The organism is Lentzea sp. NBRC 105346 (assembly GCF_030269605.1).
Taxonomy (GTDB): Bacteria; Actinomycetota; Actinomycetes; order Mycobacteriales; family Pseudonocardiaceae; genus Lentzea.
The window spans coordinates 170,624-228,173 of the sequence record NZ_BSTQ01000006.1 but is presented as its reverse complement, the minus strand read 5'-3'; the positions used below and the strand labels follow the sequence as shown (position 1 = coordinate 228,173).

Genomic DNA, 57,550 nt, shown 5'->3' with positions numbered 1-57,550 from the left:
TGAACACGTCAAAGGATTCGGGGTTGTGGCCGAACGTGAAGTCGGTCACCCACGGGACGTTCGCGGTCACGTGCTCGACCAGCTCGGCGCCGATCTTGACCGGCGCCAGGTAGTCGTAGGTCGAGGTGTTGTCCCACGGCCGCACCGGAACCATGCCGACCTCGTGCTTCGCATCGGCCGGGCCGGGCACGAACGTCGTCCGCATGGTCGCGAAGTCCTCGGGCTTCTTCGTACCCGTGAACCCGGTGGGCAGGCCGCCCTTCATCGTCCAGGCGGCCCGGTATACGTCGGTAGCACCGGCGAAGGTCGCGGTGATCATCGCGTCGAGACCCTTGGGCGACTTGCCGATGTGCCCGATGGAGACGTCCATCCCCTCGTCGAAGAACGCCATGTTCCAGCCGACGTGAACCGCGCTGAACTTCCTCTTGGCATCGGCGAACGGAACCCGCACGTCGACCGGCTTCGCGATCCGCGCGTCGAACGTGGCCACGCGTGCCCCGTTCACGTCGAAGTTCGGGTCCGAGATCACGGCGTACTTGGTGTGGTCGCCGTCCTTGGTCGCGATCACTGCGCTGGCTTCGTAGTGGCCGGCCGGGATCTGCTTGTGCACCTCGGCACCGCACTCGGGCAGGAAGAAGAACTGGTCCGTGAGATCGTTGATCACGGCCGTGTAGCACTCGGTCGGCGCCTGGCCGTTGGCGTCGAGGAACCGGAAGGTGACGTCGTCACCACCGGACATCCGGACACCCGGCGTCACGCGCTGGCGTGCCATCACCCCGCTGTTACCGAGGATCGGGACCAGGCGGTCCTTGGCCGTCGGCGCCCGATCCGGCACCCCCGGCGCGGCGTGTGCGACCGGGATCGCTCCGAGCGCAAGGCCGATTGATACTGCTATTGCGGCAGTCCGCATGGTTGAGACTCTCCATGAATATGGCGGCTGGTGGGGGCAGTGAGAACGGTAGGGAGTCGCGAGGATTGCTCGCGATCCCCGTTCGTTCCCGCTGCCCTCCCCCTGTCTCAACCCAACGGGCCCTTGACGAAGACAAGCGTTGTATCGAAAGACGCGTCCTGTTTGGACAAATTCATGAGTGGTTTTCATTGCCGGAACAATGAAAACCACTCACGACGGAGGTCAGTTGCTGTTGCCGGGCTTCCAGCCGAGGTAGTTGCGGAAGTAGCTGGTCGACGAGGCGTGCCCGATCCGGCCGTTGACCGACGTCGCCCAGAAACCACCGTGGCCGTCCGCGATGCCGACGTGCCCGTAGTTGCTGATGTTCCAGAACACGAACGCGCCCAACGGCGGCGTGCCGGTGCGGTGCTTCACGCCGTCCGACGAGTTCCAGTGCTCGATCGCCGAGGCGTGGTGCGTGCGGCGGTCCCACGCCAGGCGCACGGCCCGCTCGCAGTAGCCCTGGTATGCCGTGCTGCCGTTGCGGGAGCGGAACCACTGCACCGCGCCCGCCGCGGTCTGCTGGATGGAGACGTCGTCGGCAGCGCCGACCGACCCGTACTCGACGGTCGTCGCGTCGGTGGCCAGCTCGGGCTGGGCGATGTCCTCGGCGGTGATGCCGGCCGGAGCGCTCACCGGGTCCGCCGACGCGGGCATCGCGGTGCCCATCAGCGCCAGCCCCAGCAGACCGATGACCGCACCGCCGGTCAACTTGTTGATTCCCATCAAACTCCCCCTTCTCGAAAGGTGATCCGGACAGGGGGAACGATGGCCGGGCGGCTGCCCAGATCCCGCCCAGGCGGCGCCTGGAATTTGCCCAGATCTCGCCCACGCGGTGTAGCGGGTCGGGCACACTGCGAATCGTGGAATTCCGCATTCTGGGCCCGCTCGACGTCCGCGATGGCGGCGCGGTCGTCGCACTGGGCGGCTCCCGGCAGCGGGCGGTGCTCGCGGCGCTGCTCCTGCGTGCGAACGAGACGGCCAGCGTCAGCTATCTCACCGACGCCGTCTGGGACACCGCACCGGCCACACCCGCGTCCAACCTGCGCACCTACGTGGCCGGGCTGCGGCAGCGCCTCGGCGCTGAACGCCTGGTCACGCGGCCCGGCGGGTATGCGCTTTCCGTCGCGGACCACGAGTTCGACCTGCGCGAGTTCGAACGGCTCAGCGCCGAGGGTGATCAGGCGACGGACGACCTCGTCAAGGCCGAAGCCGCGTTCGGCGCGGCGCTGCGGCTGTGGCGTGGCAACGCCCTGGAGGACCACGCCGCCGGACCCGCGTTGCGGGCCGAGCTGGCCCGGCTCGAGGAGCAACGGCTGGCCGTGGTGGAGCGGCACATCCGGGTGCGGCTCGACCTGGGGCACAACGTCGTCGGGGAGCTGCGCAAGCTCGTCGCCGACCACCCGTTGCGCGAGGAGTTCTGGGGACAGCTCATGCTCGCCCTCCACCGGTCCGGGCGGCGTGCGGACGCGTTGCACGCCTACCAGCAGGTGTACCGGCTGCTCGACACCGAGCTCGGCATCTCGCCCGGCCGGGCCCTGCGGGAGCTGCACGGCAAGGTGCTCGCGGACACGCCCGCACCGCAACGCGCGCCGATCGAGCACCGGCCGCGCCAGCTGCCGCCGGAAGCCGATCACTACACCGGCCGGGAAAGCGCTTTCGGCGAACTGTCCGATCTGGTGGAACGGGAGTCGGGCGTGCTGCCGGTCGTGACGGTCACCGGCTACCCCGGTGTCGGCAAGACGGCGTTCGCGATCCGCGCCGGCCATCGGCTCGCCGCGTCGTTCCCGGACGGCCAGCTCTTCGTCGACCTGCGCGGAGCCGACCGGCGGCCGCGCTCGGCCGAGGAGGTGCTGTCGCGGTTCCTGCTGGACCTCGGCGTCTCCGGCGTCGACGTCCCGGGCCACGCCGAGGAGCGGTCGAGCATGTTCCGCGACCGGCTGGCCGGCCGGCGGGTGCTGATCATTCTGGACAACGCGGCGTCGGAGGAGCAGGTCCGGCCGCTGCTGCCCGGTCACCCCGGCTGTTGCGTGGTGATCACCAGCCGGAGCCGGCTGACCGGGCTCGACACGAGCAGGCGGATCCGGCTGCACGCGCTCGACCCGGCCGACTCGGCGCGGCTGCTCGCCAAGCTGGCCGGTGGCGAGTGCGCGGCGGCGGAGCGGATCACGGCGTTGTGCGGCGGCCTGCCGCTGGCCCTGCGCATCGTCGGCACCAAGCTGCGGTCGCTGCCCCACCTGACCGCGGACGCGCTGGCGTTGCGGCTGGAGAACGAGCAGCACCGGCTGGACGAGCTCGTCGGCGGTGACCGCGAGGTGCGCTCGAGCTTCGTGCTCAGCTACGCCGGGCTGCCCGAGGCCGAGCAACGGGCGTTCCGCCTGCTCGCGCTGCTGCCCGGCACGAGCTTCCCGGCGTGGGCCGCGGCGGCGGCGCTCGGGCTTGACGTGCGCACCGCCGAGCGGCTGCTGGAACGGCTGGTCGAGGCGAACCTGCTGGAGTGCGGAACCGGCGCCACCGGCCGGCTGCGCTACCACTTCCACGACCTGCTGCGCCTGTTCGCCGAGGAGAAGGCCGAGCAGGACAGCGAGGCGCCGGAGCGGCACCTCTCGGAGCGACGCGTGCTCGACGCGTACCTGCACGTCGCGCGGCACGCCGACCTGCGGCTCGAGTTCGGCGGCCTGCCGTCGTTCGAGGCGCCGCCACTGGACCTCGGGCGGCCCGGACTGGTCGACGATCTCGTGGCGAACGCGCCCGCGTGGTTCGACGAGGAACACGGCTGCCTGCTCGACGCGATCGAACGGTCCGTCTGCAACGGCACCGACGAGCTGACCTGCCGGCTCGGCGCGACGATCGGCGCCTACCTGGAGCTACGCGCGCAGTGGGCCGATCTGGTCCGCGTGCTGGAGTTCGGTCTGGCCGCCGCGCGCCGGTTGGACAGTGCCTACTGGACCGCGTACGCGTTGTTCGCCTGGGGGCTCGCGGCGCGGGAACAGCGCGATTTCGCGTTGTGCGACAAGCTTTTCCGCGAATGTTTCGCGATGGTGCCCGCCGCGGGCGACGTGCTGCTGGAGGTCGTGACCAAGCTGGCCGTCGGCGTCGGTTACCGGTTGCGCGGCGGGTTGTTCGAGGCGGCCGCGTGTTTCAACGAGTGCCTCAGCCTGCTGGCCACCATCGACCAGCCGCGGTGGCGCGCGTACACGCTGCGTGAGTTGGGAGTCCTGCACCGGTACCGGGAGCAGTGGGCGGACGCGGAACGCTGCCTGCGTGAGGCGACCGAGGAGTTCGACCGCCTGGGCGACCGGCGGTGGCGGGCCGCATCGATGCGGGAGCTCGGCATCGTGCGGCGCGAGCTCGGCGACGCGGGCGAGGCGCTGGAGCTGCTCACCACGTGCCAGCAGGTGTTCCACGAACTGGGCGACCGGCGCCGCGAGGCCGCCGCGTGGCGCAGCCTCGCGTACCTGCACCTCGGCCGGGGCGATCTGGACGGCGCCTACGCCTGCGCGGTGCGCAGCCGTGAGGTGTTCGCGCTCACGCTGGACGAGCACGGCGCCGCGTGCACCGAGGTCTGTCTCGGCGAGATCCACCTCGCGCTGGGTGAACAGGGTCAGGCGGCGGCGCTCGTCCGGCGCGGACTCGCGATGTTCGAGACGCTCGGCGACCCCCGCTGGCTCGACCGGGCCCGGCGCAGCCTCGACCGCGTGCGGCGTTCACGGCAGACCACGGATTCTTAACAAGAAACCCCTCGCACGGCCTGGTGGCTCGTATGGTGAGGACCGTGCATCCGAACCAGGTCGGCGCAGGGCAAGGGAATCCGGCAGATCCCGGAGACCGCGGGTACCGGCCGCGGTGAGTGATCCACAAAGGACATGCCAAGGGCGCCGGCTCCGCCTCGGCGCCCTCAACATGTCGCTGGCCGGATTGTTTGAGGACGAATGGCTCGGCATGGCCGACGCCGCCCGCAAGCAGGACGCCGACCTCGTCACCTTCATCGGCCGTGAGCTGAGCGACCCGTTCGACTTCGGCGCGTCCGCCAACGCGGTCTACGAACTCGCCCGCAGCGCGCGGCTGGACGGCCTGGTCGTGTGGACGACGGCACTCAGCTCGCACTCCGGCCCGGCCGCCGTGGCGGAACTGTGCGACCGCCTCGGGCCGTTGCCGCTCGTCAGCATCGAACATCCGCTGCCGGGGCACCTGAGCGTGTTGTTCGACGACGCCGGCGGGACGAAGGCCGCGGTCGAGCACCTCCTCGACGTGCACGGCCACAGGCGGATCGCGTTCGTGCGCGGTCCGGCCACCCATCCCGGCGCCGAGCTGCGCTACCGCGGCTACCTCGAGGCGCTGGCCGCGCGAGGGATCCCGTTCGACCCCGACCTCGTGCCCGCCGCACCCGGCTGGTGGGAACCGAGGGCGGCGGCCGCCATGGCCGCCGAGGTGCAGGCGCACGGCCCGGACGCGATCGTCGCCGCGAGCGACTTCTTCGCCCAGGCGGCGATCGCCGGACTGCGCCGGATGGGACGGCGGGTCCCGGACGACATCGCCGTGGTGGGCTTCGACGACCTGCCCAACAGCGCCCACTTCGCGCTGGGACTGGACAACACCGACCCGGCCGTCGCGGGCCGGGCGGTCGAACGGTCGGTGAACTTCGGCTCCGCCCCGCCGCCGCTGACGACCGTGCGCATGCCGTTCGCCGACCTCGGCACGACGGCGGTGGAGCTGCTGCTCGCGCGGTTGCGCGGCGAGGCCGTCCCGGAGACGGTCACGTTGCCGCCCGAGCTCGTCGTGCGCCGCTCGTGCGGCTGCCTCTCGGTTCCCGCAGACGACGACCCGCGCCCGGACGAGCGGCTGCTTCGCGCCGCACAGGAAGCACTCGAAACCGGGCGTGCGGAAGGGTTCCTGGCCGCGGTGGACACCCTCGCCCGGACCGGGGGCGTCGACTCCGCGGCCTCCGCGCTCGCGGAACTGCGGCAGTGGGCCCGCCGCGAGCGGCCGCTCGACCAGCTGCCACCGGCCGAGGACCTCTGGCTGCGGACGCAGCGGCTGCTGGCCGAGATCGTCGGCCAGCAGCGCGAGTTCGAGCACCTGATCGTGGAGAAGCGCGACGAGGTCGTCCGCACGCTCGGGCAACGGCTGGTGACCGCACGGGAGGTCGGCGACCTCGGCGATGTGCTCACGGCCGAGCTGCCACGCGTCGGGATCCCGAGCTGCGCGGTCGCCCTGTACGACCCGCCGACGACCGAGTCGCAGGTGCCGCCGGGCGCCGTGCTCGCGCTCGCGTGCGACCGCGGCCGGCGGTTCGACGCACAGACCCGCTTCCCGACGCTGGAGCTGGCGCCCGACGAGTTCCTCGTCCGCGACGAGCCGGTCAGCTTCGTCGCGTTGCCCTTGTACTTCAAGGAGGAACGGCTCGGCTTCGTGCTCTTCGAGGCGGGTGTCCGAATCGGCTGGATCTACGAGGCCCTGCAGGGCCAGATCGCGAGCGCGCTGGCGGGCGTCATCCTCGTCGAACGGGAGCGCCGCGCGTTGGCCGAGGTCGAGGAGGGCCGGCGCCGCCTGGAGGAACGCGTCGCGGAACGCACGGCCGAGCTCGCCCGCGTCAACGCGGACCTCCGCGAACAGATGGCCGTTCGCGAGCGCGCGGAACGGACGCAGGCGCAGCTGGAGGAACAGCTGCGCCACTCGCAGAAGATGGAGGCCGTGGGCAGGCTGGCGGGCGGTATCGCGCACGACTTCAACAACCTGCTCGTCGTAATCAACGGCTACAGCGAGCTGCTCAAGGGGTGGCTCGCGGACGACGAGGAACTGCGCGAGGCCGCCGAGGAGATCCAGAGCGCGGGCGCCAGGGCGGCGGCGCTGACGCGGCAGCTGCTGACGTTCAGCCGCCAGGAGGTCCTGCAGCCGGCGCTGGTCGACCTGAACGACGTCGTCACCGGCGTCGAAGCCATGCTGCGCAGGCTGATCGCCGAGGACGTCGACCTCGTGACGCGGCTCGCGCCCTCCCCCGGCCTGGTACTCGCCGACCGCGGCCAGCTCGAACAGATCGTGGTGAACCTCGCCGTCAACGCCCGCGACGCCATGCCGGGCGGTGGCCGCCTGACGATCGCCACGGCCGAGGTCGAGCTGGACGAGCAGACCGCGGGCGAACGGCTCGGCGTGGAACCGGGCGGCTACGTCGTCCTGTCGATCACCGACACCGGCGTCGGCATGGACGCCGAGACACAGCGGCGGATCTTCGAGCCGTTCTTCACGACGAAACCCTCCGGCCAGGGCACAGGTCTGGGTCTCGCAACGGTTTTCGGCATCGTCCAGCGCAGCGGCGGGCACGTCACCGTCACGAGCGCGCCGGGTGTGGGCACCAGCTTCGAGGTCCACCTGCCGCGCTCGCTCGCCGGAGCCCGAGCTCCGGAACCCGAGCAGCGCCCGCACGTCCCGCACGTCGCCTCACGGGAGACGGTCCTGCTCGTCGAGGACGAGGCGTCGGTCCGCACCGCGACCCGATTGTTCCTGGAGCACTACGGTTACCGCGTGATCGAGGCGGCCAACGGCGCGGAGGCGCTCGCGGTCGCCGAGGACGTCGACGCCGTTGTCACCGACGTCGTCATGCCCGAGATGGGCGGCCGCGAGCTCGCCGAACGCCTGCAGGAGCTGCGTCCCGGCATTCCCGTCCTGTACGTGTCCGGGTACACGAACAGCGCCGAGGTGCGCGAGCACCTGTCGAGCCCGAGCGTCGCACTGCTGCAGAAGCCGTTCACCGCGGCCGTGCTGGCGCGCAAGGTACGTGAACTCCTTGCAGCACAACAGGACTGAGGGGCACAACTCCCCGAAGGCACAGGACAGGGTGCTCCGCCCGCATGGCAGGCGGAACACCCTGCTGACCGGCCCTGCACCGGTCCTGTTGAAGGACAACCGACGCGCTGGAGATCATCGGCCACAAAGGACAGACGGCGCGGACGTGCGCCGGTAGAACGACCTGACGCTGGAGTGCAGCCGCTAGGCCCGTCCCGCCGAGTAGTTCCGGAACATGATGTAGGTGTCGAGGATGTCCGACGACGCGCTCTGCACGGACCGGTAGATGCCCCACTTGGGGCGCACGTAGTCGCCCTCGTCCGGGATCTTCACGCCCGTCCGGTTGCCCTGCGCGGCGATCGGCGCTCCCGACCCGGTCCCGTTGCGGATGACACATCCGGCGGCACCGCTGGGGCCGGGCGTGAACGTCCATTCGATGGTGATCCACTTGTTGCGCAGCGGTGCGAGGTCGGTGGCCGCGATGTTCGGCGACCCGGAGTTGGCGTACGCGCGCGCCGCGATCACTTCCTTGCCACCGCTGCGCATCAGGTCCAGCACCACCCACGGCCCGCCGTTGGTCTTGGGGGTCTTGGTCTGGAAGATGTGCGTGAACTTGCTGGTGCCGTGCAGCGAAGCGGGGATGTACATCTCGTAGGAGAGCGTCCACTTCTCGCCGTTGCGCATCTTGATCGCGGTGCCGTTCTGCACCATGCCCTTGGACTCGGTGCGCTGACGGTCGCCACCGCCGGTGGTGTCGCGGTCGTCCTTCCAGATGTTGAACCGGTAGTGGTCGCCGCCCTCGACGACGACGTACTTGCGCTCGGGGTGGTGGCCACCGCGGTCGGCCTCGATGCCCTCGAACGCCTTGAGCCCGTCGGTCGCGGGGTTGGGGTGCCACAGCGGCGCGGCGGCGTGTGCGGTGGGCGCGGCGAGGAACGTGGCGGGAGCGGCCAGGGCCAGCGAGTGGAGGACGGTCCTTCGGCTGAAGCGGATGGGGTCCGGCATCGCGGTGTGTGTCCTTCCTGGCGGCGGGAGTCGACAGGGAGTGCACATCGGGGCGACGGAGTCCAGGCCCAAAGAGCCAGAACCTCCGATGTAATTCGTAACGAAAGTAGAACTCCGGCTCGTTGGCTGTCAACTGAAACCGTTTGTTTCCTCGACATTCGCGTCGCTGCGGAATCTCGTACGCTGTCGGGGTGTCCGAAACGACGGTTGCCCAGGTGATGGCCGAACTGGCCGCGCTCGAGGATCCGAAGGCGCGCGCGGTGAACGAGAAGCACGGCGACGACCACGGCGTGAATCTCGGCAAACTGCGGGCGCTCGCCAAGCGGCTGAAGACCCAGCAGGAACTCTCGCGGGACCTGTGGAGGACCGGCGACACCGCGGCCCGGCTGCTGGCGCTGCTGATCTGCCGCCCCAAGGCGTTCGAGCGCGACGAGCTGGACGCGATGCTCCGTGAGGCGCGCAAGCCCAAGGTGCACGACTGGGTCGTGAACTACGTGGTGAAGAAGAGCCCGCACGCCGAGGAGCTGCGCCTGGCGTGGTTCGCCGATCCGGATCCGGTCGTCGCGAGCGCCGGCTGGGCGTTGACCACCGACCTCGTGGCCCGCAAGCCCGAGGACCTCGACCTCCCGGGACTGCTCGACATTATCGAGGCGCGGATGAAGGACGCCCCGGACCGCCTGCAGTGGGCGATGAACCACTGCCTGGCCCAGATCGGCATCGAGCACCCCGAGCACCGCGCCCGCGCGATCGCCATCGGCGAACGCCTGCAGGTGCTCAAGGACTATCCGACACCGCCGAACTGCACGTCGCCGTTCGCGCCGATCTGGATCGCCGAGATGGTGCGACGGCAGGAGGTTTCCGTTAACTGACAACATTTCCGCCCGGCGACGCCGGGCGGTTCAGTGGTTCGATGAGCCACAGGTATCGGCACCCTGTCCTGCTGATCACCGCGCTGTTCTTCCTCGCCGCGCTCGTCGCGGGCAACTCCAGCGCGGTCGCAGCTCCTCCTTCGAACCCCTGGCAGTACGACCACTGGCCGCAGCAGCAGCCGTGGCAGCAGACCCGTGACTCCCTGCGGGTCGCGGCGCAGGCCGGGTTCCCCGGCCCGATCGACCCGCAGAACTGGGTCAACCCCGACCACATGACGTGGGAGCGTGACTACCGGAAGATCCCTGGAACGAACTGGGCGGACCCCGCGGTCAAGGGTTCTGTGCGCAACTTCAAGGGCGCGCTGGTGCTGCTCGACTACCCGAACCAGCCGTTCGTGGTGACGCAGCCGAAGCAGTCGACGGTGTTCGGCAACCCCAGCGCCGAGGCCCACGACATCCCGCGCGCCCAGGTCGCGCAGTTCTACCAGGACTTCCTCAACAAGCCGAACGGCGTCAACCGCGGCCACACCGTGCACGAGTACTGGATGGAGACCTCCGGCGGACGCTACGGCGTCGACCTGAAGGCGTTCGGTCCGTACACCATGCCGGGCAAGGACCACGAGTACGCCATGGAGTTCCAGGGCGGCACCGGTTGCCCGGCGGGCGACACGTGCAACCGCAACATCCGCACCGACGGCCGCGCCGCGTGGGTCGCCGACGTCGGCTCGGAGGTGCCGGCCGGATTCGACTTCGTCTACTACCTGTCCGCGGGCCAGGACGAGTCCGGGACGTGGCAGGAGTTCGGGATGATGAAGTTCCGGACCAAGGAGGACGTGACCGACGCGTTCGGCCCGCCCGACCCCGCCCTGCCGAACTGGACGCGCACCCGTTACGTCGACTGGACGTCGTGGGCGGCGGGCTCCAGCATCTGGCCCAACGCGGGCGGCGGCTCGTCCACCCAGGCGGAGAGCTCGGGCCAGGGCGTGTACGCGCACGAGCTGAGCCACATCCTCGGCATCGGCGACAACTACAACAACCCGTACGGCAACCCGCCGCGCCGCGACTACTCCGGCCCGTGGGACATGCTGTCGCGCGGCGCGTTCAACGGCCCCGGCGGCCCGCACTCGCGGTGGGTCATCCCGGCGACCGGCGGCGCGTCGATGGGCGCGCAACACCTGCTGCGCAACAAGATGAAGCTCGGCATCATCGACGACCGCAACGTGCTGCGCCTGTCCCGCGACAACCTGGCCAACTCCGGCATGGTCATCGCCAAGATCACCGCTCGCGAGGTGCAGCCGGGCGCGACCGGGTTGTCGGGCATCAACGTCACGCTCGGCACCGACCTCTCGCCCTCCTGCAACGTCCAGACCGACCCGTTCTGCGACGGCGGCGGATACCAGAACTACACGCTCGAGGTCGTGGACCGGATGGGCTCGGACTCGTTCACGCCGGACGCGGGCGTGCTACTGGCCAAGACGAAGAACGCCGACCAGGCGCCGTTCGCGTGGGTGATCGACGCCAACCCGCAGGACATCGGCATGACCGACTACGTCCTGCCGGACGGCACCAAGGTCCCCATCACGGTCGGCGACTACCGGCAGCTGTCGGACGCCCTGTTCCACGCGGGCACCAACTCGGGCAGTGAGTACGAGTACGTCGACCGGGCCAACAAGCTGCACTTCTACGTGTTGGACGTCAAACGCTCTCCGCAGGGCGTGCTGTCCTACACCGTGGCCGTCCGTTCGCTGGCCGGCGCGGGCCCGCAGCAGCGCGGTGTGCGGGTCACGCCGACCTCCGCCCGCACCGGCTCGGACGGCGTGGCGACGTGCCGGTTCCCCTTGACCAACACCGGTCGTGGCACCGGGCAGTACGTCGACGGTGACGTGTACCGGGTGTCGGCGAAGGCGGAGAACGGCTGGTCCGTCTCCGTGCCCAACGCCCTCGCGACGGCTCAGTTCGGCGCCCGCGTGGACGTGCCCGTGCACGTGAAGCGGGACAGCGGACCGGCGGTCGCGAAGGTGACCCTCACGGCCACGTCGGAGAGCAACCCGGCGAAGACCGCCACTGCCACCTGCACCGTGACCGGGCGGTAGCCGCTCCCGGCATCGACGCCGGCGCGATCCTGGTGATCGCGCCGGCGGCCCAGGATGCAATCACCACAACGGCCCAACTTTTCGTCACGTAGTGAGACGCGCAATACCCTTCCGCTACGTTTTGTGGATTTTCGTTACGTTTAATTGTTAATCCACCCCGTCGCTCCCATCCTTGGGGCCGACGGGAGTGGTTACATGATTCACGAAACCGATCAGTCCCATATAGTCATCGGTGCCGGCTCCGCCGGTCTCGCCACAGCAGCATCACTGCAGGCAGCAGGCCTGCGCGTGGTCGTCGTCGAACAGGGATCCCACCCCGGCGAGCGCTGGCGAAACCGTCCTGAAAGCCTCCGCCTCAATACCGCGCGAGCTTTGTCCGGTCTTCCAGGGTTCCCGATTCCGAGAAGATCAGGGACTTGGCCCAGCGGCGTAGATTACGCAGAGTATCTGAGTTCGTATGCCGACCGTCATCAAATAAAGATACGGTTCGGCCACACAGTGGAACGGGTCGACCGCGCGGACCCGTGGTCGGTCGTGCTCACCGACGGGACCGTGCTGTCCGCCGAGGCCGTGGTGGTGGCCACCGGCTGGGCGGCCCGCCCGTACCTCCCGGCGTGGCCCGGTGGGTTCAGCGGCCGGCTGCTGCACGCGGCCGACTACCGGACGCCCGAGGAGTTCGCCGGAAAACACGTGCTCGTGGTGGGTTCCGGCAACTCCGGAGTCGAGACCGCGGTCGAACTGCTCGGCGTCGCGGCCGAGGTGCGGCTCGCGGTGCGCACCCCGCCGTTGATCATCCCCAGCGACCCGGTGCTGCAGTACTTCGGCGCGCTGTTCGGCTGGTTGTCCGACTCGGTGAAGGACAAGCTGAGCCTCTACACCCACCGCAAGTACTACGGCGATCTCGCCGAGCACGGCCTCGGCGTGCCGGTCGAGGGTGCCTGCACCCGGTTCAACCGCGACCGGCTCGCCCCCACCGCGGAACGCGGCCTCGCCGCCGCTGTCCGAAGTGGACGGTTGAAGATCACCGCTGCCGTGGAGGGCTTCGAGGGCGACACGGTCTGCCTCGCCAGCGGCGATCGGCTGCGGCCGGACGTCGTCATCGCGGCCACCGGATTCCGGCCCGCGTTCGCCGACCTCGTCGGGCACCTCGGCGTGCTCGACGACGAGGGCCTGCCGCCCGAGCCCGGCGCCGACGGCCTGTTCTTCGTCGGCGCGCCGTCGTTGCGCGGCGACCTGCGCATGCACGGCCACCAGGCGCGTCGGGTCGTCAGGGCAGTGAGGACCATGAAACGGAGCAGCCATGTCTGACCTGCGCGTCGTAGCGGAGAACCAGCAGACGAAGTGGAACTCGACGGAGGTCGACCTTTCGCTGGCACCGCTACCCGTGTTGCTGAGGCGGACGATCGCCGAGCATCCGGAGAAAGTCGCACTGCGGGACTCGACCGGCATGCTGACCTACGCCGAACTCGGCACCCGGATCGACAGCCTGGCCGCGCACCTGAGATCGCTCGGGCTCAGGCGCGTGGCGTGCGAACTGCCACGCGGCATGGACGCCGTGGTGACGCAGGCCGCGGTGTTCGCCGCGGGCGCGACCTACGTGCCCGGCAACGCCACCGACGTCGTCCCGGCGGACCTCGTGATCTCCGAACCCCCTGCGCCACCGGAGCTGGCGGGCCCGCTCGACGTAAAGCTCGACGACATCGCCTACGTGATCCGCACCTCGGGCACGTCGGGCCGGCCGAAGCCGGTCGCCGTGTCGCACCGCGCCATCGCGAACTCCACGCTCGCCCGGTTGCACCGTTATCCCACACCGGTCACCGCGTTCGCGCTGATCTCGCCGATGACGTTCGACTCGAGCCTCGCCGGGATCTGGTGGACCCTGCTCTGCGGCGGCGAACTGCGGTTGCTGTCTCCGGACACCTCCGAAGCGGTCACCGAGCTCGCCGAGGCGATGTCCGGCGGCGCCGTCAGCCACACGCTGCTGACCCCGTCACTACACCGCGCCGCGTTGTCCACTATGGACAAAGCAAAGCCGGGCCTGCGGCAGGTCATCGTGGCGGGTGAGCCCTGCCCGCGGGAACTGGTGTCCGAGCACTACCGGATGCTGCCGGACGTCGCGCTGGTCAACGAGTACGGCCCGACCGAGGCCGCCGTGTGGTGCACCGCGGCGACGTTGCTGCCGGGCGCGGACGTGGTCGTCGGCACGCCGATCGCGAACACCGAGGTCTGGGTGGTCGACGACACGGGCGGGCTCGCCCCGGTCGGCGAGCTCGGCGAGGTGTGCGTCGCCGGCGCCGGTCTCGCCGACGGCTACCTCGGTGACCCGGAGCTGACCCGCGCGAAGTTCGGGCCCCACCCGCTCGACCCGGACCGGCTCGCCTACCGCACCGGCGACCTCGGCCGCTGGCGTGCGGACGGACAGCTGGAGCTGCGCGGCCGGCTCGACAACCAGGTCAAGATCCGTGGCTATCGGGTCGAACCGGACGGGGTGGCCGCCGCGTTGCGCCGTCATGACGGGGTTCGGGACGCCGTGGTGGTGCATCGCGACGGGCTCGTCGCGTACGTGGTGCCCGAGTGGGACGAGGAGTCCGCCGCCGACGAGCTGCGGCAGGCGTGGACCGGCGTCGTCGACGACCTCGACCAGCACGACGAGCGCAGCGGCTGGACCAGCAGCGCCACCGGTGAACGACTGTCCGAAGAGGACATGACCGAGTGGGTGGCGGCGACGGTCGCGCTCGCGTCGGAAGGCGCACCGGAGTCGGTGCTGGAGCTGGGCTGCGGCACGGGCCAGCTGCTGACGCCGCTCGCGGCCGGACGGTCGCGAGTCGTCGGTGTGGACGTGTCGAAACCGGCGCTGGACGCGTTGGGCGAACGGCTGCGCGCGGCCGGGCTCGGCCACGTCGAGCTGCGCCACGGCGACGCGCGCACCACCGAGACCGGGTTCGACCTGGTGCTGTGCAACTCGGTCACCCAGTACTTCCCGAGCGAGGACTACCTGACCGAGGTCGTGACGGGTGCCGTCAACGCGGGCCGGCGGGTCGTCATCGGCGACGTGCTCGACCTGGGGCTGCGCGACGCGTTCCACGCCGCCGTCGTGCTCGCGTCGGCCGGGGACGACGAGCCGTCCGCCCGGCTGCGCGAACGCTGGCGGCGGCGCGTCGAGCGGGATCCGCAACTGCTCGTCGATCCGCGGTGGTTCCAGGGCAAGCAGTTCGAGGTCCGGCCGCGCCGGGGCCGCCGGCGCAACGAGATGAACGACTTCCGGTTCGACGTCGTCAGCTCGCCCGATACCGGCATCGAGGTCGCATGGCGCGACTGGTCCGGCGACATCGAGTTGGCCGGCGCGGAACCCATTGGTGTGCAACGGATCCCGAACGCGCGCTGCGCCGGTGCATGTGCGGTGCGGTCGGCGTTGCCGGACGACTCGCTGACCGCCGCGGACCTGCGCCGGATCGCGGCCGAGGCCGAGGCGTCCGCGGTGCACCCCGAAGATCTCGTGGCGAAGGCGCGGGAGGCGGGGTGGACCGTCCGGCTCTCCAGGGCGTCGGGCTGGCCGCAGGGTGAGCTGGACGCCGTGTTCTTCCCGCCGGGCAAGGAAAGCGCGGTGCGCTGGCCCGCGCCCCAGCCCGGCGGTGACCTCGTCAGCGCTCCGCTGCACAGGCACGTGATCGCCGGCGCCACCGAACGCCTGCTCCCGGAGTTGCGTGAGCACGCCGCCAAGGTGCTCGCCGACTACGAACGTCCGATCGCGTACGTCGCGCTCACCGGGCTGCCGCTGACCGCACACGGCAAGATCGACCTTGCGGCGTTGCCCGCGCCGTCCGCGGATCGGCCCGAGCTGAGCACGCCGTACGTCCCGCCGGTCGGTCCGGTCGAGTGCCGGGTCGCCGAGGTGCTGGCGTCGTTGCTCGGTGTCGACCGGGTCGGGCTGCACGACGACTTCGTCGAACTGGGTGGCGACTCGTTGCTGGCGATGCGCGCGGCCGTGCGGCTGGGCGACCACTTCGGTGTCCCGCTGCCGATCCGGACGGTGTTCGATCTGCCGACCGTGGCACAGCTCGCCGCGCGGCTGGCCGAGTCACCACGGGCCGCCCGGCCGGAGTCGCCCGACGCGCCCGAGGGGTTCGGCGAACGGCTGCCGCTGAGCCTGTCGCAGATGCTGATCTGGGGCATCGACGTTCAGCTCCAGACGGGCCTGCTGGCCGGTCCCGAGTGCAAGCTGGAGTTCCACTACCGCATCCACGGCCCGCTGGACACCGAGGTGCTGAGCGCTGCGGTCGACGAACTCGTCGCCCGGCACGAGTCGCTGCGGCTGACCGTGCACCTCGAGCCGGACATGATGAAGTGCTACCAGGTGGTCGACCCACCGGGCACCGGGCTGCTGGAGACCGTCGCGAGCGTCGGCGAACTGCGGCCGCTGTCGATCACCGACGGCCGGGTGTTCGCCGCCGGCCTGGTCCGGTACTCCGACGACGACCACGTGCTCGTGCTGCGCATGCACCACATCGTGGCCGACGCGTTCACCGTGGACATCGTCGAACAGGAGCTTTCCGCGCTGTACAACGGCAAATCCCTGCCCGAGCCGGTCAGCTACCGGGCAGTGCTCGCCCGGCCGCCGGCACCACCGGACGAGGCGGACATCTCGTACTGGGCGGCGAAGGTCGCCGGGTGTAGCCCGATCGAACTCATCCCACCGTCCAGTGTGGACTCGATGCTGCCGCACAGCACGGAGCTGCGGTCCATCCTGCTACCGGCCGGCGAGGCGCAGGCGTTCCTGAGGTTCGCCCGTGACCACAAGACCACGGCGTTCACCGCGCTCTACACGGTGTTCGCGGCCCTGGTCGCCGCCGACACCGGCGACACCGACGTGCGGATGCTGGCCGTCAACGGGGCCCGCAAGGACGCGGAGCTGCAACGCATGGCGGGCATCTGGGTCGACGGGACCCTGTTGCGGCACCGGCTGCGCACCGACCTGCCCGCCTCCGAGGTACTCGCCGCGGCCAACGCCGACGTGCACGGCGCGCTGCGGCACGACAGCGTCCCGCTGCTCGGGCTGGCACAGATCCTGCCGGACATGACGGCGATCTTCACGCAGTCGCAGGGCATCGTGTTCGAGCTGCTCGGGCCGTCGACCGGACTGGACCTGGCCGGGTGCCCGTCCGAGCGCACCGACCAGTTCATGGACGAGTTCCCCGGCAAGGTGTTCCAGCTCCCCACCAACCTGGCGGTCGTCGCCCGGCCCGTGGGCGACACACTGCGGCTCACCGGAATGTTCGACCCCACGTTCGCACCACAGTCCTATATGGATGGACTGTTGACGCGGATGCGGGAGCTGATGGCCGCGTTCGCCGAACAGGCCGACCGCCCGCTCGGCGAGCTGCTGTCCGCCGACGAGTGGCTGACCTCACTGTGGAAGGAGCACGAAGGTGGTGCGTAGCCATCCGATCTACGCCGCGCTGTACGACCGGCTCAACAACTACGCCGAGGTCGACTGGCTCGGCCGCGCACGGCAGTGGGTCGCCGACCGGTCGAAGGGCACGGTGCTGGAGATCGGCGCGGGCACGGGCATGAACATGGTGCGGTTCACCGACGTCGACGAGTACATCGCCTGCGAGCCGGACCCTGCGTACCGCAGGCGGCTGCTGCGCCGCGTGCCCGAGTCACGGGTGCCGGTGCGGGTCATCGACTGTCCCGCCGAACAGCTGTCGCTGCCGGACCACAGCGTCGACACCGTGATCAGCACGCTCACCCTCTGCTCGGTCGAAGACCCGGCGCGGGCGGTGTCCGAGATCGCTCGCGTGCTGCGGCCCGGCGGTGAGCTGCTGCTGTTCGAGCACATCCGCAACGGCCGGCTGCTGCAGCGGTTGTGCACGCCCGCGTTCCGGCTGTTCGTGGGTGGGTGCCGGATCACCCGGCCGACGCTGGACACCGTGCGCGCCAAGGGTTTCCAGGTCGAGGTGATCGACAGCCTCGAACTGTCCGGCGCCACCTCCGTCATGGCCCCGTTCGTCACTGCGGTCGCCCACCTGCCAGGAGACCCGGCATGACCCCACCCGTACTGCCCGGCCGGCTTCCGCTGGTGGGGCACGCGCTCACGCTGGTTCGCCGCCCGCTAGAGCTGATGAGCGGCGCCGACCCGGACGACGACATCGCCGTCCTCTACGGCGGGTGGCAGCCGTGGTACCTCGTCAGCAGCCCCGAGCTGGCACAGCAGATCTTCGTCGAGGACGCGAGGAAGTTCGACCGCGGCATGATCTTCGAAGCCGTCGCCCGCATCGTCGGCAAGACCTCGCTGACCGCCGACGGGGACCTGCACAGGCAACGCCGCCGCCTGGTGCAGCCGACCCTCGACCGGCGCCGCATTCCGGAGTACGCGCCCACGATGGCCTCCGCCGCGCACGACCTCGTGGCGTCGTGGCGGGACGGCGAACGGCTGCCGCTGGACGACCTGCTCAACGACTTCAGCTTCGAGGTCGTCACCAGAACTCTGGTGACGGCGGGCATCGACGAGGCACGGGTGGCGGATTTCAAGCGGTACCTGCCGCCGGCGCTCGCCGGCATCACGAAGTCGATGTACGACCCGACCGGCCTGATGCGCCACATCCCCACCCCGGACAACCGGCGCACCAACCACGCCATCAGGCAGGTGCGCGCGACGATCGCGGACGCCGTCGCGTACCTCCGGACGAGCGGCGAGGACCACGGCGACATGTTGTCCACTTTGGTCCGTGACGGGCATGGCCTTTCGGACCAGGAGATCTGCGACGAGGCGATGGCGTTGCTGGTCGCGGGCACCGAGACGATCACCTCCGCGCTCAGCTGGGCGATCCACCTCATGACCGAGAGTCCCGAAGTACAGCAACGGGTTCAGGTCGAGCTCGACGAGGTGCTGTCCGGCCGGCCGATCACCGTCGGGGACGTGCCGAAGCTCGACTACCTGCGGCGGATGTTCACCGAGATCCTGCGCCTGTACCCGCCTGGCTGGCTGGTGTCGCGCCGCACGCTGACCGAGGTGCGGCTCGGCGACGTGGTCGTGCCCGCCCGCAGGCCGGTGTTCGTGTGCCTCTACACGTTGCACCGCCGGAAGGAGAACTTCCCGGACCCGGACCGGTTCGACCCGGACCGCTGGCTGCCGGAGCGCGCGAAGTCGTTGCCGCGCGAGGCTTATCTGCCGTTCAGCACCGGGATGCACCGCTGCCCCGGCGACCACTTCGCGTGGACGATGGCGAGCGTCCTGCTCGCCGCGCTGTGCCAACGCTGGCACCTCACCGCGGCCGGAGACCCGATCACACCCACCGCCGCCCCCACCCTGCGCCCCTCCCACCTGGACGTGATCGTCACCTCCCGAGGAGCTGACCGTGATTGACTTCGTAGTGCCGTACCACCCTTCCCTGCGCTTCGACATGCCGATCCCCTACGGCGGCATGAACCGGCACATCTGGGCCGCCCACGACCGGATGTTCGACTGGCTCGCCGCGCACGGCATGCTGCCGTCCACCGGAAACCTCAGTGTTCTCAAGGGTTCCCGCTGCGACCTGCTGACGGGCGGCTTCTACCCCAACGCCGACATGCCGACGCTGGTCCTGCTCGACCAGTTCATGGGCTGGGGTTTCGTGCTCGATGACCAGATCGACGACGCCGACGTCGGCCTCGACCGCGACCGCACCGCCGCCGTGATAGCCGAGTTCGTCGACATCCTCAACGACACCCCACCGCCCCGGCTCACCCCGGCGGGCACCGCGCTGGCCGACTGGTGGGCCCGCCTGACGGCGGTCTCGACCGAGGAGAGCTGGCGCAGGCAGTTCGTGCACTCCACCGTGGCATGGCTGGAGACCATGCCGTTGGAGGCCAGGCACTGGGCGGACGGCTACGTCCCGGGGTTCGACGAGTACCTGGCCTACCGGCACCTGTCGATCGCCAGCTGGCCGTACAGCGACCTGTGCGAGATCGCCGACCACGCCGAACTGCCGGGTCCGGTGCGCGAGCTGCCCGCGTTCGCCGAGATGCGGCTCGCGATGGCACACCACGTGGGGCTGGCGAACGACGTCATCTCCTACGAGAAGCAACGGGACGTCGGACGCCAGCACGACGCGATCACCATCCTGTGCCACGAGACCGGCTGCACACCGGCCGAAGGACTGAGACGGGTGGTGGAGATCGTCAACGGCTACCTCGCGGACTTCGTCGACAGCCGGGACCGCTTCCTCGACCAGGTACGCGATGCGGGGTTCTCACCGGAGATCCAGCGCATCGCGCGCCTCACCGCCGAGTCACTCGGCACGCACCTGCGCGCCGCCGTGGAGTGGGAGATCCTTGCTGCCGAACGCTTCGGTGACGACTACTACTACAAGCGCGGCAACGACCCGAGCGTCGACGACGTCCTGGTCCACCCGCACGCGCTGAGGGTCTAGGCGTTCGCCAGCCGGAGCCGTTCGGCCGCCTGCGCACGGACCGCTTCACCACACACCGGGGAATCGCCGTGCAGCGCCTCCCAGCGGGCGTTGTGCACCACCGGCCACAGGCTTGCCGCCCACGCGATCTCTTGTTCCTCCGCGGTGAACCGCCGCCCGCGGAGGTCCTGATAGGCCGCCAGGAACGCGGCGGAGCTCTCGATCGGCGCCAGCGTCGGCGGCGACGCACTGGCGAACGCCCCGCACGCCGCACCCACCAGTGCCGCCTCCGGTTGCCACGCCAGGCTGTCCCAGTCGTGCACCGCCCACACTTCCGTTCCGTGCCAACGAAGGTTCTGCGCCTCGAAGTCGGCGTGGCCCAAGACGCACGGCAGCCCGGCCGCCAGCAACCGCTTGCGGGCCCGCTCCGCCGTGTCGACGACGTACGCGGGCACGACGCTCTGGTCCCGCTCGTCGAGGAAGCCGATCGCCGGCCACAGCCCGGAATCCGAGTGGTCCCACCGCGCCCAGCGCGGGTTCGGCAGCGGCGGCGGGACGGTCACGCCGGCCAGTTCCGCCATCAGCCGGGCGAACACCGCCGCGTAGCGCACCGCGATGTCCGGTGAGTCGCCGCGGAGCAGTTCACCGCCGGGCCGGGACTCCTCGGCGTGCACGGCCAGCGCACCGACGCCGACGACCGGCGTGATCGGCCGGGCGCACGGAAACCCGCGCTCCGCCAGCCGAGCCTGCGCCGCGACGCACGCCTCGGCCCGGCCGTCGTCCTCCCGTGCCTTCACCACGACGTCGCGCCCACCGGCCAGCCGCAGCCCGAACACCGCCGAGATCGACACCCGCTCGAACAGCACGCCGACCGGCTCCTCCCCCAGCTGGTCCACACACCAGTCCGGCAGCCAGTCGGGCAGATCGTCCAACCTCACGGTGACGACCCTGCCACAGGAACCCTGTGTCCCGAGCGTCTGCAAGGACCACTAACCCGTGATCAAACCGGTTTTCTACTACCAACTCGGCGAGCTTCCCGAGTCGGTAGTAGAAGACGGCGATTTGAGGGGCAGTTGGTGGTACTTGCAGACGCCACCAGAAACACTGGGTGGGCAGCGAAGCCCGGCTTCGCCGCCCACCCCGATCACGCCAGATCAGTCGCCGTAAGGGTTCTGCATCGAGACGTGAACGTGGTCGTAGTGCCCACCGGTCACACCGGACCCAGCGGTGTAGTTGCGCCAGCCCTCGGACGACCGGGCGACGCTCCAGATCTTGCCCTGCCAGATCACGTAGCGGACGTCGAGCTTGGCCGCGTACTTCTGCAGCCAGCGGGCCAGCTTCCAGCCCTGTTCCTTCTGCGCCGCGTTCGGGTAGGTCCCGATCCCGTTCGAGATCGTGCAGTCGAGCGCGTTGCCGGTGTTGTGGTTGCTCGTCGACGGCTCGTTGCTGCGGTAGTCGCCCACCCAGCAGTCCTTCTCACCGGTCAGCCGGGCGATCTGGTCGTCCACGAACTGGGTGCGAGCGGTGGCGTGCGGCGCACGCGCGGTCGCCGACGGGTTCGGGTTGTTCGGCGGCGCCGCGTAGGTACCGCCGCCACCACCGCCACCGCCGCCGTTGTCATTGAACTTGTGCGCGGCGTTCTCGTTCTTGAGGTCCGAGTTGAGGTTGGCCTTCACGCCGGACGCGATCGTCTGCTTCGGGCCGGAGTACCCGCTGTTGAAGTACACCGTGACCGGGCCGCCCGTGCGGTTCCACACGGCGGCGGCGTTGTTCTTCACGCACTTGCCCTGACCGTTGCCCGCGCTCTTGAACTCGTAGCAGCTCGGCTGGTCGTCGCCGTAGTCGGAAATCGACGTGTCGAAATCGGACAGCGAACCCTCCTGGTCGCTGTTGAAGTAAAGGCAGAACTCGCCTGCGTCACAAACCCCGTTGCGGTCCGCCGCGGCCGATGCCGGGGCGGTGGCGAAGAACACGCTCGCCACCGCACCCACCATCGCCAACAAAGTGAATCTCTTCAACGCCATAGCCCCTCATCGGCAGTGCGGGAACCCCCCACTTGTGCAGGGGAAGCTTCGTGGCAAAAGCATCGCCACTACCGCTGACACTTCGCTGACACCCGCGACTGCCGACTTGTCAGGACTCCGAGCTACTTCCGGTAGAAGTGCACGTCGCGCCACTGGTGCTCGGCACCCGCGGTCTGCAACGTGCCGTACACGCCGTACTTGAAGTAATGATCGCCCTTGGGCCCGTTGTTGGTGTGCACGAGCTTGCCGTTGATATAGATGGAGTAGCTGCCGCCGGTGGCGGTCGCATTGTGGGTGACGTTGATGTGCACCCATTTGCCGTAGATGCCGCTGATCAGGTCCTTGCCGCCACCGCGCAGGGTGCCGCCGTTCTTCGAATAGGACCTGATCATCAGGGTGGTGGCGCCGTCACCGTCGTTGCCGAAGATCTGCATGGCGCTCTCGTCGTTTGTGCCGGAGGTCACCTTGAGCTCGCCCTCGAACTGCCGCTGGCCGGTGCGGTAGTTGTCCTGAATGCGGGCCTCGACCCGGTTGGACCCGTTGTTGAACAACTTGAAGGTCTGCACTCCACCGGACCGCGAGTAGGAACCGCCGGGACCGGAAGCGCTGTTGGTGCTGCTCGGGTAGCTCGTGATTTTTCCGCTGCTCTGGATCTGCAGGTTCCACGAGGGGTGATGTTCGGTCCAGCCGCTGCCCACCGGACCGGCGAGCGCGGTCGACTGGGTGAAAACGACTGTCAGGGCAGCAGTGCAGGCGATTGCCGCGAAACGTCGCATGGTGCTCCTTGTGTGGCATTGCAGGGGATAACACACAGGCGGCAGCCATGGAGAGTGTGGCCTGAATCTCAGCGTCGCGCCAGCATTCCGGGGAATCGGGCGGTAACCAGGAGGCCTCCGGCGGGACGGGGTGTGAGGTCGAGGGTCCCGTCGTGGGCCCGGACGACGCTGTGCACGATGGCCAGCCCGAGGCCGACGCCGGCGTGCTCGTCGGTGCGCGTGCGCTCGGTTCCGCGCTGGAAGGGTTCGGTGAGCGTTGGCACCAGGTCCGGCGGGATCGGCGGGCCCGTGTTCTCGACCCGCAGCACGGTCGCACCCGACCGCTGTTCGGTGTGGACGGTCACTGTGCCGCCCTCCGGGAGGTTGTGGACGATGGCGTTCTGAACGAGGTTCGTCACCGTCCGCAGCAGGAGCTCCGCGGAACCGGAGGTAAGCGCTCTCTCGCCGGTGACGCCGAGCGTGATCCCGCGCTGTTCGGCGAGTGGCAGCAGCGTTTCGGTGGCTTCCTCGACGATCAACGAGAGGTCGACCGGCTCGCGGGTGAAGTTCCCGCCGCGGCTGAGCACCAGGAGAGCCTCGGTGAGGTCGATCGCCCGCCGGTTGGCGGTGTGCAGGCGTTCGATGATCTCGCGCTGGTCCTGCGCGGGGTCCTTGCGCGCGACGTCGAGCAGTGCCTGCGAGATCGCCAGCGGGGTGCGCAGTTCGTGCGAGGCGTTCGCCGCGAACCGCCGCTGCTCGGCGACATGGGACTCGAGCTGTTCGAGCATGGTGTCGAACGCGTCGGCGAGTTCGCGGAACTCGTCGGTGCGGCCTTCCATGCGGATCCGGTGGGACAACGAGCCCTCCGACGCCTTCCGGGCCGCGTCGGTGATCCGCGTGAGCGGCGAGAGCATCCGGCCGGAGAGGAACCATCCCGCGACGAGGCCGAACACGAGCAGCAACGCCAGTGCGATCGCCGCGGCCCGGCCGAAGATGCGCGAGAGCAGGTACCGGTTCGGGGAGATCCCGAGCAGACCCTGCTCGCTGTCGGGCACGTAGCGCAGCAGGTACAACCACACCAGGGCCAGCAGGACGGCACCGGTGACGAGGACGATTCCGGCGTAGCTGAGGGTGAGCTTCAGGCGGCTAGACATGAACATCGATCCGGTAGCCGACCCCCGGCACCGTGGCGATGAGCCATGGTTCGCCCAGCCGTTTGCGCAGCGCGGAGACGGTGATGCGCACGGCGTTGGTGAACGGGTCGGCGTTCTCGTCCCACGCCCGCTCCAGCAGCTCCTCCGCGCTGACGACACCACCTTCGGCCGCGACGAGGACTTCGAGCACCGCGAACTGCTTGCGGGTGAGCGCGACGTAACGTCCGTCGCGGAAGACCTCCCGGCGGAAGGGGTCCAGCCGCAGGCCCGCGACCTCGCGGACCGGTGGCCGGGAGATCGCTCTCCTCCGGTCGAGCGCGCGCAGCCGCAGCACGAGCTCCCGGAGCTCGAACGGCTTGGTGAGGTAGTCGTCGGCGCCGAGCTCGAACCCGGACGCCTTGTCGTCGATCCGGTCGGCGGCGGTGAGCATGAGGATCGGGATGCCGCTGCCGGAGGCGACGATCCGCCGGGCGACCTCGTCGCCGGACGGGCCGGGGATGTCGCGGTCGAGGACCGCGAGGTCGTAGGAGTTGACGCTGAGCAGTTCCAGGGCGGTGTCACCGTCACCGGCGATGTCGGCGGCGATCGCTTCCAGCCGGAGCCCGTCCCGGACGGCTTCGGCCAGGTGGAGTTCGTCCTCCACGATCAGCACGCGCATATCCGCAGCCTAGGCAGGCTCGCGTATCGCCGGCATATCCGAACCGGCCTTGGCACGCCACCAGGGGTACGACACGAGCGCGGCCAGGCCGGCGCCGGCGGCGTTGAGCAGCACGTCGTCCACAGAGGACACGCGATCGAGCTTCAGCACGTACTGCGCGATCTCCAGGAAGGCCGAGGCGCCCGCCGCAAGCGCCAGAATCCGCGGCACGGATGCCAGTGCCGCGAACCGCAGCGGGGCGAAGAACCCGAACGCCGCGAACACCAGCATGTTGCCGACGATCTGGCCGGTGTCCATCGAGAGCAGGTCGCGCAGCGGTACCAGGCTCAGCTCACCGCGAGCCTCGTCGCCCGGCAACATGATCATCCACACGCCTGGGACCGTCCCGTACACCATGGCGACGTCGGCCAGCGCCAGCCGCCACGGTCGCGCGATTCCCTTGGCGCGCCTACGGAATCCCATGATCACCACGACCAAGGCGGCCACCGGCAGTGCGACCACAGTGCTGGCCACCACTCCGGTGAACGTGCCGACCCAGTCCGTCCACCGATTCAACATGCCGAACTCCCCCTCCCGCTGGGTGATCTCCATGCAAAACGAAGGACGGTTGCCGTGGCGTATGCGATTTTCGATATGCCCGCGATACGCGGCCGATGTCCGAAGACTGCAAATCACGGCCGGACGCGACCGGTTCCTGCATCGCCGCCCCTTCTGCCGTACCCCCGACCACGGTGATAGCCCCCCGACAGCAGGAGGAACGCGATGAAGACCGACCTCGATGCGCCTCGCGCCGGCACGGGCACCTACCCCTGCCGTCGACAGCGGGTGCGCACGATCATCAGCACGGGCGCGGGCAACGCGCTCGAATGGTTCGACTGGAACATCTACGCGCTGTTCGCACCGTTGATCGCGACGCAGTTCTTCAACCCGCAGAACTCCTTCTCCGCGCTGCTCTCGACGCTCGCGGTGTTCGCGGTGGGGTTCGTGATGCGCCCGCTCGGTGGCTTCCTGTTCGGCTGGTTCGCCGACCGGCACGGACGCCGGGCATCGCTACTGCTGTCGATCATTCTCGGCTCCGCCGGCTCGCTGCTGATCGGCGTCGCACCTTCATATGCGACCGCGGGTGTGGCGGCATCGGTGGTGCTGCTGGTCGCCCGGCTGCTGCAGGGGCTGGCCTACGGCGGTGAGGCCAGCGCCTCGTACACGTACATCTCCGAGTCCGCGCCCTCGCACCGCCGGGGTCTGTGGTCGAGCACGATCTACGTCTCCGGCGTCGCGGCCATCCTCTTCGGCACGCTGCTCGGCGCCACGCTGACCTCCGCGCTCACCAGGCAGGACATGGCCGCCTGGGGCTGGCGGGTGCCGTTTCTCATCGGCGGAGTGCTCGGCATCATCACGCTCTTCCTGCGTCGCAAGCTGAGCGAGACACGGCAGTACGAGCAGGCTCAGGCGCAGGAACGAACCGTGTCGCTCGCCAGGGGCCTCTGGGAGAACCGTGGCGCGGCCCTCCGCGTGATCGGGCTCGTCGTCGGCGTCACCGCGTTCTTCTACCTATGGGTGGTCGCCGCCCCGGCGTATGCGATCAGCGTGCTGCACATGGACCCGTCGGCCGCACTGTGGTCCGGCGTCATCTCCTCGTCCGTCATGATCGCGGTGATCCCGCTCGCCGGAGCGCTGTCCGACCGCTTCGGGCGCCGCCCGAACTTCCTCATCTTCACGCTCGGCGCCGCGGCCCTGTCGTTCCCGTTGAACCGACTCATCCAGGGCGGGGAGATGTGGCAGCTCACGCTGGCCATGTCGATCGCGGGCGTACTGCTGGCGGTGGTCACGTCGATCCTGCCCGCGTACCTCGCGGAGCTCTTCCCCACGCACGTGCGCGCGTCGGGGATCGGCCTGCCCTACTCGATCGCGGTGGGGCTCTGCGGCGGCACCGCGCCGTACCTGCAGACCTGGCTGGCGGGCACCGGCAACGGCGACCTCTTCATCGGCTACACCGTCGTCCTGCTGCTGCTCGGGGCCGTGGTCGTCCTGGCGACGCCGGAGACCAAGGGCAGGCCGTTGAACTAGGCGAGCCCGGAGATCTCCTCCCACGGATCGATCGGGACCGCCTCGACCGCCCGGCCGGCCGTGTCCAGGATGCGTCCGTAGAGCTTTTCCTGACGCAGCACGACACTTCGGTCGAGGATCTTCGCGTACGGCACGGCGTGCAGGATCTGGACGATCTGCCGGTGCAGGTCGGACACCTGCCGCAGGCCGATGCTGAGCAGCAGGTTGCGCTCGTCGGCGATGGCGGCGCAGGTCCGGACCTCCGGTCGCCGGCCGAGCACCCGCCCGGCCTCGTCGAGCCGGTCCTCCGGCACGTGCAGCCAGATCACGGCGGCGCTGGGCCAGCCGACCGAGCTCCGGGCGACGTCGCAGCGGAACGCCACCTCGCGACGGGACATCAGCGCGGTCAGCCGCCGCTGCACGGTCCGGGCGGACATGCCCAGAACCTCGCCCAGCTCGGCGTGTGTGCGCCGCCCGTCGATGCTGAGCTCGCGGAACATCGCGCGGTCCGTGGGCCCGAACGGCCGGGCCCGTTCCGAGGACCGCTCCGGGTACGCCTCGCGCAGCCGATGCACCTGCTGGCGGCCGAGCACGTGCAGCCGCCAGCGCCCGGTCGCCTCGAACATCCGGGTCACGAAGTAGCTGCGGGTCCGGGCCACGCCGTCCAGCCGGGGCAACCCGACGAGCAGCAGCTGCGACATCGTCGCGAAGTCGGAGGTGACCAGCAGCGCCCAGAGGTCCTGGCGGCCCGCCGTGTACTGGACCGTGAGGACGCTGTTCCACCGGGCGATGGCCGCCGCGACTGCCGTGCTGGCGCCGCGCTCGCACTCGATCTCGACGACCACCACGCACAGCTGCCCGGCCTCGTGCGGTCCGAACGCGACGGACACCCAGGCGAGCCCGTTCTCCTGCAACCGGGCCCAGCGGCGGGCCGCGGTGACCGGGTCGATCTCCAGGACGCGGCCGATCAGGGTCCACGAGGCACGCGGGTTGACCTGGAGGGCGTCCAGCAGCTGGAGATCGGTTTCGCTGAGCATGGAAGTCGCTTTCCGGCGTCCAGGACACCCTCTGTGTCCGTTTGCTGCGAGTTCAGCGTGGTCATTATCCGTGCTGGCACGGTGCAGGGACAGCCCAGGCACGAGGAGAGTCAGCCGGTATGGATCACGTCCACGATCTCGCGTTGTGCGCGGGCCGGGTGATCGATCCGGAGACCGGCCTCGACGCCGTGCGGCACGTCGCCGTCGACGACGGACGCATCACGGCGGTCTCCGAACAACCGCTCCGGGCCCGTCGCGTCGTCGACGTCACCGGACAGGTGGTGGCGCCGGGGTTCATCGACCTGCACAGCCACGCGCTGACCCCGACATCGATGCGGCTGCAGGCGTTGGACGGCGTGACGACCGCGCTGGAGCTGGAGGCCGGCGCCCCCCGGCTGGAGGGGGCGTACCGGGACGCCGCGCTGGAGGGTCGTCCGATCAACTACGGGTACTCGGCCTCGTGGGCGGCGGCACGAATGTCCGTTATGGACGGTCTGGACCCGCACACCATGAGCACCCACCTGACCGCTCACATGAGCGGACCGCGTTGGGGCGTCGAAGGAACCCCGGACGACACGCGGCGGATCCTCGACATCCTGGAGTCCGAACTCGAGCTCGGCGCGCTCGGCATCGGTGTCCTCATCGGTTACGCCCCGCACGTCTCGCATCGCGAGTACCTCGAAGTGGCGCGGCTGGCGGCCCGATACGACGTGCCGACGTTCACCCACGCCAGGCACAAGAACGGCGCGGAGCCGGGTACGGCCCTGCAGGGCATCCAGGAGGTCGTGGCCGTCGGACTCGGCACCGGAGCGCACATGCATCTGTGCCACATCAACAGCACGTCGTTGCAACAGATCGACGTGGTGACCGAACTCGTCGGCAACGCCCGCGCCCATGGAGTCCGGGTGACCACCGAGGCGTATCCGTACGGCGCGTCGATGACAGCCATCGGGGCGGCCTTCCTGCACCCGGACAACCTGCCCCGGCTCGGCATCACCCCGTCCCACATCGTCTACACGCCGACGGGCGAACGACCGGCCAGCGCTCGCCGGCTGATGCAGCTGCGCACGCGGGACCCCGGCGGTCTGGCCGTGATCCGGTACCTGGACGAGTCACGCGCCGACGAGCAGGACCTGTTGCGCCGCGCCCTGCTGTTCAACGACACGATGATCGCCTCCGACGCGATGCCGCTCCAGGGCCGCGGCGGGACGCGGCTGAAGGGAACGGAATGGCCGCCGCCACCTGACGCGATCACGCACCCGCGCAGCACCGGCACGTTCGCCCGCACCCTGCGCACCCTTGTCCGGGAATCCGGCCTGCTGACCCTGCCCCAAGCGATCCGCCGCGCCACGCTGCTGCCCGCGCAGACATTGGAGCGCATGTGCCCCGACGCCGCCCGCAAGGGACGAGTGCAGCCCGGCGCCGACGCGGACCTGGTCGTGTTCGATCCGCTCACCGTTCGCGACCGGTCCACCTATGCGGACCCGACGCGCCCTTCCCGTGGGTTCTCACAGGTACTGGTGGGCGGCCAGTTCGTAGTGCGCGATGGTGAGATCGACGTCGGCGCGATGCCAGGCCGGGCGCTGCGCGGGAGGCGGCCATGACGCGTCGGGGACGCGCACTGAAAGTGGGAATTCTGGGCGGAATGGGCCCGGCGGCGACCGCCGATTTCTATACGAAGCTCGTCCGCTCGACCCCGGCCGTGACCGACCAGGACCACGTGCCCGTGGTCATCTGGGCCGATCCGACGATCCCGGACCGGACCGCCGCGCTGCTCGGTCAGGGGCCGGATCCCTCACCGTGGCTCGAACAGGGAGCACACGCCCTGGTGCTGGCGGGCGCGGAACTCCTGGCCATCCCGTGCAACACCGCCCATGCCTTCCTGGACACCGTGCGGTCGGCCGCCTCCCCAGTCCACGTGCTCGACATGGTGGCGGAGACCGCCGCGGAGGTGGCGCGCCTGCAACCCGGCGCAACGGTGGGCGTCCTCGCCACCACCGGCACCCTCAAGGCCGAGCTGTACCAGCACGCCCTGGCGGGCCGCGGCCTGACACCCCTGGTTCCCGACGACACGACCCAGCTGGGGGTCATGTCGGCCATCCGCCACGTCAAGGCGGGCGGTGACCTGGCCGAAGCCCGGCAACTGACAGCGCCGGCGTTGCAGTCGCTCTACCGTTCGGGCGCTACCGCCGTGGTGGCTGCGTGCACGGAGATTCCCCTGCTCCTGCAGTCCTCAGACGTCGTGGACGCCACCGCGGTCCTGGCCCGAGCGGTAGTCCGCCGCGCGCTGGCCGATGTCCGTGCGATCGAAGGAAACCCATGCCACTGACCGGCCGGCACGTCGCCGTCTTCGCCCTCGGCGGCACCATCGCCACCACCGTGGATCCGCTGACCAGCAAGCTGGCGCCCGCGTTGTCGGCAGAACAACTCCTGCAGGCCGTCCCCGGTCTGAACACCCTGGGAGTCCGGCTGCGCGTCCACGACTTCCGTCGCCTGCCCAGTGCCTCACTGTCCATAGCGGACATCGAGGAACTGCGCGCCGCGATCGTCGGCTCCGGCCCGGTGGACGGCGTGGTGGTCGTCCAGGGCACGGACACCATGGAGGAGACGTCGTTCTACCTCGACCTGCTGTACGAGGGCGAGGCACCGATCGTCTTCACCGGAGCCATGCGCAACGCGACCATGGCCGGCCCCGACGGCCCGGCCAACCTGCACGCCGCCGTCATCGCGGCGGCCGGCCCGTGGCTGCGGGGTGCCGGCTGTGTCGTCGTCGCGGGCGATGAGGTGCACGCCGCCCGCACCGTCCACAAGAGCCACACGACCAGGCCCGCGGCCTTCACCTCGCCGGGCTCCGGCCCGCTCGGGCTGATGGTCGAAGGACAGGTGAGGCTGCACCAGCAGTTGCCCCGCAGGACCGTCGGCCCCGCGGAGATCGGCACGGAGCCGGTGCGGGTGGCGCTGCACACCGTGTGCCTCGGGGATGACGGCACCCAACTGGACCTGCTCGAAGGCCGGTACGACGGACTGGTCGTCGCGGCCCTGGGCGCCGGGCACGTTCCCGAATGGCAGGTCCCCCGGCTCCGCCGGCTCGCTGCGCAGATCCCCGTCGTCCTGGCCTCGCGCATCGGCGATGGTCCCGTGCTCACCAACACCTACAGCTATCCCGGCTCCGAACGCGACCTGCTCGCCCACGGACTGATCGCGGGCGGCTCGCTGAGCCCGTACAAGGCCCGGCTGCTCCTCCACCGGCTCCTCGCCACCGGCTGCCGTGACCAAGCCCGCATCGCCGAAGCCTTCAGCGCCTATTAGGACCGCACCGCCCGGACAGGCCATTACGATGGCCGCATGGGGTCGATCAAGAAGTTCCAAGTCACCTTCGACTGCGCGGAACCCGAGCGTGTAGCCCGTTTCTGGTGCGAGGTGCTGGGGTACGTCGTTCCGCCGCCACCGGAGGGCTTCTCCACTTGGGACGACTACGACCGCTCGCTGCCGCCCGAGCGCCAGGGTGCGGCGGCCGTCGCCGTTGATCCCACCGGGGAGGGCCCGCGGCTGTACTTCCAGCGCGTTCCCGAGGGCAAGGTCGTCAAGAACCGGGTGCATCTCGACGTACGGGTCGGCACCGGTCTCGTGGGTGAGGAACGCCTGGCCGCACTTCAGGCCGAGCAGGCCCGGCTGACCGCGCTCGGCGCGACGACCGTGCAGGTACTGCTGGCCGATGAGTTCAACGAGTCGTGCATCTCGATGCAGGACATCGAGGGCAACGAGTTCTGCATCGACTGAACGCCAAATCCGGTGGCATCGCTGCGCGATGATGGTGTCGATGTCCATCCAACTGGCGTTCGGGATCACAGCCGGACCTGGGTTGCGCTGCTGGCTGCCCACGTCGGGTGATCGAGCCACGCCCAAATCCGCCACCGGCCGGGCCGGCGCGCATCCACCGGGTTCCCCGGTCGCCGTCGGCCCGGCCGATGCGGAACCAGAGGTGGTCCGGGAAGCGACCAGGCAGCTCGCCGTGCTGGTGCGAAGTGGACCGGAAGCGGCCGGGGCGGGCGTCGATCTCGGCGGTGGCTTCACCTCGGCACGATTGGCCGGCGCCCACGGTGACCGGCGCGACGCGGTGCTGGCCGCGCTGAAAGTCCTCGACGGCGCGCACCGGCTGGGCGACCGGACCGCCGTTCTCGTGGCGATGTTCGGGCCGTTGGCGACCAAGCGGGTCGGCGCGGCCGCACACACGGCGGTCGCCGAACAGCGCTGGGCGGCGCTGCGACTGGCCTCGGCGGCGTCGGACCTCCTCGGGCCGGAGCAGCTGGAGCGGGTACTCGAGCTGCGCGCCCCGGACGGGATCGACCCGTTCCCGCGCGGCGCGGCGTCCACTTTGGCCGGTCACCTGTCCCGTGTACTGGCGGGGTATCCACGGCCGCGGCGGCTGACACTGATCATCAGCCTGTGGGACCACGTGTGCGCGCTGCTGGTCGAGCGGCAGCGCCAGGACCGCCGAGCCAAGTCACAGACTCGGATCGACCGAATCGACAAGCTCCGCGAGCGCCACCGCGCCCACTTCGACGAGCCGATCATGCAGCAACTCTCCTGGGCAGTCGGTGACCGCCCGACGCTGGCGGCCGCGGCTCGCTGGCAGCCACCTCAGTGGTGGACCGCACGGGAGCTCGGCCGTCTGCTGCACGACGCCATCGCGGCGACCGCGCTGCTGCGCTTCGCCAGGACCATGTCCGACGAAGGCCTCGCGGTCGCCGCCGAGAAGCACCGCGCCGAGCTGGTCGCGGCCGACGCGTGTCTCACCGAGGACGAGCGGAACGCTGCCACTCGGCGCCCCGAGGGCGGCTACACGCACCCGGCGCGGCCAGGCTGCTATGTCCACCAGCTGGTTCAGGCACTGAGTCCGGATAGGACGATCAGCGCCAAGACCGAGGCGAAGGTGAGGACACGCGTCGCCATGGCTCGCAACTACGGCGTGGTCGTCCTCGACGCCGTGGCCGAGTTGCTCGCCGACCTCGGCGACCGCCCGCTGCACAACTGCTGGGACACCTGCCGGCCGTGGCATGTGTCGCAGTTGCACGGATGGCGCGCCGCGGCTGGGTTCTCGCGGTCACCGAGTAGCTGGGAGCAGCCGCCACTGACCGACGCGCACGCCGACGGCCCGGCGCAGACGCTGGCACAGCGGATCGCCGCCGCGAACCCGGCGGATCCGGCCGCGCTGGAAACACCGCACGACCTGCTCTGGTTCGCCGACCTCGCCGACGCACTGGCACCCTTCTACGGCAACGAGTCCGCCACCGTGCGGCACGGGCGGTCCGCGCCGGAGCTCGACTACGCCACGCAGGCGCCCGGCAGGCCACGAGCCGACGTGGCGCTCGCCGCCGCCGGGGTCGCGCAGCTGGTCATGTTCGGCGCGACCCCGCCGCCCCGCTGCGGCGGCTGGACGGAGCTGGCGGCCGGGGTCAGCGCGGCCGCGGTGGTCGCCGAGGCGAGCATCGGCGCTTTCCCGATCCCACCGGAAGTGTCTGCTATGGACAGACAGGTCCTCGCCGGCACCGAGCTGTCCGTGGAACTGGGCCGCGAGCCGAGGCAGCTGGCCGAGTGGTCCGGCTACATGGGCAACTGCATCGGTGAGTCGTGGTACGCCGACGAAGCGCGCAAGGGCCAGTGCGTGCTGATGGCGCTGCGCGACCCGGTCGGCGGCCGCATCGTCGCCAACCTCGACATCCGGCGGCACACCGGCGGTTGGCACATCCACGAGCTGCGCGCGCGGTTCAACGACGACGTCGCCCCAGCGCTGGAAAAGCACATCAAACGGTGGGTGGACACGATCCCGGCACCCGTGCCGTCCGCACCCGAGCCTCTGCTGCCCGTCCCGCCGGTGCGGGCGCGGGGCGGTTCGGCGCGCCGTTCGGCGGCGGGGCGCCTGCCCGCCCAGCTCACCGGCGCTTTGACCACCGCGATGGAGCGGGAACTGGCCTCGGCGCCGGTGACATCGGCGCGAAAGGCTTACGCCGCGCTCGCGCGTGAGCTCGGACGACCGGGTCAGCCTGCCGACTTCGAGCCGGAGGCGGCGGTGATCGCACTGAAACGCCTGGGGCCGGCCGAACTCGTCGACGTGCTTCGCGCGGCTCTCAACGCCGGGCTCGGCGCCGCGGTCCTGTGGCGGGCGACTCGCGTTCGACCGCTGGCCGCCGCGGTGGGCAGCCTCGATCCAGGACTGCGCGAGTACGACCGGCTCCAGACCCTCACCGACGGCTCACCGCTGCCGAGAACGCTGCGCGCGCTGGTGCGCCGCCCGGAGATCGCGCCGGCCCACGCGATGGACGTCGTGGCGCGGGCCGTCCGCGCGGCAATGGGCGGACTGACCGGCGATGACGCGCTGGCCAGATCGGTGGCACGCCGGCCGTCGGCCGAGCTGCTGTGCGCACTGGCCATCGCGACGACGTGCAACAGATCCACAATGGACGGAGCGGTCCAGGTGGTCGCGGCGAGAAAGACCACGGTTCCCGGCTTTCCCACCAGCGACCTGTCCGACGAGCACGGGCCGTGGCAAAACGCACTGCCCGCGGCGGCCGAACTCGGCGCGCCCGTGGAGCTGTTCTGGCAGCGCGTCGCCGAGCACGGCCTGCTCATCCCGGCGGCGCTGTTGCCAAAGGGCGGCTGGGCCACCCTTTGGCGCCGCGCACATCGCTAACCGCGGACTCGGGTATCCACGGCGATCCAGTTCGTTTCCCACGTCGTTCCGCCGTCGGCCGAGAACGCCTGCTCGAACCTGGCCGTGTCCGCACCCTGGCGGTGGATGAGGAAGCGCACCTTGATCGGACGGCCGCCGAGCTGGTCGTCGCCGAAGAACTCGCCCACGCCGTCGTGGAACCCGCCGTACACCGCCGGGGTGAGCAGACCGTCGCGGATGTTGACGAACGTCAGGCTCCACCGCTGCGCCTGCGGTTCGTACAGCCGCAGGCTGAGGCCTTCGATGCGTCCGTTCGTCCCCGAGACGGCGAGCTCCACGACGTTCGCCCGCCGGTCCAGGAGCGGACGGACAACGCTGGTACCCGTGAACTGAAGCCACTGGTCGGGCGACTCCGAGAGCGGCTCGGCGAGAACCCGCACCGAGGTGCACCAGGTGCCGATCTCCCAGTCGAAATCTCGTTGGCCATCAGTCGAGGCGTTGCCCGACGCCGTCATCGCGATCAGCATGAGGACCGAAAGGCCCGCGGCCAGGATTCGTTGGTATGGCAGGGTCATGGTCCAACTATCCGAGCGGAGCACGGCCATGGACAAGAAGGCACCTGCAGGTAACCCCTCGCGCCCCAACCCGTTGCCCGGCTGCCCGATGGCCGCGGCGTTCGCCGCGATCGGCGGCAAGTGGAAGCTGACCCTGCTGTACTGGCTCGCCCACGGCGAGTCCCATTTCGCCGGTCTCCGCCGCCGCGGTGCACCGATCACGCCCAAGGTGCTGGCCGAACAGTTGCGCGAGCTCGAGGCCGACGGACTCGTCGAACGCGTGGAGACCGGACCGGTGCCGGCGCCCGTCATCTACCGGCTCACCGATTACGGGACCACTGTCCTGCCCGTTGTCGAAGAGGTCCGGGTATGGGGTGAGGCCCACCTCCGGCGCACCCACGGCGAGGCCGCACCGGACCAGGCCATGAGCTGCGCCGACACGATCACCAGCGCGTCACCGGGAAGTCGAAGTAGGTATCCGGAAACGGCTCACCGTTGAGGGTGAAGTGCCACCATTCCTCGGGCAGGTTGCGGAATCCGTGCCGCACCATGGCCTGCTTGAGCAGCTGCCGGTTCTCGCGCGCCGCACCGGTGATCCGCGGGTCGTCGGTGTGCGACAACGTGTCGAAGCAGTCGTAGCCGGTCCCCATGTCGACCGTGTTGTCCGGGAACCGGTGCGCGCTGAAGCACGGCATCAGCGGTTCACCAGGGAAATATGGCCGCTGGTACCGCGCCGGCAGCTTCACGATCGTCAGGTCCACAGTGGAACCACGACTGTGACCGGACTTCTCCGCGATGTAGCCGTCCTCGAACAGCCGGGTCTTGTCCACCCGCGGGTAGAACTCGGCCTTCATCCGCTGGTCGTTCAGATCCTTGGCCCAGCGCACGAAGTGGTCGACGGCCCGCTGCGGCCGGTAGCAGTCGTAGACCTTCAACGTGTAGCCGCTCTTGCGCAGCTCGCGCTGGACCGCTTTCAACGCCTTGGCGGCGGGCCGCGTCACGATGCACGACGGCTGCTCGTAGCCATCGATGCGCTCGCCGACGAAGTTGTGTGCGGTGTAGTACCGCATGTCGTGCAGGATCGTCGGGTCGACGTCCCGCAGCGCCACGAACCCGCTCGGCATCGCCTGAGCGGTCCCGGCCGTCAGCACCAACGAGAGCAGCACACCGATCACCACGCGCACGGCGCCCATCCAAGCATCGGTGCCGTACCTGGAGAAGCGCCGAGTCCGATCAGCGGACCACAGCTGGAGTTCAGGGCTCGACCGGCACGCAACTGGTGCAGAACCAGCTTCGCTGGCTACCTGAAGGCCGGTCTTCCGGTGGCGGTTGGCCGCAGGCACGCACCCAGCGCCGGTGCCCCTTGTCGTCGACGCCCTTGACGGCCGGGCTGTCGGGACCGCTGGTGATCGGATGCGGGCCGCACATGCGCCAGTGCTGCTTCTCGGCCGGATTCGGCAGATAACTCCAGTCGAGCCAGAAGCGGTCCTTGGGGTTCGTCGACGTCGCCAGGTGGGCCCAGGCGATCCAGCCGTGATCAGAGCGCACCGCACGCACCTCCACCAGGCGGTTCGGCTCGGTTGAGTCGGCCGGGCCGCGTTCCTGGGCCAGCACCGTCACCGACGAAGCGGCCGGAAGGGATTCGGCGCACAGCGGACTCTCGCGTGCCGCGGCGATGGCTTCCGCCACGTCGAGCGTGTCGTCCCGACCTGCAGTCGCGCGCGGTGGGCAAGGGCACCCGAGTCAAGCGCGGCCAGGTGATCGGCAAGGTCGGCAAGACCGGTCCGACCGCCAACGGCCACCACGCGTCCGGCCGGTGTTCAACGGCGTCGAGTACGGCCGGCGCAACAACCAGACGAGCCGCAACGTGATCAGCAGGAACTGCTGAGATGACGGGCAAGGTGCCAGCAGAGCACGTACAACGCGAGCGCGATGCCGGCACCTTGCACGCCACCGATCAGCAACAGGCGCACCCAGTCGTAGGCGCTGACCCGGCTCACCGGGTCGGTCAGCGCGATACCGGCACCGGCGGCCATCGCGGCCGCAACCCCGCCCAGCACCCATGAACGGGATTTCCTTGACAAGGCCCGCCAATGCGCCCCGTGCTCGCGTGGAGCACGGCGATACCAGCGCAGCACGACGGCGCCGAGGAGCAACAGGCCGCCGAGCGAGGACACGTAACCGATCACGTTGTACAGGCGGTGCGGGCCGACGACGGACTCGCGCAGCAGCGGCCAACTCCGCACCGCGGCACCGTCGGTGTGGGTGACGGCATCCCAGACCAGGTGAGTCGCGGCACCCACGATCAACGCCACAATCGCCCGCCGGACAGGGAACCGGGCCACCGGATCCACCGGCGAGACGCGGGCACGCCATCCCTCCGATAACAGCGCCAGCAGCGGCGCGACGACCAGCTGTCCTATCACCAACAACACGATGCCGAGCAGCAGATCGATCCCGACCAGGCCGGCGACCGAATGGCCGGCGTCCGCACCACCGGGTACGGGCAGGTAGTAGGCGACGTCCGGGACCACCGAACCCACCACCAGTCCGGGCAACCAGAGATACCTCCGCAGCGGGAGCACGGCTGCCGGATGAGCGAAGGTGAACGGCACGCTGACAGCCCCCATTGTTCGACCGTCCCGGCTGGATCACCGGAACGGTCGGGACACTACGAGCTCACGGACCGAGCTACACCTGCAGGTCCGATTCGATGCGCTTGAGCTGATGCCGAGCCAGTGCGAGGTTCGCGACCTCTCTGTCCAGCACCAGGTACAGGAAAAGTGATTCCCTGGATTTGACACCGCTCATCAACCGGATCAGGTGGTACTGCCGGTGTAACGTGATCAGAATATCCTCGATGTTGTCGCCGAGCCCGAGCGTCGAGATCACCCGAAGCTTCGACCGGACGACTTCGGTGTTTCCGGCGGCCGCGACCTCCAGGTTCAGCCAGTCGCCTCCACCGCTGGTACCGAGCGACATTCCACTTTCATAGTCGACCAGTGCGACACCAATGGCACCGCCGATGGACATGGCCTCTTTCAACGCGACATCGATGTTCATCGAACTCCACTTCCCTGTGTCAACCGGTGATCGAGATGACTGACTGCGCCTCGATCGCATACGGACTCGTCTCCATACGGACTCGGTCATCGACGAGAGCAACGAACCAAGGGCGGACATGTGCTGCGGCTGTTTTTCGGAGTTATCAGTGCCCTCTTCCTCCATTCGGTCGATAGGGTGCTACGAGGCCAGAATCGAGCCGACCCGTTCGATCACGGGCCGCGACTCATAAAGAAGACGACCGAGGTTCAATCCCTTGTCCCCAAGCGTGACCATCAGTGACATCCTGCCGATGGCGTACACGGCCATATAGCCTCCACTTCCGAACACCACGGTCTGGCTGAGCGTGCCCAGACCGATCACCTCCGCCGCCTGACGCGCGATTCCAAGGTCGGCGGCGGCGAGCGCGGAGATGTGTGAAGGGTCGACGTTCTTCGCCACATCCGCGACGATGGGGATCCCGTCAGACGCGGCTATCACCGTGTCGGTCACTCCGTTGACGTTTTCTCGAAGCTTCTGCAGCTCGACAGCCAGGGCGTCGTAGTCCAACACACTTCCTTTCTGCTTCAAAAAGCCTGAAAAGCTCAGACAGGGCCCGTTTCCGCCCGCGAGCGCAATGCGGTCAGACCCCAGTGCTCGATACTGAACGACGCCGCAGGTGAAGCGATTTCCAACAGTCCTTCACCTAGCATTCGAGAAATCTCGACGGTGACCGAGTAGAGACTCCGGCCAACCACGAAGGCTATGTCGCGCGCATTACGTCTTCCGGTGGCCTGCGCGATGATCTCCCGCCATTCCGCGGCCACGGCGGCCGACTCCGCCCCACCGGTGGGCACCACACGGTCGCGGTAAGGCGACACGGGGAACGGGAGCGAGGCGACCGCATCCAGCCGGCGAGCGGTTTCCGACAGCAGCAGCTCCGGGGTGACACCGCCGGACGCGGGCAGCAGCGGCACATCGGCGGATTCACCGACGACGTATCGTTCGACGTCACCGGCGGCAGCGGCGAACGCCCCGTCCTGGATGGCGGCCATGGCTACGAGCTGGACTTCGGCGGACCCCACGGTCCCGCGAGCAACCAGCGCCGACTGAAGGCATCGCGTCTCGACGCTCTCCACCAGCGCCGCGGTCCAGTCCTCCGCGCTGACCCTGCCCGAGCTGAGCAGCAGCGTCTCCACTCCAGGTGAGCCGGAACTCTCCACGGCGATCACCACACCATCGCGCAAATGAAACAGTCCGCCCGCATTACCAACAATGCGCAATGTCCCGGTGACTCGATCCTCGTAGCACCGCGTCAAGGCGTACGCGAGTACATCGAACGCAGCCCGCTGATCATCCAATCGTGCACCCTCTCCCACCGAAAGAGTGGCCACCATAGTTACTTCTTACCTCTCGGTACCGCACACCCAGGCCAGACCACACGATCGAGTGAACGCCCCCTGCTCGTGTAACAGAACAAGTCGACCGGTCGGCTTGTGTCGCATTTCGTCGGTCGCGCAACATGAATCTCTTTTGGTTCTCCGCGAACACGGCCGCGATCCGCCATTCGCCCCGCCTACCATCGTCCAAATGCCGGAACGTTGACGGTTGTCGTAACGATCCGTCACGAGTTTCGTAAGCAATGATCGGAGCTGCACAAACCAATCTTGGGAATTCCCTAAGTTCGGGAGCAAAAATTAGAGTGTGAACGGTCAATTCGTAGCGCTGCGCAATTGCTTGCTAGGCTTCCGACCAGCGCCGCGGGATAAACGGGAGAGAACTCGTATGCGCGTGTTGTTCGTTTCTGCTCTGGGCACCGGTCACGTGCTACCCGCTATTCCGCTCGCCTGGGCGCTGCGCGCCGCCGGCCACGACGTGCTGTTGGCCGCCGCCGGCGACGCGCTGGTCGCGGAGCGGGCCGGCATCGCGGTCGAGGACGTGCTCCCCGGACAGAACATGAGCGGTGTCTTCGAGTGGATCAAGGCGAACCGGCCGGAACTGGTCGAGCGGCTTGGCAACACCGCGGGCACCAGAGACCTGCGCGAGGCCGTACCGGTGTTCGCCCGCGTGGCCGACCGGATGGCGGACGGGATCGTTGACACCGCGATCCGGTACGCCCCCGACATCGTGGTGTACACCCAGCTGCAGGGTGCGGGCCCGCTCGCTGCCGCCAAACTCGGGATTCCCGCTGTGCAGCAGGGATTCGGCTTCGCGCGGACCGCCGGCGTCAACGAGTTGATGCGCGAACACCTCGCCGAGGCCTACCAGCGGCACGGGGTCACCGGATCGGCGTCGCCGGCCAAGATCGACGTCGCGCCCCCCAGCATGCTCGGCGGCGAACCGGAGGGCTGGTCGACCCGCTACATCCCTTACAACGGCGGGATCGTACTGCCGGACCTGCTGCGGCGACCGTCGAGCCGGCCACGGGTGGCCGTCACGCTGGGGACGGTCTCGCCGACGATGAACGGATTCGCGACGGTACGCAGGATCATCGACGTGGCCGCCGATGTGGACGCGGAGTTCGTGCTCGCGGTGGGGTCAACGGACATCGGTGACCTGCCGGACAACGTCATCGCGCTGCCGTGGATGCCGCTGAACAGCCTGTTGCGCACCTGCTCGGCCGTCATCCACCACGGTGGCGCCGGCACCACGCTGACCGCGATCGACGCCGGGCTACCGCAACTCGTGCTGCCGGACGGCGCCGACCGCTTCGCCAACGCCGACGCCGTGCACGATCGGGGAATCGGCGTCTCGATCACACCGTCCGATGTGGATGAAGAGATGATCGACTGGTTGCTGCGGTCGGACAAGCCGCGTGCCGTCGCCGCCGAGGTGCGCGACGAGATGCACGGCATGCCGACGCCGGCCTCGCTGGTGCCTCGCCTGGTCGAACTGGCGGCCTCCTGACATGCTCACCGACCTGAAGAAGCCGCTGCTGCGGCCGACAGTCGTCATGTCCACGGTTTTCGTGGCGTCGATGTTCGTGAGCATCCTCGACGCGACCATCGTCAACGTCGCCCTGCCCAAGATCAGCGAGGATCTGGGCGTCTCGCCGGTGGACGCCCGGAGTGCGGTCGTCGGCTACCTGGTCAGCATGGCGATGGTCATCCCGGCAAGCGGCTGGTTCGGCGACCGCTTCGGCCGCAAGCGGGTCCTGCTGTCGGCGCTGGCCGCGTTCACGATCGCCTCCGCGCTGTGCGGCTTGGCGGACAACCTGGTCGAGCTGACCGTGTTCCGCATCCTGCAGGGGCTCGGCGGCGGAATGCTCGGTCCGGTCGCGATGGCGATGATGTTCCACGTTTTCCCGCCAGACCAACGAATGCGGGTCTCGCAGATCATGGTCGCGCCGACCGCGGTGGCACCGGCGCTCGGCCCGGTGCTCGGCGGTTTGCTGGTGGACAAGCTGTCCTGGCGGTTCGTGTTCTACGTCAACGTCCCGATCGGGATCTGCGCCCTGTTGTTCGGTCTGTTCCTGCTGACCGAACAACGGGAATCCTCGGCCGACCGGTTCGACATCGCCGGATTCCTGTTGTCCTGCGGTGGGTCGGGCCTGTTGATGTTCGCGCTGACCGAGGGCGCCACGCTCGGCTGGACCTCGCCGGTGATCGTGGCGAGCGGGCTGGCGGGAATCGCGTTGCTGGTGCTGCTCGTGGTCGTGGAGCTGCGAACTCCAACCCCGATGCTGGACCTAAGACTGTTCGCCGACCGGATGTTCCGCACCGTCAACGTCGTGACGGTGCTGTCGACCGCGACCTTCCTGGGCGCCCTGTTCGTGTTCCCGCTGCTGTACCAGAACGCCATCGGCGCGTCCGCGCTGACCACCGGCCTGGCCGCGTTCCCGGAGGCGATCGGCGTGATGGTCGGCACGCAGCTGGCGATGCGTGTGCACCGGGCCGCCGGCCCGCGCCGGCACCTGGCCCTGGCACTGGTCAACATCGCGGTGGGGATGGCCCTGCTGGGGTTGATCGGCCAGGACACCGATCCCTGGCTGACGAGGTTGATCATGTTCTATCTGGGACTCGGCATGGGCAACGTGCTCAGCGTGACCCGAGCCGCCGCGTTCGCCACGCTCCCGCCGCCGAAGACCGGGGTGGCGTCCGCGCTGTTCAGCACGAGCGGCCAGGTCGGCGCCGCGGTCGGTGTCGCCTTACTCGGCAGCGTGCTCGCCGCCGTGGGCACCGTAACCGCTGCGGGGCAACCGAACCTCGCCGCCTACCACCTGGCGTTCTTCGTCGCCGCGGCGCTCACGCTGGTGGGAGCCGGCTGCGCGTTGGCCATCCCGGACGCGCCGGAGCCGGGCAGCTGATCACGAGAGAGACGGCCATCGGTCCGATCGACCGGACCGATGGCCGCTCTCGGCTCAGGCGGTGAGGCGGGTGAGCCAGGTGGCGATGAGCGAGCGGCTCGCCGGGGTGGCATGGACCCAGCTCTGCCGCCGATCGTCGGTGTAGCGCACGACGAGCCACCGCCCGTCAGGGCAGTCGATCGTGGTCAGGAAGGATTCGGCGCGGTGCCGGCGGCCGAAGCGGTCACGGCGGGCGGCGAAGAGTTTCGCCATGCCGGTGCGCGGGAGCCGCATCAGGTCGCGGAGCGGCCGGGAGCCCCAGGCCTCGTCGGCGCGGGCGTTGATCGAGGCGCCGCGGGCCGGTGGCACCTCGGGCAGATGCGCGACGAGAGCGTCCGCCGGGGCGCTGTACAGTGACTGAAGTCGTAGATAGCCGTTGTCGCGCAACGCGAAGACGCCGTGGCGCCCGGCCGAGGCGGCGACGACGGGGAACGTGTCGTCGCGGTTCGTGGCGATCCAGCCGAAGCATTCGACGTCCGCGCAGGCCAGGACGCGCAACGCGTCCAGCGTGTCGTCGACCGGGACGCCCTCGCGGTACAACGCCTGTTCGACCTCACGCGCGGTCAGGCCGGCGGGCGGCACGTGCAGGACCGTGTGGTGCTCGCCGAGGTCGCCGTGGTGCCACAGCACGTCGAAAGCCTCTTCCGACAAGAGAACCGGGGTGCTGAGCATGATCAGTCCTCCCCGATCACCGGCGAGACCTGCCGCGGCAGCTCACCCACGATCGCGTCCGGCTCCTCGGACAGGTACGTCGCCCGTTTGTGCTCCCTGTCCTCCTCTTCACGCGCCTGCGCGGCCATCGGCGACATGCCGTTCATGCCCGCTGCCCCGGCCCGCGCGGCAGCCGGTCCACGCATGTCCGCGGCCGGACCGCCGGGCAGCGGACGGCCCAGCACGGCGGCGCGCTCGCCCGGAACCAGGGAACCCCGCCTGGTGTCGGCCGTGCCCGGAATACCTGCCATACCGGCGATTCCCGCCATGCCCGCCATCCCGGCCATGCTCGCCAGATGGTCCGGCTTCGGCATCGTCGATCGGTGGACCGTGTCGTTCGCCGACGGTGGCCGCATGATCGGCATCGCGCCCGGCACGTCGGCGACACCGGTGGCCCCACCAGGGCGCATCGGAGCCGGAGTCGGAGCCGGCGCCTGCCCTGACGGTGAGGTGCTCTTGTCACCGTTGTCGGCCTTGCTCGCGGCGGTCGTGCCCTTGCCGCCACCGGCCATCGAGGGAGGCGCGGAAGCCTTGTCCCCACCGGAATTCTGCGCGGCCGACGGGGAGGCGGTGTCGCCGCCACCACCACCGCCGGTCTGCGGTGGCACGGTGGACGCCTGCTGCACACCGGGACCGGCGGTGGCCTGCACGGCCGTGTTCGCGCCCTGCCCGCCGCCGCTTCCGGACATCGTCGGCAGCACGGCCTGGTTCTGGCCGGTGGCCTCGAGATACCCGGCGTAGACCTGCCGGTTGTGCGCGTCGGCCTCATACCACGCCCTGATGGCCAGTTCGTTGTCGGTGTCCCACGGCGTGATCTGGTCCCAGAGCGTCAGCGCGGGCGGCTCAGGTGTCGCCATGGGCACCACGTTCTTCCGGAACGCGCCGTAGCTGTCCGCCTGGCCGCGCAACGAGGTGGTCGTCTGCTCCAGTGTTTCCCGCACCTGCTGGAGCGCCTTGGCGATCGGCTGCGCCGCCTGCTGGGCCGCCTGGGCGGCCTTGCCCTGCCAGACCGCGTCGAACTGGGTGGTCAGCTTGTCCAGCTCGTCGTGCAGCGCCTGGAGGCGCGTGCCCGCGTTGGTGGAGGCGTCGGCGGCCTCGGTCATCTCCGCGCCGTCCGTGCCCGTCGAGGCCAGCCGCCAGATGTCGTACCCGCTGAGGTCTGCCATCGGTCCTACCCCGCCATCCGCTGGACGTTGTCCTGCTCGGTGCGCGCGGACTGGTCGAGCGACGCCTTCAGCTCGGCGATCCGCGTCCGCAGCTCCTCCTCGATCCGGCTGACGGATTCGTTGTGGCGGCGGCCCGTCTCGCAGGCCGCGGTGATGTATGCGGTCGTCGCGGGGTCATTCATGGGTGACGCGATCCGGGCGAGCGCCTGGATGCCCTGGCCGGTGTCCGTGAGGTCGTCGCGCAGTGCCGAGTGCCGGTCGATCATGCCGCGGAGGCCGTCGACGCTCAGTTCGATATCGCTCATGCGCACAGAGTGGCCGCGGTACGCCGGGACCCCTCCCGGCCGCGCCTTCATACGGTTCGGCCGAACCCGATGGGAGGCAATGCAATGAGAAGAATTCTGGTGCTCACCGCGGTGCTCGCGCTGCTGCCGACCGGCTCCGCCGCGGCACAGTTGCCCGTGCGCGAGGTGACCGCGAGCGGCGACGACGGCAACGTGGCCGCGAACGTCCTCGACAACGATCTGACCACCCGCTGGTCGGCCGAGGGCGACGGAGCGTGGATCCGCTTCGACCTCGGCGCCGCGAAGACCGTGTCCGCCCTGGACATCGCGTGGCACAAGGGAGACACGAGGACCTCCCTGTTCGACATTCAGACCTCGGCCGACGGCAGCTCCTGGGACAACCGGGCGACGGGCGTGCGCAGCAGGCAGACCCTGCGTCAGGAGCGATACGACATTCCCCGCACCGAGGCGCGGTACGTGCGGATCGTCGGGCACGGCAACTCGTCCGGCAACGGCTGGACCTCGATCACCGAGGTGGACATCGAGGAGGCGGGTGGCCCGCCGCGTCCGTGCCAGACCCCCGCGCAGGTGCTGGACCTGAGGAACTGGAAGATCACGTTGCCGGTCGACGACCCGGACAAGGACGGCACGCAGCCGCTGGAGATCGTCCAGCCGCGGCTGAACGACTACGCGCTCGACCCGTGGTTCGTCGCGGCCGATGACTGCAAAGGGGTCCGGTTCCGCGCTCCGGTCAACGGGGTGACCACCCAGAACAGCAAGAATCCCCGGTCCGAGCTGCGGGAGATGAACGGCTCGCGCCTCGCGAGCTGGTCCGCGAAGTCCGGCCGGCACACGATGGTCATCGACCAGGCGATCACCGGGCTGCCGAAGCAACGCCCGTACGTGGTGGCCGGGCAGATCCACGACTCCGAGGACGACGTCACGGTATTCCGCCTCGAAGGGACGAAGCTGTGGCTGACCAAGGGTGACACTCCGAACTACCAGCTCATCACCGACAACTATGTGCTGGGCACCCGGTTTCAGGCGAAGTTCGAGGTGCGCGACGGTGAGGTGCGCGCGTTCTACAACGGACGACTGGTCGGCACCATCGAAACCGGCTTCTCCGGCGGCTACTTCAAGGCCGGCGCCTATACCCAGGCCAACTGCGGCAACTCAAAACCGTGCAATGACAACAACTTCGGCCAGGTCGTGATCTACGGAGTCACCGTCGAGCACTCCTGACTGGTCAATTAGTGGTCAGTGGCAATCGTTTTCCGCAAAGGCATGGTGAGCACGGACTGAAATCACTAGCCTACGCAGAGTGCGTACGGGAGAACTGGTTGCCCGCCGTTATCGGCTCAAAGAGGCGAGGGGATCGGGTTCGGGTGGCACGGTCTGGACCGCGTTCGACACGAAACTGCGGCGGTTGGTCGCGCTCAAGCGCCCGCACGGGGTCGCGAGCGCGGAGGACCGCCGGCAGTTCCGGCGCGAAGCCGAGATCGCGGCCCAGGTGCACCACCCGAACCTCATCGCCGTGTACGACTGGGTCGACGACGGCTGGCTGGTCATGGAACACATGGCGGCCGACAGTCTGGACAAGATCCTCGCGAACGGACCGCTGCCGCCGGAGCGGGTCGCGCGGATCGGGATGCAGATCGCGGGCGCGCTCGCGGCCCTGCACGCGCACGGGATCGTGCACCGTGACGTCAAGCCGGGCAACATCCTGGTGGGGGACAACGACCTCGCGAAGCTGACGGACTTCGGCATCTCGACCTGGAGCGAGGTCACCGGCGGGAACGACGGCCGGATCAGCGGCACACCCGCTTACACAGCACCGGAAGTGGCGGCCGGCAACGCCGCGGACCGGGAGTCGGACGTGTTCTCGCTGGGCGCGACGCTCTACGCGGCGGTGGAGGGCGCCCCACCGTTCGGCACGGGCGAGCCGGCCGAGATCCTCACTCGGGCACGTGCCGCGGAGATTCCACCCCCGCGGCACGCCGGTCCACTCACGGAGCCGATGACGGACGCGCTGCACCGCAAACCGGGGAAACGGCCCACCGCGGACCGGCTGCGGGAGCGCCTGCGGGAGATCACCGGCGACTGGGAACCGCTGGTCCCCGCACCCGCACCCCGTTCCTGGTGGCGTCGCAGACCCGTCCAGGTGGCGGCCTCGGCGCTGGTCGTCGTGGCCGTGGCCGTTCCTCTGGTGCCCCGGCTCACCGGGGCCGACCTGATCGGAGAGGAACGCACGGCCGAACCGTGCGCACTGCTCCAGGCAGACGACTTCCGCGAGTTCGGTGCACCGGAGCTGAAACCCAACTGGGGCAACTTCAACCGCTGCGACGTGCTGATCGATGTGAAGCGCGACAAGAAGATCGACGTCGAGCTGCAGCTGGCGACCATGGTGTCCCAACGGAGGGACGCCTTCTGGCGCACCATCGCCGCACCGCCGTTCGAGGTGCTCGAGATCCCGCCGTCCGGTCCCGAGTGCAACCGGCTGATCATCGTCGACGACCGCTACGGGGTCCGGGTGAGCACAGAGATGGACAACTCCCCCGCGGACCTGTGCCGGATCGCCGACATCGCGGTGGAGCGAGCCCGCACGGTGCTGCGCGCCGGGCAGATCCCCCGCCGTGCCAAGGAATTCCCGCCGAAATCGGCGGCCCGGATCAACGCCTGCGAGCTGCTGCCGGCGGACGCGCTGCCAGGCCTGAACGGCGGCGTGAACGTGTTCGGCGGCTGGTCCTGCAAGTGGCGCTCGGAAGTCACCGCGAGCGACGTCCACGTGCGGTACGACCAGCACGCCGTCCGATCTCCGACGAAGGGAACGCTGAAACCGGTCGGCGGCCACGAGGCCTACGTCGAGAAGAAGGCCAAGGAGTGCATCTACCGGGTGCCGTACCCGCCGTCGATCCGACCGGAACTGGCGCTGGTGGATCACCTGCTGGTGTCGGTCACCAACGACCGGCCCGAGCAGGAGCGTTGCGCGGCGGCCGAACAACTGACGAAGGCGGCCGCGGACAACATGAACCGCGGAGTCGGGAGGGGTCCCGGCTGACGGCGCCAGACTTGGTCCGCGCCCCCGACCCCAAGGAGATCCCCGTGCACCACAACAGTCTGGCCCTCGGCGTGCCGCGCGTCGGCCCCGGATCGGTCGTAGCCCTGGCAGTGAGCGGGCGAATCAGCGCGGAACCGTTGGAGGGCAAGACGATCCGGTTCGGCCGGAACCTGCCCCAGGTCGACATCTGCGTAGGCGGAAACGACATCCAGGTGAGCCGCCAGCACGGACTGCTGACCCACCACGCGGGCCAGTGGTGGGTACGCAACATCGGCCGGCTCCCGATCCGAATGCCACCCACCCGCCTGCTGTTCACCGACGAGGACCCGCTACCGCTGCCGGACGGCTACACACCACTGTTCGTGCGCGGCACCCGCGACCGTGAGCACGTACTGGAGGTGTACGTAGCCGGCGCGGACGGCGCAGTCCCCACCCTGCTGCATGGTGCGGAGACCGCGCCACGGAAACGGTGGCGGCTGACCGACGACGAACGCCTGCTGCTGGTCACCCTCGGCCAGCGCTACCTGCTGCACGAGCCGAACCCGCAACCCGTTGGGCGACACCAGGTCGCGGAGGTGATGGCGGAGCTGCGACCCGACGACGACTGGACCGTGCGAAAGGTCGAGCGGGTCATCGCCGAGGTGCGGCAACGGCTGTCGTCGGGCGGCGAGAAGGGGTTGACCCGCGAGGAGGTCGGCGAGCCGGTCGGCAACTCGCTCAACCACAACCTCGTCACCAAGCTCATGAGCTCCACCTCGCTGGTGCCAACGGACCTAGCGCTGCTCGATGCATTGTTCTGACCGCGAACCGGTTCGCCCAGAGTGGACAGCACTGTCCCCCGACCGCGCGTCGCGGTCACGGTCCTGGCCGGGTCACTCTCAGACGTGGCCGGTCATGTGAGCGTCCTTCGCACACCCCTAGGTGAGCCAGCGGGGTGCGAAGCACCCCAGGCTCGGTCGTCTCGCTCACCTGCGGACAGAGGACTCGATTCTCTCGCTCATCGCCCAGGATGATGGCAGTCGCCATCTGTCGAGGCGACTACCGCACACTTGCGGTCACGCGCGCCGATTCTCCGGGCTATCACTCTGGACATGCGCAAGCGATCCAGGTCCTTAGCGGTAGAGCGACTCGTCGCTGAAGTCGCCGTCGTCGCGGGTGGTTTCCGGCCGCTGCGGTGGCTTCGGCCGGGGAATCGACACGTCGGTGTCGAGCTGACCGGCCTATCGGCCCGCCAGCGGACGGAACTCGTTCACGATGGCGGCCGCGACCCCCTCGCGTGCGCTGTGGACAAGCGCCATGATCTGTGCGGCGAGCTCGGTCGCTCCGTCGATCTTGAGGTCGAGCAGTGCGCCGTTCGAAGCAACGGTGACTGTGACTTTCTTGTCCTCGGAGGTGACGGTCCGGCCCGCCGACTCCAGGTTCTTCCGGAAGGTGGCGGCGTTGCGCTGCAGTTCGGCCGTCTTCGCCTCGAAGTCGGCCAGCCATTCATCGGGCGTCATCGTCATCTCATTTCTTGGTCGGCCGGGGACCGTATTTCTTCTCCAGAGCAGCAGCAACCTCAGGATCGTCCTCGACCTTGATCTGGCCGTTGTAGCGAATGATCGACGTGTCCTTCACCGGCCCGTCGAAGAGTTTGTCGGCCGTGTAGATCCCAGCGCCCATAGTCGGAGACGCTGTGCTTTCCCAGTAATCCCTCCGCGCGATCTCCACCATCTTCTCCACCACGGCTGGTGAGTCCGATCCCATACGAATCGCAGCGTACAGACCGATGCTTTGACCGACGTCGAGTCCGTGTCGGTAGTCATACTTCGCGTCGACGACCTCGGGCAGCTGCTTCCAGTCCGCGACGATCTTCTTACCCAGGTCGTCGTACTCCTGGTGGTATTGATCGGTGACGTTGCAGCCCGCGAGCAAGCCCGCGAGCAGCACAGCCGCCACCGGGAGACGAGTTCTGATCACTTCTGTCCCTCTCGGGCGACGTGGTAGGTGTGCGTCTCCGACTTGAACCCACCCGTGAAGGCCGTCGCGCTTTCCTTGAACCTCCGCACCGAAGGGTCAGAGCTCTTGTCGAGGTTGCCAGCGGCATCGGTGTAGTTTCCGGGAATCTTGTGGTTTTCGCCCACCGTGCCACTGTTGTTGTCGAAGGTGACCGTGGTGCGGTTCGGGCTGCCCGGATTGTCGCCCGCATCGAGGTGCGGCACGATGTCGTTGCGGTTTTCCAGCGACAGCATCTGCACGTTGCCGGGAATCTCGATTCGGCCGACCGGTGACCCGGCGGTGACCACGTGGGTCACGTTGTAGCCGCCGGCGATGAGGTCACCGGTCGCCTGCGCCGCGACGATGCCGCCCTGGCTGTGGCCGACGAGCATGATCGGGGCACCGGTGTCCTGCGCGCCGGCCCGGCGCAGTGCCTCCTCGACCCCCTTCTGCAGCACGGTGTTGTTCCCTGCCATCGCGTCGACGTTGACCCCGAGGTCGTTGGCGCTCATCTGCGTGCCTGGCAGGTTCCAGTCCTTGGTTCCAGGGATGTCGACCACATACCCGGTCACGTCGCCGTTGACATCACGCACGACGCGGACATCAACGTTGGCCGGGTCCGGATCCAGCTCGCTCTCAAATCCCTTGGAATCATTGCGCCTGGCGAGACCGTCCAGCAGGTCGTGCAGGTTGCGAGGCGGCTCTTGACCGTAGGTGCGTGAGTCGGTGACGAGGGCGTCGCTGTCGGGATAGGTTGCGGCAAACAGGTCGAGCGTGGTGGCCAGGTCGAGCGGGACCAAGGGGTGGCTGAGCATGCCCGGCGACATCCCGATCAGCGTGTCGACCAGGCCGGGATGATCCACCAGCCACTTCTGCCAATCGCCGCCGTAATTGGCGTAAACATCGGTGGCGATCGCGCTGCCACCGAGCGCGGCGGCAGCCGCCGCGCTGAGGGGGCCTGCGGTGACCACCCTGCCGGCGAGCCAACGGCCAGCGTCGAGCCCCTTCGCCGCCAGTTCGTCGGCCAGTTCGTAGGCGATCTTGGTGGCGCGCAGGGCGTCGCCGCGCAGGCTGATCGCCGCCGAGGTGGCGGTCAGACCGGTCGGCCCGTCCAGAGCCAGTGCCATGGCCGCCTCGAACTTCGCGACACCGGCCGGGTTGAGCAGGGCTGAGGCGAGCACGTCCGGTTCGGCGAGGAACTTGTGGCCCGCCACGGCGACGGCCACCGTGTCGTCCGACACCTCGCTGGTGACCGTGCTCATGGCCATGAGGTCCTCGTACTTGGCCTCGGTTCCGCCCGCGCCGCCGCTGACCTCGACGTTGGAGACGCTCATGACAGCGCTCCCGCCACCGCGGGCGCCACCCAGGTGCCCAGGTCCTCGCGCGCGGCCGGGGCGATGCGGACCATCCTGCGGCCCGAGCCGTCCGGTACCGGGTCCAGACCGCTCCAGCCTCCGCTCGCATGGATCCAGTTCACCTGCGACATTCCCGCCTTACCGACGACCAGGCACCGCAGCGCGCCGTCGGCGCGGGTCGCCACGTCGTGGGCGAGCGCGGCCTCCTCGCCCGACAGGTTCAGGCGCGCGACGACCGCTGACGGGCCTTCCGGGTCGGAGTCGCGGAACAGCCGGACCGCGCCCATCTCCTGCAGGGCGGCCAGCGGCAGGCTGCCCCGCAACGGCGTGGGCTGCGGGCCACCGCCGAGGCGTGACTCGACGTCGGTGTCGTCGTCGTCCTGCTCCTCGGGTACCGCGCGGACCAGTTCCCTACCGAGGTCGACCGCGGCGAACATCGACAGCTCGACCGCTCCTTCGTCCAGCGCGAACAATGACGCGCCCAACGGCCCGGCGACCGCGTGCACGCTGTGCATTCCCTTGCCTGCCAGGGATACGACAGTGTCGAGGACGACCGCCGGCTCGGCCAGAATCCGAAGGTTCCTCTCCACCGACGGGTGCACCTCCGCCTCCTCGCCGACGCCGGTCACGACGCGTTTCTTCGTCAGCCCCGACTCGGCGAGACCGAGCGGCGCGTCCGGCGAGGGCATCCAGTCCGGCGGCAGCTCGACCCCGGTCGCACGGACGAGGTAGGCGAACTCGCCCTCGGACAGCACCAGCCGGTGCGGCGCGGTCATGCGGGCACGCCCTGTCCGCGCATGAACTCGCCGACCTCCAGCCACGCCTTGTCGCCGTGCGGCGGCAGGTTGTCCGGCCCCCACGGCCAGTCGGTCCACGGTGGCCGGGGCGGCTGTGACAGCGTTCCGCCACCAAAGCCCATCACGTCGGCCACGCCGTCGGCGATGTCCTTGACCGCGCTGTTGAACGCATCGACCGCGCGGTTGAACGTGTCGATCGCACTGGAGAACCAACCGGTGACCGCTTCCGCGATCCGCTTGATCGCAGCGATCATCTCGCGCACCACCTGGGCGTGCTGGCGCAGCAACGCCGCGGCCTCGGTGAGCCCGTCCGCCGACTCGAACAACCGGCGCCTGTCCTCGCCGACCACCTCACGACACCGATCCGCGGCGACCGACTGCCACTGCATGGCCTGCGCCCGATCGTCCATCTCATCGGCACGTGTGCGGACGAAGTCGGCACGCTTCTCGATCTCACCCGCGATCCGGTCCAGCTCATCCGGATCCCCGTACAGCGACATGCATCCCCCGCTCACTCACCGTGAGCAAATCATGACAGGGAGCCCTGACGCGCGCAGTTCCAGAAAGTTGCGCAGTTCTACGCAGGTTCGGGCCGTCGAGCCCACCGAGTCGTCAGCCGTTGAGTTGACCGAAACCGTACGAACACGAACGTTTCCCGACTAGTATCACCCTGCGTGGCCAGAAGGAAACGCGGCTTCTTCGCCGAACTCCAACACCAACAGAACGAACGGCAGCGCCAGCAGGCTCGCGTTCAGCGCGAACACGAACGGTTGGTCAACCAGGCCATCCGCGAGCAGGAGCGGCATCGCAAGCAGACCGCGCGCGCCGAAGCCGAGTTCCAGAAGGCGTTGAAAGCACAGCACGTCGAGGAGAAGGTGGCCGAGGCCGCCAAGTTGACGGCCTCCGTGCAGGAAAGAGTCAAGGCGTTCGAGTCCGTGCTGGCCAACGGAGTCCGCCGCAGGGCCCATATCGGTTTCGACGCGCTGCGGATCGACCCCTCGTTTCCGCCATTCCAGCCAGGTCAGATCGCCGTTGCGATCCGGCCGCCAGATTGGGCCTACTTCGCCCCGCCGGAGCCGACCGGTCTGATGGCGAAGATGTTCGGTGGCGCCAAGCACCAGCAGTTGGTGCAACAGCGGCAGGCCGACTACCACCAGGCGTGCGCGGATCACGCAGCCAGGGAGCAGGCGAGGCAGGCCGCACTGGCGCAGGCAGAACACCGCTATCACCAGCGCGCACAGGCTCACCAGGCGAAGGCGGCGCAGGCCAACGCCGAGGTCGATCGGCTGGAACAGGGTTTCACCGCGCGCCTGCCCGAGGCCATCGAGGACTATTTCGAGTTGGTCATTGAATCGTCCCCCGTACCTGACGACGTGCCGGTCGACGTCGAGGTCGCTTACCAAGCCGACGCGCGCAGGTTGTACGTCATCCGCGAGCTGCCGACCGTAGACATCGTTCCTGAGGCACAGGAGTACAAGTACATTCGCACGCGCGACGAGACCGACGTGAAAGCCCGGCCGGTCAAGGAAATCCGGCAGCGGTACGCGGATCTCGTGGCCCAGCTCGTGTTGCTCACGATCCGCGACGTGTTCGACGTGCATCCGCGCGACCTCGTGAATGAGGTGGCCGTCAACGCACACGTATCGACGCGCAACAAGGCGACCGGCCAGCCGGAACGCCCATGCCTGGTGAGCGTGACGGCGACCCGCGAGAATTTCGAACAGCTCGTGCTGACCGAGCTGGACGCGAGCGCGTGCTTGCGCCACCTCAACGCGCTGGTCTCACCACATCCGCACGATATGGAAGCCGTGCGGCCGATCTTCGACCCGGATCTATCGAAGTACCGGTTCATCGACGAGGTCGACATCGCGTCGGACCTGGACGGCAGACAGGTGCTGGTGGATCTCACGCCCACCGAGTTCGAACACCTGGTGCGGCAGCTGTTCGAGGCGATGGGAATGAAGTCCTGGGTAACCCAGGCCTCCCGCGATGATGGACTGGACGCGATCGCGGTCAACGAAGACCCGATCATGGGCGGGCTCTGTGTGGTGCAGGCCAAGCGTTACCGCAAGCTCGTTCCCGTCGAGTCGGTGCGCGCGCTCGCCGGAACGATGGACGACAAGCGCGCGAGTCGCGGCATCCTCGTCACCACGTCCTGGTTCGGCAAGTCATCACACGACTTCGCGAAGCGGAACGGACGAATACAGCTGATCGAAGGGCCCGAACTCAAGCACCTGCTGGCAGAGCATCTGGAACTGGACACTGTGATTGGCGTGCAGAAGGGCAAGGTTCAACCGTCGTAGATCTCGGGATCGGCCTGCACGCGCGAGCTTCCAGCACCGGCAAGCGCCAGCAACACAAGGACTACGTCGCTTCTGCGCCAACGCGAACACTTTCAGTGCTTCACGACGCTCGCCGGGATCCAGCAACTGGAACCAAACCACGACGGGTCGACAGTAGAGCAACATCCTTCGGGCTCTTGCTTCACTGAAGGCTCTTGAGAACGTTCTGCTGGGTCTCCGGGGTCCAGAAGATGCTCAAGCGCTCACCTCCGCGGGTGACAGCCGTGTACCTAGGCAACCTCAACGCGCTACAACAACCCTGGCTAAGCGCGACTGGGAAATGCCGCACGCACCCGATGCCGCCAACCCCAACGCGTCACGGATACGAAGCCGCATAACGAACCTAGCTGCCCCTCACATCGCTGGCGGGATGGTCACACCGCAGAATCGAACGCCCGCAACGGAAACGCCCTGGTCGTCGGCGACCGAGGGCAGCAGCCAGAGTGATCTTCCTGGACGGCCAGTCCTCCCGATCTCCTCCATATCGAGCAAATCGCGAGCATCCGCAACGATCACCGGTGATCGACTAGCAAACACAAAGAACCCCTCTGACCTGCGTAAATCGCAAGATCAGAGGGGTTCTCCGAAGAGTGGAGGTTAGGGGACCTTACTCGAACATAAAAGACCAGGTCAGAGCGCTGGAAGAACTCCACGAGAAGCTCCCCAGCCTCGATGCACCGGAGCCGTCGTCGATCAAGCGCGATCGGCCCCGGCGGGCCAGGCAACTCGGTGCCGACCAAATCGAGCAGTTGATCGCGGACTATCAGTCCGGCGCGACGGTGTACCAACTCGGTGACCGGTTCAGTATCGAACGGCGAACGGTCAGCAACATCCTCCACCGGCACGGCGTACCGATGCGCCGCCGCGGCCTCTCCCCCGATCAGATCGACGATGCCATCCACCTCTACAACCTCGGCTGGTCACTGGGGCGAGTCGGCCAACACCTGGGCGTCGCCCACACCACCGTACTGGCCAAACTGCGCGAACGCGGAATCCCAACCCGCGACGCCCATGGGCGTCCGCGTGTCGAAGCGGGTGACCTTCGATGACCCGGCCCGCAGCAATGTCAGCTCGATCAGGTTCAGACGGGACTGCCGTCGTTCAGGCTGTCACCGTGATCATGGGCGTCGTCGTCGCCCTCACGTTCCTGTTTGGCTTCGGCAACGTCCTCAGTCTCGCGCTCCGGCTCGGCGTTCCCGCCTGGGTTGCGCCGCTGGTCGCTCCTGCGGTTGATCTTTCGATTGTCGGGCTTCTGCTCGGTACGCGGCACCTAGCGCTCACCGGCGCGGCCCCAGACGTGCTTCGCCCGGCTCGTCGACTGCTGATCTTCGCGAGCGTGGTCACCCTTGCACTGAACGTAGCTGAGCCTCTCGTGGCAGGTGAGTTCGGGAAGGCGGCGTTCGACGCGGTCGGGCCGCTGCTACTGATCGGTTGGTCGGAGGTGGGCCCTGGTCTGCTGCAAGCGATCGGCACGACGAGTCGGGTGTCGGTCGTGACCGACGTGGCGTGGCCGGAGCCGATTGTTGGCGCGGACTCGGATGATGGTGTGCCGGAGGCACAGCCTCAACTCAACGAAGACATCGCGCGGCAAGGTGGCGAGCAAGCAGTCGAGAGGCGCACTCCGGAGGCCCTCTTGGCTCAAGCACGCCGGGAAGATGCAGCGCATCGTGCGGTTCACCAGAAGCCGATTTCGGCCGACAGCTTGCGTGTCCGGCTTGGGGTAGGCGCCACTCGGGCTCGCCAGCTCGTCAAGATCGTGCGGGCCGAGTTCGAGGAGCAGGTCGCTGGCCACCAACCCGCGAGCATGGTGGACGAGGTACAGGACGCGACGATCATCGCGGCATGAAGGACCGCGCAGTGGGTCCTGAGCAGGCACTCCTTGCTGATCTTTGGCGTGAGCCGACGCGGAGGCATCCAGCGAGGGATCTGCCAGATGACGTTGGTGTCTGACGTCGAGCCATCCGCCAGGCGTACAGTCCGGCGCCTGATCAGAGCTGCGGTGAACCCGCGCCATAAGATGGATCACGCGATAGACCTGCTACTCAGCGCCAAGCTATTTCCAGGAGGTGGCGTGATGTCAGCTACGTCTCGTAGGCCGCGCGTTGGAGGCTGGGTTGAGGTCGTCAGCGGTCGGAATGCTGGCGTGATCTTTCAGCGGATGGCCGAATATGACGACACTTACTGTTCGGGCCACTTCTGCCTAAATTGGTCGGAGTTGGTCGACTACGCGGGTGCCGATGGCGTCCGCGCATACAGGGCGAACCGCCGCTAAACATCCAGGTAGTAAGTGCCCCTCATCGGGTCAGCGGAAAAGGCTCGCGAAGACCGTCCACATCAGACTGCGCCTTCCGCAGCCATCCTACAGGCTTACCTGACCCATGCTTGTCGGGGAAACAGAGAAGGATGGTGCGGACGAAGTCGGCCATCGCGTCGTCGGCACGAAGGCTGTAGTGGACGACGGCTTGTTGCTCGGCGACATCAAGGGCGGAGAACTCCATCATCGCACCTAGAAATACGGTGGTCTCGCTCTCCGCTACCAGTTCGCGGAGCGCGGCCAGCACAGTTGTCGAGGTGTGCTCCTCCGGGCGACGCGGTTCGTCGTCGAGTTCGCTCCCATCGCGGTCGGCGTGGGCAATCCTAGGAAACCAGTCGATGAACAGGGCTTCGACATCGTTCTCTACGTGCTCGGCCGCCCAGTCGATCACGGACTCGATCGTGGTGGTGTCGCGGTGGCAGTTGAGCCACTCGGCCGTGTATCCGTTGTCGCGCAGGTAGTTGAATTGCGTCTCTAGCATCTTGCTGGCGTAGCGGTGGTTGCCTGAACTGATGCTGACGAGTTGCCCGAGGTCGAAGCCACCGTGGAGCCGATCATTGAGCTGTGACCAGGGGGTAGGCAGTTTCGGTGGTAGCTCTCCAATCGCAGTGGTGTCGCTGGCGTCGGGTTTCCAGGTGGCCGCATCGCGATGGAATCGTGGCCGATCGGTCTCTGTCTCGTCGGGCGGAACCTCGCCCACATCTTCGATCATCTGGTCGGTGGCCACTGTGGCCTCCGGATCGAGTGCCCTCTCTAGCTGATCGGTTACCTCGGCCTCGTGTTCGTGCTGCAGCCGAGGGTGATCGAGTCGAGGCAGACCCTCGTGGTAGTCGCAGGCGGATCCATCGCCGGTCCGGTCCGTACACGGCCTTTGGGATCTTGTGGCGCGCCAGCACATTCGAGCCGGGTTGTGCATCGAGCAGAACTCGGTGTAGCGGGCCGTGAACTCAAGTTCGGTGTCCCGCCTTCGTTGGCACTGCCCCAGGCCATAAGTGGTCATCTTGACGCACTGATCAGCCTCGCCGCTGCGTCGTTTCGGCTTTGGCTCGGCTCCGGGGAGCCCATCCCAGATCTCGGTGTCGTACGGCTGCAGAGCGGCGCGGTAGATGCTGGAGACCTCCCGGCAGGAGCGGTGCGCAGGCTCGGTCACCGGACCGGTGAGAGGCTGTCCG

51 protein-coding genes (2 of these 51 cut by a window edge) are annotated in these 57,550 nt (G+C 68.7%); 24 read left to right on the top strand and 27 right to left on the bottom strand.

Features of this window, described 5'->3' with window-relative positions:
* Together QSK35_RS15505 and QSK35_RS15500 are read right to left on the bottom strand one after the other, a co-directional pair.
* On the bottom strand, positions 1-910 hold the 5' portion of the coding sequence (locus tag QSK35_RS15505; RefSeq protein ID WP_285746588.1) for a hypothetical protein. 674 nt of this gene lie to the left of the window's left edge; 910 of the gene's 1,584 nt are visible here — the first part of the coding sequence; its start codon is at positions 908-910; the stop codon falls past the left edge of the window.
* A 222-nt stretch (positions 911-1,132) separates the two neighbouring features.
* Complete coding sequence (locus tag QSK35_RS15500) at positions 1,133-1,675, bottom strand: hypothetical protein (protein WP_502881658.1); 543 nt, start codon at positions 1,673-1,675, stop codon at positions 1,133-1,135.
* Between the two features lie 137 nt (positions 1,676-1,812).
* Between QSK35_RS15500 and QSK35_RS15495 the strand changes: the two genes are divergently transcribed.
* Both QSK35_RS15495 and QSK35_RS15490 read left to right on the top strand, forming a co-directional pair.
* A complete protein-coding gene (locus QSK35_RS15495; protein WP_285746587.1) occupies positions 1,813-4,680 on the top strand; it encodes an AfsR/SARP family transcriptional regulator in 2,868 nt (955 codons plus the stop codon).
* A 187-nt stretch (positions 4,681-4,867) separates the two neighbouring features.
* Positions 4,868-7,753 (top strand): substrate-binding domain-containing protein, encoded by a 2,886-nt coding sequence (locus tag QSK35_RS15490; RefSeq protein ID WP_285746585.1) that lies wholly within the window; start codon positions 4,868-4,870, stop codon positions 7,751-7,753.
* A 183-nt stretch (positions 7,754-7,936) separates the two neighbouring features.
* Here QSK35_RS15490 and QSK35_RS15485 read toward each other — a convergent pair whose 3' ends face one another.
* The gene (locus QSK35_RS15485) at positions 7,937-8,737 is read right to left on the bottom strand and encodes a hypothetical protein (protein WP_285746583.1); all 801 of its coding nucleotides are present in this window, start codon (positions 8,735-8,737) and stop codon (positions 7,937-7,939) included.
* A 218-nt stretch (positions 8,738-8,955) separates the two neighbouring features.
* On the opposite strand from QSK35_RS15485, the gene QSK35_RS15480 reads away from it, so the two are divergent.
* From QSK35_RS15480 to QSK35_RS15450, 7 genes are all read left to right on the top strand, one after another.
* Complete coding sequence (locus QSK35_RS15480; RefSeq protein WP_502881663.1) at positions 8,956-9,606, top strand: DNA alkylation repair protein; 651 nt, start codon at positions 8,956-8,958, stop codon at positions 9,604-9,606.
* 41 nt (positions 9,607-9,647) lie between these two features.
* The gene (locus QSK35_RS15475; RefSeq protein WP_285746579.1) at positions 9,648-11,699 is read left to right on the top strand and encodes a M6 family metalloprotease domain-containing protein; all 2,052 of its coding nucleotides are present in this window, start codon (positions 9,648-9,650) and stop codon (positions 11,697-11,699) included.
* Between the two features lie 195 nt (positions 11,700-11,894).
* Complete coding sequence (locus QSK35_RS15470) at positions 11,895-13,007, top strand: flavin-containing monooxygenase (RefSeq protein WP_285746577.1); 1,113 nt, start codon at positions 11,895-11,897, stop codon at positions 13,005-13,007.
* Positions 13,000-17,136 (top strand): non-ribosomal peptide synthetase, encoded by a 4,137-nt coding sequence (locus QSK35_RS15465; RefSeq protein ID WP_285746575.1) that lies wholly within the window; start codon positions 13,000-13,002, stop codon positions 17,134-17,136. The genes QSK35_RS15470 and QSK35_RS15465 overlap by 8 nt, the downstream gene beginning before the upstream one ends.
* Positions 17,126-17,746 carry a class I SAM-dependent methyltransferase gene (locus QSK35_RS15460; RefSeq protein WP_285746573.1) on the top strand — a complete coding sequence of 207 codons (621 nt, stop codon included), beginning with the start codon at positions 17,126-17,128 and terminating at the stop codon, positions 17,744-17,746. Before QSK35_RS15465 ends, QSK35_RS15460 begins: the two co-directional genes overlap by 11 nt.
* Positions 17,743-19,065 carry a cytochrome P450 gene (locus tag QSK35_RS15455; RefSeq protein WP_285746571.1) on the top strand — a complete coding sequence of 441 codons (1,323 nt, stop codon included), beginning with the start codon at positions 17,743-17,745 and terminating at the stop codon, positions 19,063-19,065. The genes QSK35_RS15460 and QSK35_RS15455 overlap by 4 nt, the downstream gene beginning before the upstream one ends.
* Complete coding sequence (locus QSK35_RS15450; RefSeq protein ID WP_285746569.1) at positions 19,058-20,110, top strand: terpene synthase family protein; 1,053 nt, start codon at positions 19,058-19,060, stop codon at positions 20,108-20,110. Before QSK35_RS15455 ends, QSK35_RS15450 begins: the two co-directional genes overlap by 8 nt.
* Here the strand turns inward: QSK35_RS15450 and QSK35_RS15445 are convergent.
* The 6 genes from QSK35_RS15445 to QSK35_RS15420 form a co-directional block, all read right to left on the bottom strand.
* Positions 20,107-21,027, bottom strand: coding sequence for an aminoglycoside phosphotransferase/kinase family protein (locus tag QSK35_RS15445; RefSeq protein ID WP_285746567.1), 921 nt, complete (start codon positions 21,025-21,027; stop codon positions 20,107-20,109). The genes QSK35_RS15450 and QSK35_RS15445 overlap by 4 nt on opposite strands.
* A 216-nt stretch (positions 21,028-21,243) precedes the next feature.
* Positions 21,244-22,113 (bottom strand): peptidase inhibitor family I36 protein, encoded by an 870-nt coding sequence (locus QSK35_RS15440; RefSeq protein WP_285746565.1) that lies wholly within the window; start codon positions 22,111-22,113, stop codon positions 21,244-21,246.
* A 122-nt stretch (positions 22,114-22,235) separates the two neighbouring features.
* Positions 22,236-22,889: a polysaccharide lyase family 7 protein gene (locus tag QSK35_RS15435; RefSeq protein ID WP_285746564.1), complete on the bottom strand. Its 654-nt coding sequence runs from the start codon at positions 22,887-22,889 to the stop codon at positions 22,236-22,238.
* A 68-nt stretch (positions 22,890-22,957) separates the two neighbouring features.
* Complete coding sequence (locus QSK35_RS15430) at positions 22,958-24,022, bottom strand: sensor histidine kinase (protein ID WP_285746562.1); 1,065 nt, start codon at positions 24,020-24,022, stop codon at positions 22,958-22,960.
* Positions 24,015-24,680, bottom strand: a complete 666-nt coding sequence (locus QSK35_RS15425; protein ID WP_285746560.1) for a response regulator transcription factor — start codon at positions 24,678-24,680, stop codon at positions 24,015-24,017. Before QSK35_RS15425 ends, QSK35_RS15430 begins: the two co-directional genes overlap by 8 nt.
* A gap of 9 nt (positions 24,681-24,689) precedes the next feature.
* Positions 24,690-25,238, bottom strand: coding sequence for a VanZ family protein (locus tag QSK35_RS15420; RefSeq protein ID WP_285746558.1), 549 nt, complete (start codon positions 25,236-25,238; stop codon positions 24,690-24,692).
* Positions 25,239-25,442: 204 nt separating this feature from the next.
* Here QSK35_RS15420 and QSK35_RS15415 point away from each other — a divergent pair, with 204 nt between their 5' ends.
* Positions 25,443-26,747 carry an MFS transporter gene (locus tag QSK35_RS15415; protein ID WP_285746556.1) on the top strand — a complete coding sequence of 435 codons (1,305 nt, stop codon included), beginning with the start codon at positions 25,443-25,445 and terminating at the stop codon, positions 26,745-26,747.
* Here QSK35_RS15415 and QSK35_RS15410 read toward each other — a convergent pair.
* Positions 26,744-27,763, bottom strand: a complete 1,020-nt coding sequence (locus QSK35_RS15410) for an Lrp/AsnC family transcriptional regulator (protein ID WP_285746554.1) — start codon at positions 27,761-27,763, stop codon at positions 26,744-26,746. The two genes, QSK35_RS15415 and QSK35_RS15410, sit on opposite strands and share 4 nt — an antisense overlap.
* Positions 27,764-27,882: 119 nt before the next feature.
* Here QSK35_RS15410 and QSK35_RS15405 point away from each other — a divergent pair, with 119 nt between their 5' ends.
* From QSK35_RS15405 to QSK35_RS15385, 5 genes are read left to right on the top strand one after another with little or no spacing between them, the layout of a single operon-like run.
* Positions 27,883-29,367 (top strand): amidohydrolase family protein, encoded by a 1,485-nt coding sequence (locus QSK35_RS15405; RefSeq protein WP_285746552.1) that lies wholly within the window; start codon positions 27,883-27,885, stop codon positions 29,365-29,367.
* Complete coding sequence (cuyB, locus tag QSK35_RS15400) at positions 29,364-30,092, top strand: cysteate racemase (RefSeq protein WP_285746550.1); 729 nt, start codon at positions 29,364-29,366, stop codon at positions 30,090-30,092. Before QSK35_RS15405 ends, cuyB begins: the two co-directional genes overlap by 4 nt.
* Positions 30,083-31,072: an asparaginase gene (locus tag QSK35_RS15395; protein ID WP_285746544.1), complete on the top strand. Its 990-nt coding sequence runs from the start codon at positions 30,083-30,085 to the stop codon at positions 31,070-31,072. The genes cuyB and QSK35_RS15395 overlap by 10 nt, the downstream gene beginning before the upstream one ends.
* A 36-nt stretch (positions 31,073-31,108) precedes the next feature.
* Positions 31,109-31,543, top strand: coding sequence for a VOC family protein (locus QSK35_RS15390; RefSeq protein WP_285746542.1), 435 nt, complete (start codon positions 31,109-31,111; stop codon positions 31,541-31,543).
* 40 nt (positions 31,544-31,583) lie between these two features.
* Complete coding sequence (locus QSK35_RS15385) at positions 31,584-34,454, top strand: hypothetical protein (protein WP_285746540.1); 2,871 nt, start codon at positions 31,584-31,586, stop codon at positions 34,452-34,454.
* Here QSK35_RS15385 and QSK35_RS15380 read toward each other — a convergent pair.
* Entirely contained in the window at positions 34,451-35,008 is a 558-nt protein-coding gene (locus QSK35_RS15380) for a hypothetical protein (RefSeq protein WP_285746538.1), read from the bottom strand. The genes QSK35_RS15385 and QSK35_RS15380 overlap by 4 nt on opposite strands.
* Positions 35,009-35,036: 28 nt before the next feature.
* Between QSK35_RS15380 and QSK35_RS15375 the strand changes: the two genes are divergently transcribed.
* Positions 35,037-35,486 (top strand): winged helix-turn-helix transcriptional regulator, encoded by a 450-nt coding sequence (locus tag QSK35_RS15375; RefSeq protein WP_285746536.1) that lies wholly within the window; start codon positions 35,037-35,039, stop codon positions 35,484-35,486.
* Here the strand turns inward: QSK35_RS15375 and QSK35_RS15370 are convergent.
* The 6 genes from QSK35_RS15370 to QSK35_RS15345 all read right to left on the bottom strand — a co-directional run bounded on the left by QSK35_RS15370 (position 35,431) and on the right by QSK35_RS15345 (position 39,426).
* Positions 35,431-36,180 carry a M15 family metallopeptidase gene (locus QSK35_RS15370; protein ID WP_285746535.1) on the bottom strand — a complete coding sequence of 250 codons (750 nt, stop codon included), beginning with the start codon at positions 36,178-36,180 and terminating at the stop codon, positions 35,431-35,433. The two genes, QSK35_RS15375 and QSK35_RS15370, sit on opposite strands and share 56 nt — an antisense overlap.
* Positions 36,181-36,241: 61 nt before the next feature.
* A complete protein-coding gene (locus QSK35_RS15365; RefSeq protein WP_285746533.1) occupies positions 36,242-36,676 on the bottom strand; it encodes a hypothetical protein in 435 nt (144 codons plus the stop codon).
* A 182-nt stretch (positions 36,677-36,858) separates the two neighbouring features.
* A complete protein-coding gene (locus QSK35_RS15360; RefSeq protein ID WP_285746531.1) occupies positions 36,859-37,617 on the bottom strand; it encodes a DUF4184 family protein in 759 nt (252 codons plus the stop codon).
* A gap of 61 nt (positions 37,618-37,678) precedes the next feature.
* The gene (locus QSK35_RS15355; RefSeq protein ID WP_285746529.1) at positions 37,679-38,050 is read right to left on the bottom strand and encodes a hypothetical protein; all 372 of its coding nucleotides are present in this window, start codon (positions 38,048-38,050) and stop codon (positions 37,679-37,681) included.
* 180 nt (positions 38,051-38,230) lie between these two features.
* Positions 38,231-38,602: a roadblock/LC7 domain-containing protein gene (locus tag QSK35_RS15350; RefSeq protein WP_285746527.1), complete on the bottom strand. Its 372-nt coding sequence runs from the start codon at positions 38,600-38,602 to the stop codon at positions 38,231-38,233.
* 32 nt (positions 38,603-38,634) lie between these two features.
* A complete protein-coding gene (locus tag QSK35_RS15345; RefSeq protein ID WP_285746525.1) occupies positions 38,635-39,426 on the bottom strand; it encodes a hypothetical protein in 792 nt (263 codons plus the stop codon).
* Between the two features lie 388 nt (positions 39,427-39,814).
* Between QSK35_RS15345 and QSK35_RS15340 the strand changes: the two genes are divergently transcribed.
* Both QSK35_RS15340 and QSK35_RS15335 read left to right on the top strand, forming a co-directional pair.
* On the top strand, positions 39,815-40,936 hold the full coding sequence (locus tag QSK35_RS15340) for a nucleotide disphospho-sugar-binding domain-containing protein (RefSeq protein WP_285746523.1): 1,122 nt from the start codon (positions 39,815-39,817) through the stop codon (positions 40,934-40,936).
* A 1-nt stretch (position 40,937) separates the two neighbouring features.
* Positions 40,938-42,335, top strand: coding sequence for a DHA2 family efflux MFS transporter permease subunit (locus QSK35_RS15335; RefSeq protein WP_285746521.1), 1,398 nt, complete (start codon positions 40,938-40,940; stop codon positions 42,333-42,335).
* A 54-nt stretch (positions 42,336-42,389) separates the two neighbouring features.
* Here QSK35_RS15335 and QSK35_RS15330 read toward each other — a convergent pair whose 3' ends face one another.
* The 3 genes from QSK35_RS15330 to QSK35_RS15320 are packed head-to-tail and all read right to left on the bottom strand — an operon-like array spanning position 42,390 to position 44,556.
* Entirely contained in the window at positions 42,390-43,046 is a 657-nt protein-coding gene (locus QSK35_RS15330; protein ID WP_285746519.1) for an ESX secretion-associated protein EspG, read from the bottom strand.
* A gap of 2 nt (positions 43,047-43,048) precedes the next feature.
* Positions 43,049-44,251: a WXG100 family type VII secretion target gene (locus tag QSK35_RS15325; RefSeq protein WP_285746517.1), complete on the bottom strand. Its 1,203-nt coding sequence runs from the start codon at positions 44,249-44,251 to the stop codon at positions 43,049-43,051.
* A 5-nt stretch (positions 44,252-44,256) separates the two neighbouring features.
* Positions 44,257-44,556 carry a hypothetical protein gene (locus QSK35_RS15320; protein ID WP_285746515.1) on the bottom strand — a complete coding sequence of 100 codons (300 nt, stop codon included), beginning with the start codon at positions 44,554-44,556 and terminating at the stop codon, positions 44,257-44,259.
* 84 nt (positions 44,557-44,640) lie between these two features.
* On the opposite strand from QSK35_RS15320, the gene QSK35_RS15315 reads away from it, so the two are divergent.
* The 3 genes from QSK35_RS15315 to QSK35_RS15305 all read left to right on the top strand — a co-directional run bounded on the left by QSK35_RS15315 (position 44,641) and on the right by QSK35_RS15305 (position 48,393).
* The gene (locus tag QSK35_RS15315; RefSeq protein ID WP_285746513.1) at positions 44,641-45,777 is read left to right on the top strand and encodes a polysaccharide lyase family 7 protein; all 1,137 of its coding nucleotides are present in this window, start codon (positions 44,641-44,643) and stop codon (positions 45,775-45,777) included.
* 79 nt (positions 45,778-45,856) lie between these two features.
* Positions 45,857-47,593: a serine/threonine-protein kinase gene (locus QSK35_RS15310; RefSeq protein ID WP_285746511.1), complete on the top strand. Its 1,737-nt coding sequence runs from the start codon at positions 45,857-45,859 to the stop codon at positions 47,591-47,593.
* A 44-nt stretch (positions 47,594-47,637) separates the two neighbouring features.
* Entirely contained in the window at positions 47,638-48,393 is a 756-nt protein-coding gene (locus QSK35_RS15305) for an FHA domain-containing protein (protein WP_285746509.1), read from the top strand.
* A 420-nt stretch (positions 48,394-48,813) separates the two neighbouring features.
* Here the strand turns inward: QSK35_RS15305 and QSK35_RS15300 are convergent, their stop codons facing one another.
* The 6 genes from QSK35_RS15300 to QSK35_RS15275 all read right to left on the bottom strand — a co-directional run bounded on the left by QSK35_RS15300 (position 48,814) and on the right by QSK35_RS15275 (position 52,585).
* On the bottom strand, positions 48,814-49,092 hold the full coding sequence (locus QSK35_RS15300) for a YbaB/EbfC family nucleoid-associated protein (RefSeq protein ID WP_285746507.1): 279 nt from the start codon (positions 49,090-49,092) through the stop codon (positions 48,814-48,816).
* A 7-nt stretch (positions 49,093-49,099) separates the two neighbouring features.
* Positions 49,100-49,531: a hypothetical protein gene (locus QSK35_RS15295; protein ID WP_285746505.1), complete on the bottom strand. Its 432-nt coding sequence runs from the start codon at positions 49,529-49,531 to the stop codon at positions 49,100-49,102.
* 17 nt (positions 49,532-49,548) lie between these two features.
* Positions 49,549-50,832, bottom strand: a complete 1,284-nt coding sequence (locus QSK35_RS15290; RefSeq protein WP_285746503.1) for a lipase family protein — start codon at positions 50,830-50,832, stop codon at positions 49,549-49,551.
* Positions 50,833-50,900: 68 nt separating this feature from the next.
* Complete coding sequence (locus QSK35_RS15285; protein ID WP_285746501.1) at positions 50,901-51,701, bottom strand: hypothetical protein; 801 nt, start codon at positions 51,699-51,701, stop codon at positions 50,901-50,903.
* Positions 51,698-52,222, bottom strand: a complete 525-nt coding sequence (locus tag QSK35_RS15280) for a WXG100 family type VII secretion target (RefSeq protein WP_285746498.1) — start codon at positions 52,220-52,222, stop codon at positions 51,698-51,700. The genes QSK35_RS15285 and QSK35_RS15280 overlap by 4 nt, the downstream gene beginning before the upstream one ends.
* 165 nt (positions 52,223-52,387) lie before the next feature.
* Positions 52,388-52,585, bottom strand: a complete 198-nt coding sequence (locus tag QSK35_RS15275; protein WP_285746496.1) for a hypothetical protein — start codon at positions 52,583-52,585, stop codon at positions 52,388-52,390.
* Between the two features lie 12 nt (positions 52,586-52,597).
* Here QSK35_RS15275 and QSK35_RS15270 point away from each other — a divergent pair, with 12 nt between their 5' ends.
* The 3 genes from QSK35_RS15270 (at position 52,598) to QSK35_RS15260 (ending at position 55,910) form a co-directional block, all read left to right on the top strand.
* A complete protein-coding gene (locus QSK35_RS15270; protein WP_285746494.1) occupies positions 52,598-54,025 on the top strand; it encodes a restriction endonuclease in 1,428 nt (475 codons plus the stop codon).
* Positions 54,026-54,654: 629 nt separating this feature from the next.
* Positions 54,655-55,113, top strand: coding sequence for a hypothetical protein (locus QSK35_RS15265; protein ID WP_285746492.1), 459 nt, complete (start codon positions 54,655-54,657; stop codon positions 55,111-55,113).
* A 14-nt stretch (positions 55,114-55,127) separates the two neighbouring features.
* Positions 55,128-55,910, top strand: coding sequence for a hypothetical protein (locus QSK35_RS15260; RefSeq protein WP_502881662.1), 783 nt, complete (start codon positions 55,128-55,130; stop codon positions 55,908-55,910).
* Positions 55,911-56,358: 448 nt separating this feature from the next.
* On the opposite strand, the gene QSK35_RS15255 is transcribed toward QSK35_RS15260, so the two are convergent.
* A protein-coding gene (locus QSK35_RS15255; RefSeq protein WP_285746489.1) for a hypothetical protein crosses the window boundary here: on the bottom strand, positions 56,359-57,550 show its 3' portion. It continues 452 nt past the right edge of the window; the window shows 1,192 of its 1,644 coding nt (coding positions 453-1,644); its start codon lies off the right edge, out of view; its stop codon occupies positions 56,359-56,361.

Coding starts and splice junctions, on each gene's coding strand:
- QSK35_RS15430 (WP_285746562.1), bottom strand. CDS start 24,022: ATGTCTAGCCGCCTGAAGCTCACCCTCAGCTACGCCGGAATCGTCCTC.
- QSK35_RS15415 (WP_285746556.1), top strand. CDS start 25,443: ATGAAGACCGACCTCGATGCGCCTCGCGCCGGCACGGGCACCTACCCC.
- QSK35_RS15470 (WP_285746577.1), top strand. CDS start 11,895: ATGATTCACGAAACCGATCAGTCCCATATAGTCATCGGTGCCGGCTCC.
- QSK35_RS15395 (WP_285746544.1), top strand. CDS start 30,083: ATGCCACTGACCGGCCGGCACGTCGCCGTCTTCGCCCTCGGCGGCACC.
- QSK35_RS15320 (WP_285746515.1), bottom strand. CDS start 44,556: ATGAGCGATATCGAACTGAGCGTCGACGGCCTCCGCGGCATGATCGAC.
- QSK35_RS15290 (WP_285746503.1), bottom strand. CDS start 50,832: ATGAGCACGGTCACCAGCGAGGTGTCGGACGACACGGTGGCCGTCGCC.
- QSK35_RS15420 (WP_285746558.1), bottom strand. CDS start 25,238: ATGTTGAATCGGTGGACGGACTGGGTCGGCACGTTCACCGGAGTGGTG.
- QSK35_RS15355 (WP_285746529.1), bottom strand. CDS start 38,050: ATGAACATCGATGTCGCGTTGAAAGAGGCCATGTCCATCGGCGGTGCC.
- cuyB (WP_285746550.1), top strand. CDS start 29,364: ATGACGCGTCGGGGACGCGCACTGAAAGTGGGAATTCTGGGCGGAATG.
- QSK35_RS15300 (WP_285746507.1), bottom strand. CDS start 49,092: ATGACGCCCGATGAATGGCTGGCCGACTTCGAGGCGAAGACGGCCGAA.
- QSK35_RS15485 (WP_285746583.1), bottom strand. CDS start 8,737: ATGCCGGACCCCATCCGCTTCAGCCGAAGGACCGTCCTCCACTCGCTG.
- QSK35_RS15500 (WP_502881658.1), bottom strand. CDS start 1,675: ATGGGAATCAACAAGTTGACCGGCGGTGCGGTCATCGGTCTGCTGGGG.
- QSK35_RS15335 (WP_285746521.1), top strand. CDS start 40,938: ATGCTCACCGACCTGAAGAAGCCGCTGCTGCGGCCGACAGTCGTCATG.
- QSK35_RS15280 (WP_285746498.1), bottom strand. CDS start 52,222: ATGTCGCTGTACGGGGATCCGGATGAGCTGGACCGGATCGCGGGTGAG.
- QSK35_RS15345 (WP_285746525.1), bottom strand. CDS start 39,426: ATGGTGGCCACTCTTTCGGTGGGAGAGGGTGCACGATTGGATGATCAG.
- QSK35_RS15315 (WP_285746513.1), top strand. CDS start 44,641: ATGAGAAGAATTCTGGTGCTCACCGCGGTGCTCGCGCTGCTGCCGACC.
- QSK35_RS15360 (WP_285746531.1), bottom strand. CDS start 37,617: ATGGGGGCTGTCAGCGTGCCGTTCACCTTCGCTCATCCGGCAGCCGTG.
- QSK35_RS15405 (WP_285746552.1), top strand. CDS start 27,883: ATGGATCACGTCCACGATCTCGCGTTGTGCGCGGGCCGGGTGATCGAT.
- QSK35_RS15440 (WP_285746565.1), bottom strand. CDS start 22,113: ATGGCGTTGAAGAGATTCACTTTGTTGGCGATGGTGGGTGCGGTGGCG.
- QSK35_RS15480 (WP_502881663.1), top strand. CDS start 8,956: ATGGCCGAACTGGCCGCGCTCGAGGATCCGAAGGCGCGCGCGGTGAAC.
- QSK35_RS15390 (WP_285746542.1), top strand. CDS start 31,109: ATGGGGTCGATCAAGAAGTTCCAAGTCACCTTCGACTGCGCGGAACCC.
- QSK35_RS15385 (WP_285746540.1), top strand. CDS start 31,584: ATGTCCATCCAACTGGCGTTCGGGATCACAGCCGGACCTGGGTTGCGC.
- QSK35_RS15425 (WP_285746560.1), bottom strand. CDS start 24,680: ATGCGCGTGCTGATCGTGGAGGACGAACTCCACCTGGCCGAAGCCGTC.
- QSK35_RS15285 (WP_285746501.1), bottom strand. CDS start 51,701: ATGACCGCGCCGCACCGGCTGGTGCTGTCCGAGGGCGAGTTCGCCTAC.
- QSK35_RS15340 (WP_285746523.1), top strand. CDS start 39,815: ATGCGCGTGTTGTTCGTTTCTGCTCTGGGCACCGGTCACGTGCTACCC.
- QSK35_RS15330 (WP_285746519.1), bottom strand. CDS start 43,046: ATGCTCAGCACCCCGGTTCTCTTGTCGGAAGAGGCTTTCGACGTGCTG.
- QSK35_RS15375 (WP_285746536.1), top strand. CDS start 35,037: ATGGACAAGAAGGCACCTGCAGGTAACCCCTCGCGCCCCAACCCGTTG.
- QSK35_RS15325 (WP_285746517.1), bottom strand. CDS start 44,251: ATGGCAGACCTCAGCGGGTACGACATCTGGCGGCTGGCCTCGACGGGC.
- QSK35_RS15370 (WP_285746535.1), bottom strand. CDS start 36,180: ATGGGCGCCGTGCGCGTGGTGATCGGTGTGCTGCTCTCGTTGGTGCTG.
- QSK35_RS15410 (WP_285746554.1), bottom strand. CDS start 27,763: ATGCTCAGCGAAACCGATCTCCAGCTGCTGGACGCCCTCCAGGTCAAC.
- QSK35_RS15380 (WP_285746538.1), bottom strand. CDS start 35,008: ATGACCCTGCCATACCAACGAATCCTGGCCGCGGGCCTTTCGGTCCTC.
- QSK35_RS15435 (WP_285746564.1), bottom strand. CDS start 22,889: ATGCGACGTTTCGCGGCAATCGCCTGCACTGCTGCCCTGACAGTCGTT.
- QSK35_RS15455 (WP_285746571.1), top strand. CDS start 17,743: ATGACCCCACCCGTACTGCCCGGCCGGCTTCCGCTGGTGGGGCACGCG.
- QSK35_RS15465 (WP_285746575.1), top strand. CDS start 13,000: ATGTCTGACCTGCGCGTCGTAGCGGAGAACCAGCAGACGAAGTGGAAC.
- QSK35_RS15475 (WP_285746579.1), top strand. CDS start 9,648: ATGAGCCACAGGTATCGGCACCCTGTCCTGCTGATCACCGCGCTGTTC.
- QSK35_RS15260 (WP_502881662.1), top strand. CDS start 55,128: ATGTCAGCTCGATCAGGTTCAGACGGGACTGCCGTCGTTCAGGCTGTC.